Origin of the sequence: Streptococcus sp. FSL L8-0526 (assembly GCF_038007145.1) — a bacterium.
GTDB classification, from domain to species: Bacteria; Bacillota; Bacilli; order Lactobacillales; family Streptococcaceae; genus Streptococcus; species Streptococcus thermophilus.
In genome coordinates this window covers 1,151,644-1,207,184 of the sequence record NZ_JBBOWP010000001.1, presented here as the reverse complement: position 1 = coordinate 1,207,184, position 55,541 = coordinate 1,151,644, and the positions used below count along the sequence as shown (strand labels likewise).

Annotated in this window: 68 protein-coding genes and 3 pseudogenes (2 of these 71 only partly in view); 8 read left to right on the top strand and 63 right to left on the bottom strand. The window is 39.5% G+C overall.

Features of this window, described 5'->3' with window-relative positions; genetic code table 11:
- From NSQ85_RS06430 to yycF, 4 genes and pseudogenes are all read right to left on the bottom strand, one after another.
- Positions 1-271: pseudogene (locus tag NSQ85_RS06430) on the bottom strand (YbaN family protein) (it extends 91 nt beyond the left edge of the window).
- Between the two features lie 59 nt (positions 272-330).
- Positions 331-1,143: an MBL fold metallo-hydrolase gene (locus NSQ85_RS06425; protein WP_179971933.1), complete on the bottom strand. Its 813-nt coding sequence runs from the start codon at positions 1,141-1,143 to the stop codon at positions 331-333.
- A 5-nt stretch (positions 1,144-1,148) separates the two neighbouring features.
- Positions 1,149-2,489, bottom strand: coding sequence for a cell wall metabolism sensor histidine kinase VicK (vicK, locus tag NSQ85_RS06420; protein WP_179971934.1), 1,341 nt, complete (start codon positions 2,487-2,489; stop codon positions 1,149-1,151).
- Positions 2,482-3,189, bottom strand: coding sequence for a response regulator YycF (yycF, locus tag NSQ85_RS06415; RefSeq protein ID WP_179971935.1), 708 nt, complete (start codon positions 3,187-3,189; stop codon positions 2,482-2,484). The genes vicK and yycF overlap by 8 nt, the downstream gene beginning before the upstream one ends.
- A 523-nt stretch (positions 3,190-3,712) precedes the next feature.
- Between yycF and NSQ85_RS06410 the strand changes: the two genes are divergently transcribed.
- Genes NSQ85_RS06410 through NSQ85_RS06395 form a run of 4 tightly spaced genes read left to right on the top strand, consistent with a single transcriptional unit; the run spans position 3,713 to position 6,703 of the window.
- Entirely contained in the window at positions 3,713-4,480 is a 768-nt protein-coding gene (locus NSQ85_RS06410) for an amino acid ABC transporter ATP-binding protein (protein WP_179973337.1), read from the top strand.
- 11 nt (positions 4,481-4,491) lie between these two features.
- Entirely contained in the window at positions 4,492-5,325 is an 834-nt protein-coding gene (locus NSQ85_RS06405) for a transporter substrate-binding domain-containing protein (protein ID WP_179971937.1), read from the top strand.
- A 17-nt stretch (positions 5,326-5,342) separates the two neighbouring features.
- Complete coding sequence (locus NSQ85_RS06400; RefSeq protein ID WP_179971938.1) at positions 5,343-6,041, top strand: amino acid ABC transporter permease; 699 nt, start codon at positions 5,343-5,345, stop codon at positions 6,039-6,041.
- Between the two features lie 11 nt (positions 6,042-6,052).
- On the top strand, positions 6,053-6,703 hold the full coding sequence (locus tag NSQ85_RS06395; RefSeq protein WP_179971939.1) for an amino acid ABC transporter permease: 651 nt from the start codon (positions 6,053-6,055) through the stop codon (positions 6,701-6,703).
- A gap of 63 nt (positions 6,704-6,766) precedes the next feature.
- Here the strand turns inward: NSQ85_RS06395 and NSQ85_RS06390 are convergent.
- A pseudogene (locus tag NSQ85_RS06390) lies at positions 6,767-8,023 on the bottom strand (ISL3 family transposase).
- A 131-nt stretch (positions 8,024-8,154) separates the two neighbouring features.
- Positions 8,155-8,631 (bottom strand): transposase, encoded by a 477-nt coding sequence (locus NSQ85_RS06385; RefSeq protein WP_179971941.1) that lies wholly within the window; start codon positions 8,629-8,631, stop codon positions 8,155-8,157.
- Between NSQ85_RS06385 and NSQ85_RS10715 the strand changes: the two genes are divergently transcribed.
- Both NSQ85_RS10715 and NSQ85_RS06380 read left to right on the top strand, forming a co-directional pair.
- Entirely contained in the window at positions 8,555-8,833 is a 279-nt protein-coding gene (locus NSQ85_RS10715; protein ID WP_445330294.1) for an IS3 family transposase, read from the top strand. The two genes, NSQ85_RS06385 and NSQ85_RS10715, sit on opposite strands and share 77 nt — an antisense overlap.
- Before the next feature lie 52 nt (positions 8,834-8,885).
- The gene (locus NSQ85_RS06380) at positions 8,886-9,413 is read left to right on the top strand and encodes an HdeD family acid-resistance protein (RefSeq protein WP_340781431.1); all 528 of its coding nucleotides are present in this window, start codon (positions 8,886-8,888) and stop codon (positions 9,411-9,413) included.
- A gap of 128 nt (positions 9,414-9,541) precedes the next feature.
- Here the strand turns inward: NSQ85_RS06380 and NSQ85_RS06375 are convergent.
- From NSQ85_RS06375 to metK, 8 genes and pseudogenes are all read right to left on the bottom strand, one after another.
- A pseudogene (locus tag NSQ85_RS06375) lies at positions 9,542-10,799 on the bottom strand (ISL3 family transposase).
- A 174-nt stretch (positions 10,800-10,973) separates the two neighbouring features.
- Positions 10,974-11,855, bottom strand: coding sequence for a DNA/RNA non-specific endonuclease (locus NSQ85_RS06370; RefSeq protein WP_179973778.1), 882 nt, complete (start codon positions 11,853-11,855; stop codon positions 10,974-10,976).
- Positions 11,856-11,916: 61 nt separating this feature from the next.
- Positions 11,917-12,105: a DNA-directed RNA polymerase subunit beta gene (locus NSQ85_RS06365; RefSeq protein WP_011226090.1), complete on the bottom strand. Its 189-nt coding sequence runs from the start codon at positions 12,103-12,105 to the stop codon at positions 11,917-11,919.
- 1 nt (position 12,106) lies between these two features.
- On the bottom strand, positions 12,107-13,378 hold the full coding sequence (gene murA, locus NSQ85_RS06360) for a UDP-N-acetylglucosamine 1-carboxyvinyltransferase (RefSeq protein WP_340781430.1): 1,272 nt from the start codon (positions 13,376-13,378) through the stop codon (positions 12,107-12,109).
- 69 nt (positions 13,379-13,447) lie between these two features.
- Positions 13,448-13,684 carry a DUF1146 family protein gene (locus NSQ85_RS06355; protein ID WP_002946959.1) on the bottom strand — a complete coding sequence of 79 codons (237 nt, stop codon included), beginning with the start codon at positions 13,682-13,684 and terminating at the stop codon, positions 13,448-13,450.
- A 187-nt stretch (positions 13,685-13,871) separates the two neighbouring features.
- Entirely contained in the window at positions 13,872-14,885 is a 1,014-nt protein-coding gene (galE, locus tag NSQ85_RS06350) for a UDP-glucose 4-epimerase GalE (RefSeq protein ID WP_179971944.1), read from the bottom strand.
- Positions 14,886-14,899: 14 nt separating this feature from the next.
- Positions 14,900-15,355: a DUF4832 domain-containing protein gene (locus NSQ85_RS06345; RefSeq protein ID WP_340781429.1), complete on the bottom strand. Its 456-nt coding sequence runs from the start codon at positions 15,353-15,355 to the stop codon at positions 14,900-14,902.
- A gap of 1,023 nt (positions 15,356-16,378) precedes the next feature.
- Positions 16,379-17,572, bottom strand: a complete 1,194-nt coding sequence (gene metK, locus NSQ85_RS06340) for a methionine adenosyltransferase (protein WP_011681222.1) — start codon at positions 17,570-17,572, stop codon at positions 16,379-16,381.
- 280 nt (positions 17,573-17,852) lie between these two features.
- Here metK and birA point away from each other — a divergent pair, with 280 nt between their 5' ends.
- The gene (gene birA, locus NSQ85_RS06335; protein WP_179973783.1) at positions 17,853-18,791 is read left to right on the top strand and encodes a bifunctional biotin--[acetyl-CoA-carboxylase] ligase/biotin operon repressor BirA; all 939 of its coding nucleotides are present in this window, start codon (positions 17,853-17,855) and stop codon (positions 18,789-18,791) included.
- On the opposite strand, the gene NSQ85_RS06330 is transcribed toward birA, so the two are convergent.
- The 4 genes from NSQ85_RS06330 to miaA all read right to left on the bottom strand — a co-directional run bounded on the left by NSQ85_RS06330 (position 18,778) and on the right by miaA (position 22,198).
- Entirely contained in the window at positions 18,778-18,963 is a 186-nt protein-coding gene (locus NSQ85_RS06330; RefSeq protein ID WP_084830678.1) for a DUF3272 family protein, read from the bottom strand. The two genes, birA and NSQ85_RS06330, sit on opposite strands and share 14 nt — an antisense overlap.
- Before the next feature lie 138 nt (positions 18,964-19,101).
- Entirely contained in the window at positions 19,102-20,754 is a 1,653-nt protein-coding gene (gene dnaX / locus NSQ85_RS06325) for a DNA polymerase III subunit gamma/tau (protein ID WP_084830679.1), read from the bottom strand.
- Complete coding sequence (locus NSQ85_RS06320) at positions 20,754-21,254, bottom strand: GAF domain-containing protein (RefSeq protein WP_171815269.1); 501 nt, start codon at positions 21,252-21,254, stop codon at positions 20,754-20,756. Before NSQ85_RS06320 ends, dnaX begins: the two co-directional genes overlap by 1 nt.
- Before the next feature lie 44 nt (positions 21,255-21,298).
- Positions 21,299-22,198, bottom strand: coding sequence for a tRNA (adenosine(37)-N6)-dimethylallyltransferase MiaA (miaA, locus tag NSQ85_RS06315; RefSeq protein WP_179973784.1), 900 nt, complete (start codon positions 22,196-22,198; stop codon positions 21,299-21,301).
- Between the two features lie 76 nt (positions 22,199-22,274).
- Between miaA and NSQ85_RS06310 the strand changes: the two genes are divergently transcribed.
- Positions 22,275-22,451 (top strand): DUF3042 family protein, encoded by a 177-nt coding sequence (locus NSQ85_RS06310; protein ID WP_014727550.1) that lies wholly within the window; start codon positions 22,275-22,277, stop codon positions 22,449-22,451.
- Positions 22,452-23,438: 987 nt separating this feature from the next.
- Here the strand turns inward: NSQ85_RS06310 and NSQ85_RS06305 are convergent.
- From NSQ85_RS06305 to NSQ85_RS06085, 45 genes are all read right to left on the bottom strand, one after another.
- A complete protein-coding gene (locus tag NSQ85_RS06305; protein ID WP_340781428.1) occupies positions 23,439-23,861 on the bottom strand; it encodes a hypothetical protein in 423 nt (140 codons plus the stop codon).
- Between the two features lies 1 nt (position 23,862).
- Positions 23,863-24,285, bottom strand: a complete 423-nt coding sequence (gene acrIIA5 / locus NSQ85_RS06300; RefSeq protein ID WP_340781427.1) for an anti-CRISPR protein AcrIIA5 — start codon at positions 24,283-24,285, stop codon at positions 23,863-23,865.
- 88 nt (positions 24,286-24,373) lie between these two features.
- Positions 24,374-24,646, bottom strand: coding sequence for a hypothetical protein (locus NSQ85_RS06295; protein WP_340781426.1), 273 nt, complete (start codon positions 24,644-24,646; stop codon positions 24,374-24,376).
- Between the two features lie 192 nt (positions 24,647-24,838).
- Positions 24,839-25,045, bottom strand: a complete 207-nt coding sequence (locus tag NSQ85_RS06290; protein ID WP_340781425.1) for a hypothetical protein — start codon at positions 25,043-25,045, stop codon at positions 24,839-24,841.
- 542 nt (positions 25,046-25,587) lie between these two features.
- Positions 25,588-26,433, bottom strand: coding sequence for a lytic exoenzyme target recognition domain-containing protein (locus NSQ85_RS06285; RefSeq protein WP_340781424.1), 846 nt, complete (start codon positions 26,431-26,433; stop codon positions 25,588-25,590).
- 1 nt (position 26,434) lies between these two features.
- Entirely contained in the window at positions 26,435-26,677 is a 243-nt protein-coding gene (locus NSQ85_RS06280; protein WP_340781423.1) for a phage holin, read from the bottom strand.
- A 77-nt stretch (positions 26,678-26,754) separates the two neighbouring features.
- On the bottom strand, positions 26,755-26,979 hold the full coding sequence (locus tag NSQ85_RS06275) for a hypothetical protein (RefSeq protein WP_340781422.1): 225 nt from the start codon (positions 26,977-26,979) through the stop codon (positions 26,755-26,757).
- A gap of 25 nt (positions 26,980-27,004) precedes the next feature.
- Complete coding sequence (locus tag NSQ85_RS06270) at positions 27,005-27,145, bottom strand: hypothetical protein (protein WP_340781557.1); 141 nt, start codon at positions 27,143-27,145, stop codon at positions 27,005-27,007.
- Positions 27,146-27,173: 28 nt separating this feature from the next.
- Positions 27,174-27,560, bottom strand: coding sequence for a DUF1366 domain-containing protein (locus tag NSQ85_RS06265; protein ID WP_340781420.1), 387 nt, complete (start codon positions 27,558-27,560; stop codon positions 27,174-27,176).
- A gap of 14 nt (positions 27,561-27,574) precedes the next feature.
- Positions 27,575-29,584, bottom strand: coding sequence for a DUF859 domain-containing protein (locus tag NSQ85_RS06260; RefSeq protein WP_340781419.1), 2,010 nt, complete (start codon positions 29,582-29,584; stop codon positions 27,575-27,577).
- A 2-nt stretch (positions 29,585-29,586) separates the two neighbouring features.
- Positions 29,587-32,319, bottom strand: a complete 2,733-nt coding sequence (locus NSQ85_RS06255) for a phage tail spike protein (protein WP_340781418.1) — start codon at positions 32,317-32,319, stop codon at positions 29,587-29,589.
- Positions 32,319-33,854: a distal tail protein Dit gene (locus NSQ85_RS06250; RefSeq protein ID WP_340781417.1), complete on the bottom strand. Its 1,536-nt coding sequence runs from the start codon at positions 33,852-33,854 to the stop codon at positions 32,319-32,321. Before NSQ85_RS06250 ends, NSQ85_RS06255 begins: the two co-directional genes overlap by 1 nt.
- Positions 33,854-38,491, bottom strand: coding sequence for a tape measure protein (locus NSQ85_RS06245; protein ID WP_340781416.1), 4,638 nt, complete (start codon positions 38,489-38,491; stop codon positions 33,854-33,856). The genes NSQ85_RS06250 and NSQ85_RS06245 overlap by 1 nt, the downstream gene beginning before the upstream one ends.
- Complete coding sequence (locus NSQ85_RS06240; protein ID WP_015968561.1) at positions 38,481-38,798, bottom strand: hypothetical protein; 318 nt, start codon at positions 38,796-38,798, stop codon at positions 38,481-38,483. Before NSQ85_RS06240 ends, NSQ85_RS06245 begins: the two co-directional genes overlap by 11 nt.
- Before the next feature lie 62 nt (positions 38,799-38,860).
- On the bottom strand, positions 38,861-39,214 hold the full coding sequence (locus NSQ85_RS06235) for a tail assembly chaperone (RefSeq protein WP_340781413.1): 354 nt from the start codon (positions 39,212-39,214) through the stop codon (positions 38,861-38,863).
- Between the two features lie 76 nt (positions 39,215-39,290).
- A complete protein-coding gene (locus tag NSQ85_RS06230; protein ID WP_340781411.1) occupies positions 39,291-39,800 on the bottom strand; it encodes a phage major tail protein, TP901-1 family in 510 nt (169 codons plus the stop codon).
- A 12-nt stretch (positions 39,801-39,812) separates the two neighbouring features.
- A complete protein-coding gene (locus NSQ85_RS06225) occupies positions 39,813-40,199 on the bottom strand; it encodes a DUF3168 domain-containing protein (RefSeq protein WP_084828642.1) in 387 nt (128 codons plus the stop codon).
- Complete coding sequence (locus NSQ85_RS06220) at positions 40,196-40,540, bottom strand: HK97-gp10 family putative phage morphogenesis protein (protein WP_340781410.1); 345 nt, start codon at positions 40,538-40,540, stop codon at positions 40,196-40,198. Before NSQ85_RS06220 ends, NSQ85_RS06225 begins: the two co-directional genes overlap by 4 nt.
- A 1-nt stretch (position 40,541) precedes the next feature.
- Positions 40,542-40,856, bottom strand: a complete 315-nt coding sequence (locus NSQ85_RS06215; protein ID WP_340781408.1) for a hypothetical protein — start codon at positions 40,854-40,856, stop codon at positions 40,542-40,544.
- Positions 40,853-41,191: a phage head-tail connector protein gene (locus NSQ85_RS06210; RefSeq protein ID WP_340781406.1), complete on the bottom strand. Its 339-nt coding sequence runs from the start codon at positions 41,189-41,191 to the stop codon at positions 40,853-40,855. The genes NSQ85_RS06215 and NSQ85_RS06210 overlap by 4 nt, the downstream gene beginning before the upstream one ends.
- A 14-nt stretch (positions 41,192-41,205) precedes the next feature.
- Positions 41,206-41,367 (bottom strand): hypothetical protein, encoded by a 162-nt coding sequence (locus NSQ85_RS06205; protein ID WP_340781403.1) that lies wholly within the window; start codon positions 41,365-41,367, stop codon positions 41,206-41,208.
- A gap of 11 nt (positions 41,368-41,378) precedes the next feature.
- Positions 41,379-42,425, bottom strand: a complete 1,047-nt coding sequence (locus NSQ85_RS06200; protein WP_340781400.1) for a major capsid protein — start codon at positions 42,423-42,425, stop codon at positions 41,379-41,381.
- Positions 42,426-42,443: 18 nt separating this feature from the next.
- The gene (locus NSQ85_RS06195) at positions 42,444-42,803 is read right to left on the bottom strand and encodes a hypothetical protein (protein ID WP_340781399.1); all 360 of its coding nucleotides are present in this window, start codon (positions 42,801-42,803) and stop codon (positions 42,444-42,446) included.
- 20 nt (positions 42,804-42,823) lie between these two features.
- Complete coding sequence (locus NSQ85_RS06190) at positions 42,824-43,405, bottom strand: DUF4355 domain-containing protein (RefSeq protein ID WP_340781398.1); 582 nt, start codon at positions 43,403-43,405, stop codon at positions 42,824-42,826.
- 190 nt (positions 43,406-43,595) lie between these two features.
- Positions 43,596-44,489, bottom strand: a complete 894-nt coding sequence (locus NSQ85_RS06185; RefSeq protein WP_340781397.1) for a phage minor head protein — start codon at positions 44,487-44,489, stop codon at positions 43,596-43,598.
- Positions 44,486-45,994: a phage portal protein gene (locus tag NSQ85_RS06180; protein ID WP_340781396.1), complete on the bottom strand. Its 1,509-nt coding sequence runs from the start codon at positions 45,992-45,994 to the stop codon at positions 44,486-44,488. Before NSQ85_RS06180 ends, NSQ85_RS06185 begins: the two co-directional genes overlap by 4 nt.
- A gap of 5 nt (positions 45,995-45,999) precedes the next feature.
- The gene (locus NSQ85_RS06175) at positions 46,000-47,235 is read right to left on the bottom strand and encodes a PBSX family phage terminase large subunit (RefSeq protein ID WP_340781395.1); all 1,236 of its coding nucleotides are present in this window, start codon (positions 47,233-47,235) and stop codon (positions 46,000-46,002) included.
- Positions 47,222-47,716, bottom strand: a complete 495-nt coding sequence (locus NSQ85_RS06170; protein ID WP_340781553.1) for a terminase small subunit — start codon at positions 47,714-47,716, stop codon at positions 47,222-47,224. Before NSQ85_RS06170 ends, NSQ85_RS06175 begins: the two co-directional genes overlap by 14 nt.
- A gap of 140 nt (positions 47,717-47,856) precedes the next feature.
- Positions 47,857-48,273 carry an ArpU family phage packaging/lysis transcriptional regulator gene (locus tag NSQ85_RS06165; RefSeq protein WP_340781394.1) on the bottom strand — a complete coding sequence of 139 codons (417 nt, stop codon included), beginning with the start codon at positions 48,271-48,273 and terminating at the stop codon, positions 47,857-47,859.
- A gap of 368 nt (positions 48,274-48,641) precedes the next feature.
- Positions 48,642-49,349 carry a DUF1340 domain-containing protein gene (locus tag NSQ85_RS06160; protein ID WP_340781393.1) on the bottom strand — a complete coding sequence of 236 codons (708 nt, stop codon included), beginning with the start codon at positions 49,347-49,349 and terminating at the stop codon, positions 48,642-48,644.
- 48 nt (positions 49,350-49,397) lie between these two features.
- The gene (locus NSQ85_RS06155; protein WP_340781391.1) at positions 49,398-49,607 is read right to left on the bottom strand and encodes a hypothetical protein; all 210 of its coding nucleotides are present in this window, start codon (positions 49,605-49,607) and stop codon (positions 49,398-49,400) included.
- Complete coding sequence (locus NSQ85_RS06150; protein ID WP_340781389.1) at positions 49,604-49,825, bottom strand: hypothetical protein; 222 nt, start codon at positions 49,823-49,825, stop codon at positions 49,604-49,606. The genes NSQ85_RS06155 and NSQ85_RS06150 overlap by 4 nt, the downstream gene beginning before the upstream one ends.
- Positions 49,822-50,022, bottom strand: coding sequence for a hypothetical protein (locus tag NSQ85_RS06145; RefSeq protein ID WP_340781388.1), 201 nt, complete (start codon positions 50,020-50,022; stop codon positions 49,822-49,824). The genes NSQ85_RS06150 and NSQ85_RS06145 overlap by 4 nt, the downstream gene beginning before the upstream one ends.
- Positions 50,019-50,414: a YopX family protein gene (locus tag NSQ85_RS06140; RefSeq protein WP_340781387.1), complete on the bottom strand. Its 396-nt coding sequence runs from the start codon at positions 50,412-50,414 to the stop codon at positions 50,019-50,021. Before NSQ85_RS06140 ends, NSQ85_RS06145 begins: the two co-directional genes overlap by 4 nt.
- A 270-nt stretch (positions 50,415-50,684) precedes the next feature.
- Positions 50,685-51,125 carry a DUF7448 domain-containing protein gene (locus NSQ85_RS06135; protein WP_340781386.1) on the bottom strand — a complete coding sequence of 147 codons (441 nt, stop codon included), beginning with the start codon at positions 51,123-51,125 and terminating at the stop codon, positions 50,685-50,687.
- A gap of 1 nt (position 51,126) precedes the next feature.
- Complete coding sequence (locus NSQ85_RS06130; RefSeq protein ID WP_340781385.1) at positions 51,127-51,420, bottom strand: DUF1372 family protein; 294 nt, start codon at positions 51,418-51,420, stop codon at positions 51,127-51,129.
- Entirely contained in the window at positions 51,398-51,919 is a 522-nt protein-coding gene (locus NSQ85_RS06125) for a helix-turn-helix domain-containing protein (protein ID WP_340781384.1), read from the bottom strand. Before NSQ85_RS06125 ends, NSQ85_RS06130 begins: the two co-directional genes overlap by 23 nt.
- Entirely contained in the window at positions 51,920-52,435 is a 516-nt protein-coding gene (locus tag NSQ85_RS06120) for a DUF1642 domain-containing protein (RefSeq protein ID WP_340781383.1), read from the bottom strand. It abuts the gene before it with no gap.
- 52 nt (positions 52,436-52,487) lie between these two features.
- Entirely contained in the window at positions 52,488-53,240 is a 753-nt protein-coding gene (locus NSQ85_RS06115) for a DNA-methyltransferase (RefSeq protein WP_340781381.1), read from the bottom strand.
- Positions 53,233-53,391 carry a DUF7204 family protein gene (locus NSQ85_RS06110; RefSeq protein WP_340781380.1) on the bottom strand — a complete coding sequence of 53 codons (159 nt, stop codon included), beginning with the start codon at positions 53,389-53,391 and terminating at the stop codon, positions 53,233-53,235. Before NSQ85_RS06110 ends, NSQ85_RS06115 begins: the two co-directional genes overlap by 8 nt.
- Entirely contained in the window at positions 53,381-53,602 is a 222-nt protein-coding gene (locus NSQ85_RS06105; RefSeq protein ID WP_260224460.1) for a hypothetical protein, read from the bottom strand. Before NSQ85_RS06105 ends, NSQ85_RS06110 begins: the two co-directional genes overlap by 11 nt.
- 160 nt (positions 53,603-53,762) lie before the next feature.
- Positions 53,763-54,005, bottom strand: coding sequence for a hypothetical protein (locus NSQ85_RS06100; RefSeq protein ID WP_340781379.1), 243 nt, complete (start codon positions 54,003-54,005; stop codon positions 53,763-53,765).
- Positions 54,002-54,463, bottom strand: a complete 462-nt coding sequence (locus NSQ85_RS06095; RefSeq protein WP_340781378.1) for a RusA family crossover junction endodeoxyribonuclease — start codon at positions 54,461-54,463, stop codon at positions 54,002-54,004. Before NSQ85_RS06095 ends, NSQ85_RS06100 begins: the two co-directional genes overlap by 4 nt.
- A 9-nt stretch (positions 54,464-54,472) precedes the next feature.
- Positions 54,473-54,919: a single-stranded DNA-binding protein gene (gene ssb / locus NSQ85_RS06090; RefSeq protein WP_340781377.1), complete on the bottom strand. Its 447-nt coding sequence runs from the start codon at positions 54,917-54,919 to the stop codon at positions 54,473-54,475.
- Positions 54,920-54,939: 20 nt separating this feature from the next.
- A protein-coding gene (locus NSQ85_RS06085; protein ID WP_340781376.1) for a DUF1351 domain-containing protein crosses the window boundary here: on the bottom strand, positions 54,940-55,541 show its 3' portion. 358 nt of this gene lie beyond the right edge of the window; the window shows 602 of its 960 coding nt (coding positions 359-960); its start codon lies off the right edge, out of view — the gene reads right to left on this strand; its stop codon occupies positions 54,940-54,942.

The window sequence follows — 55,541 nt, the reverse complement described above, 5'->3', positions numbered from 1 at the left end:
GCGAAAACTATCGATATTCCCATCAAAACATAGATTTGGATAATGATTTTTTCTTTCGTTCTTTGGCAATCGATTTTGTTTCCCGAAAATCGGCGACATAAGTTTGGTAAAGTTTGGTATTATATAACCATTTCTCAAAACGTTTGGAACTTCTAGCAAAACAAGCGATGGCTAAAACTAGAAAAGGTGTTGTGGGTAAGATAGGTAGAGGAATTCCAAGAATTCCCAAACCAAGCGACACCATCCCTAACGAGAGATACATTATTTTCATATATACTGTCCTTTTAAAAAGCCACACTAAACTATTAGTGCAGCTCTTCTGCTATTATTCTAAATATCTGTTAGTGGGGTCACCGTATCTGGTGAGGTACCAAAAATCTTAAAGTCAGTTCCAACACCAAAGTCAGCGCGAGCCAGCTGATTTTCCATCGTCATGTGGGCCAATTCCTTGATATTATTTTCTTTGGAAAGGTGACCCAGATAAATCTTTTTAGTTTTATTACCGATGGTACGAATCATAGCATCGGCTCCATCCTCATTACACAAGTGACCCTGATCAGAGAGGATACGTTGCTTGGTTGACCAAGGATAAGAACCTGCTCTCAAGATTTCAACATCATGATTAGATTCAATCAGATAGCCATCAGCATTTTCAATAAGACCCGCCATACGGTCTGAAACATAGCCTGTATCCGTCAACATGACAAAGCTCTTTCCGTCTTTCATAAAGCGGTAAAATTGTGGATCAATGGCATCATGACTAACTCCGAAAGATTCAATGTCGATATCACCAAAGGTTAGAAGCTTATCGCGAGAAAAAACATGTTTCTGACTATTATTAACCTTACCTAGCATATTCTTACTATCCATAATTTGCCAGGTTTTCTCATTGGCGTAGATATCCATGCCGTATTTACGAGCTAAAACACCTACACCATGGATATGGTCCTTGTGTTCATGCGTTATTAAGATAGCATCAAGATCACTTGGATCGCGGTCAATCTCCGCTAGCAAACTCGTAATTTTTTTTCCTGATAAACCAGCATCCACTAGAATCTTCTTTTCTGGAGTTTCCAAATAAAAGGAATTCCCGGTTGACCCTGAAGCCAAAATACTATATTTAAACCCTAATTCTAAGGTCATTTCTACTACATCTCCCATTCATCGACCATCATTGCGTCCTGGTCATATGGAAGGACAATTGTAAAAGTTGACCCCTTACCATACTCACTCTTAGCCCAAATGAAGCCATTATGTTGTTTAACAATTTCTTTTGCAATGGACAAGCCAAGTCCTGTTCCACCCTGAGCACGACTTCTGGCCTTATCAACACGGTAAAAACGGTCAAAAATCAGAGGTAAATCTTTTTTAGGAATTCCTAAACCTTGGTCGGAAATAGAAACAATCAACTGAGAATCTGTCGTTTTCATAGATACTGTAATTTTCCCACCATCGGGAGAATACTTGATGGCATTATTAAGTATATTATCTATGACCTGGGTCATCTTATCAGTATCAATTTCCACCCAAATAGAGTTTACTGGGTAATCTCGAATGATTTCATAAGACTTACCTGGATCAGTTTCTTGACTCTTAATTTGACCAAACCGATTCAAGATATAGGTCATAAAGGCTGTAAAGTTTGTCATTTCAACATTAAGCTGTGTGCTCTTATTGTCAATTCGAGATAATGCCAAGAGGTCAGAAATCATACGCATCATGCGGTTGGTTTCATCTAAAGAAACTTTGATAAAGTTTGGAGCAATCTCTTCGTTGAGAGCACCATCATCAAGCGCTTCAAGATAGGATTTCACAGAAGTTAAAGGCGTCCGCAATTCGTGACTAACATTTGACACGAAAAGACGGCGTTCGCGCTCTTCTTTTTCCTGCTCAGTGGCATCATGAAGAACAGCTACCAGACCTGAAATAAAACCAGATTCCTTACGAATTAATGCAAAATTAACACGTAGCGTTACAAATTCATCGTTAGCATCTCGACGCGACAGATGGATTTCGGGTGTCTTAGACAACAATTCACTATAGGTATAGGGATTCTCACCATCTAATATATCCAAAATAGACATCTGAGTCGCAGTTTCGCGATCTAAATTCAACAAGCGTTGGGCAGTACTATTAATCATGGTAATCTGACCAAGGCGATTGGTCGCAATAACCCCGTCACTCATGTACGAAAGGACAGATGATAAGCGGTTTTTTTCCTGGGCTAGATTTTCATGTGTCAAACGAAAGACTTCCGACAAATCATTCAAGCTATTAGCTAGCTCTAAAAGCTCTGAATCTCCCTTTATGCGTAATTTTTCATTATAATTACCTGCCATAAGGGATTTGACTCTCTTAGTCAACTTTCGGATATTTTTGACTTGTTGATAATCACGATAAGCTAGAAAAATGAAATAGAAAGCAACAAAGAGGAGCGTAAAGAGTAAGGCTAGTTCAAAGCTTGTAATATTTAAGCCAATACTAGTCATAATTCTTCATGTAATAACCGACACCACGACGCGTCAAGATATATTCAGGACGGCTAGGTGTATCTTCAATCTTTTCACGCAGACGACGAATCGTTACGTCCACAGTACGAACATCCCCAAAATAGTCATAGCCCCAAACGGTTTCAAGCAAATGTTCACGCGTCATAACTTGTCCCATATGAGTTGCCAAATGGAAGAGTAACTCAAATTCACGGTGGGTCAACTCAACTTCGTTTCCACGTTTTTTAGCAACAAAGGCATCCGGAACAATAATCAACTCACCAATTGAAATTTCTTGCTTGCCAAAGTTAGAGTTATCTTCTACTGCAGTTTCAATTGTTTCTGTACGACGCAAGTGGGCTTTAATACGTGCCAACAATTCACGGTTAGAAAATGGCTTAGTTACATAGTCGTCTGCCCCAATTTCTAATCCGATAACCTTATCAAACTCACTATCTTTAGCTGAAAGCATGATAATTGGTGTGTGGCTCGTTTTACGGATTTCCTTGACAACTTCCAAACCATCCAGTTCAGGCAACATCAAGTCCAGAATAACCAAGTCTGGTTTTTCAGCTTCAAATTGTTCCAAAGCTTCACGACCATCAAAGGTCGTAACCACTTCATAACCCTCCTTAGTAAGGTTAAACTTGATGATATCGGAGATTGGTCTTTCATCATCAACAACTAGAATTTTTTTCATATAAATACCTCATCGGTTTTCTTAAGTCATTCAATTTAGTAAAGCCAAAAACTTTACACATCAAACATATTATACCAAAAAATAGGTCGAGGACCAAGTTTTGACTATGCCTTTGTAGCTGATATATAAGCTTTCTTTACATTTTCATTAATGAGCAATCACCAACCTCCCTTAGACTAAACATCTCTGACTTTTACAACACCTACAGTAGAATAAATAGTTCTGGTACATTAAGTTACAAAATATGAAATTAACCATCATTTTAACTTGTTTCGTACTTAATTTTACAACCTCTAACAACCTCTCGTTACCCCAGCAAACAATGGTAACAAGCTAGTGAAGACAGTACTCATCCTAATGCCGATTTTATTTTTCTATATCTATATCGTAAAATTGGTTAACCATATCAAAAAAACCGAACATTTCACAAAAATATTCGGATTTTTGACTTTAAACTCATATTATGCTAGAATTATGGACATGTTAGAAAATCTAACAAGCAAATCCATTATAGGAGGCTGTTATGGCACTTATCGAATTTAAAAATGTCAATAAATATTACGGAGATTATCATGCTCTTCGTGATATCAATTTAGAAATTGACAAAGGACAGGTTGTGGTTATCTTGGGACCTTCTGGTTCTGGAAAATCAACCCTTATCCGTACTATCAATGCTTTGGAACCAATCGACGAGGGTACCCTGATCGTTAACGGACATAATATTACTGAGGCATCTGCTAAGGAATTGGTAGAATTGCGTAAGGAAGTAGGTATGGTCTTCCAACACTTCAACCTCTACCCTCACAAAACCGTTCTTGAAAATGTAACCTTAGCACCAATCAAGGTTCTCGGAATTAGTAAGGCAGAGGCGGAGAAGACAGCTGAAAAATTCCTTCGCTACGTTAACATGTGGGACAAGAAAGATTCTTATCCTGGTATGCTTTCTGGTGGGCAAAAACAACGTGTCGCCATCGCTCGTGGTCTTGCCATGAAACCTAAACTTTTGCTTTTTGACGAACCGACATCAGCTCTTGACCCAGAGTCTATCGGTGATGTTCTTGCTGTTATGCAAAAACTTGCCAAAGGTGGTATGAACATGGTAGTTGTTACCCACGAAATGGGCTTTGCTCGTAGTGTGGCTGACCGTATCATTTTCATGGCTGAAGGTCAGGTCCTTGTAGACACTACGGATGTCGAAGGCTTCTTCAACAATCCAACTGAACCTCGTGCAGCTAAGTTCCTCTCTAAAATTATCAACCACAACTCTGATAAAGTCTCAGTAGATGCCTAAGGAGGTGGCCTATGATTTTCAAAAAAATCTTACGTTACCTAACAGCCGTAAGCTTGGTGATTGCTACTGTTTTTCTGATCACAAATCACAAAACTGAGGCAGAAGATACTAGCAAACTCCTAGATAGTAAGGCCGTCCAAAAGATCGTTAATCGAGGAACACTTAATGTTGGTGTTAAACAAGATGTCCCTAACTTTGGTTACTATTCTGCTAAGACCAATAGATACGAAGGTTTGGAAGTTGACCTTGCTAAAAAGATTGCTGATGAGTTGAAAGTAAAAGTGAATTACATTCCAGTAACGACACAAACCCGTGAACCTCTTATGGATAACGGTACTATTGACTTACTTATCGCTACTTATACTATCAATGATGAACGTAAGGCTTCTTATGCCATCTCAAATCCTTACTACCATGATCAAATTGGTTTCTTAGTCCTAAAGGATTCAGGTATTAACAAAATCTCTGATTTGAATGGTAAGACTATCGGGGTTGCTCAAGGGGCATCAACTAAAGCCGCCTTGCAAGAATATGCCTCAGCCCATAATCTTAAGTTCAACTACGTTCAACTTGGTTCTTACCCGGAATTGGCTGTATCTCTTTACGCCCACCGTGTGGATGCTTTCTCAGTGGATAAATCTATCCTCTCTGGATATGAAAGTAGGAAAACTAAAATATTGAACGAAGGTTTCAAAACACAAGATTATGGTATTGCTTCAAGCAAGTCTAACCAAGAGTTGATTGACTATATCAACGATTTGCTAGCTAAATGGCAAAAAGATGGAAGTCTTCAAAAACTCTACGATAAATATAATTTGAAACCTGCTAAGGCTGAAAATAAATAGAAAGGAGACCTGAATTTATGTATCTTTTGACTGAAACGGTTAGTCCTTTCGCTCTCGAACGTTGGGCTGCTTTCTTTGCTAACTTTGGCCAATTTGCCAAAGGATTCTTATACACCCTTGGCATTTCTATCGGTGCCTTGATTGTAGCACTTCTACTTGGATTGATTTTTGGTGTTATGAGTTCGACTCATAACAAGGTACTTCGTGGTATTTCACGTGTTTATGTCGAAATCTTCCAAAATACCCCTTTGCTAGTACAATTCGTAGTTGTCTTTTATGGTATTTCGATTTTGACTGATGGTCATGTCATGATTCCAACTTCCTTGACGGCTATCCTTTGTGTAGGAGTCTACACAGGAGCTTATATTTCTGAAATTATTCGTACAGGTATCGAGGCAGTTCCTAAAGGTCAAACAGAAGCAGCTTTGTCCCAAGGGTTCACCTACGCTGATACCATGCGTTTCATCATCTTACCTCAAGCTGTCCGTACTATCTTGCCACCATTGACCAACCAAGTGGTTAACTTGATTAAAAACACTTCTACGGTTGCCATTATTTCTGGAGCAGATATCATGTTCACTGCTAAGGCTTGGGCTTATGATACAACTAACTACGTGCCCGCCTTTGCTGGGGCTGCTTTCCTCTACTTTATCATGTGTTTCCCTCTAGCCACATGGGCACGTCGTAAAGAAGAACAAAATAAGAAAGCTTACTAAGGAGGTCCATTATGTCAGAAGTTTTATCAGCTACTAACCTTAAATTCTTAGCACAAGGAATGTGGACAACCCTTTACTTGTCTTTCTTCATCATCGTGCTGTCTACCTTATTTGGAACTATTCTCGCGGTCATGCGTAACGGAAAGAATCCTATTCTTCGTTGGATTGCTTCTATCTACATTGAGTTCGTTCGTAACGTTCCTAACTTGCTTTGGATTTTCATTATCTTCTTGGTCTTCCAACTCAAGTCTACAGCGGCAGGTATTACCTCGTTCACGGTCTTCACATCGGCTGCCTTGGCGGAAATCATTCGTGGAGGACTTAACTCTATCGACCCTGGACAAACGGAAGCCGGCTTGTCTCAAGGATTTAACAACAGACAAATCTTTATTTATATTATCTTCCCACAAGCTATTCGTAAAATGTTACCATCTATCATTTCTCAATTCGTAACGGTTATCAAAGATACTTCTTTCCTTTACTCTGTTATCGCCTTGCAAGAATTGTTTGGTAAGAGCCAGATTCTGATGGGTCGTTACTACGAACCAAGCCAAATCTTTACTTTATACGGTATTCTGGCTTTATCCTATTTTGTGGTTAACTTTGCTATCTCTAGCTACTCTCGCTATCTCTCTAAACAATGGGAGCAAGCTAGAGAATAAAAAACTCACCTTGGGGTGGTTTTTTATTTGGCTCTTTGTCAACTGTAGTGGGTAGATGAAAAGCTAACACCTAGAGAGGACGAACTTCGCTCTCTCTTTCTTTATGTTCAAAGCAATCAAAACCCATTTTTTAAAGTTTTCAAAGTTCCTGAAACCAAAGGCATTTCTCTTAATGACTTTGATGAGATTATTGGCGGCTTCCAGTTTGGCGTTAGAATAAGGCAATTCCATGGCGTTTAAAACCTTGTCTTTATCCTTTAAAAATGTCTTAAATACCATCTGGAAAATAGGATTAACAGTGGCTATTTCCTGTTCGATGAGACTGAAGAAATGATCTGAGTTTTTCTCTTGGAAATGGAACAAGAGAAATTGATAGAGTTCATAGTGCTGTCTGAGTTCATCTGAGTAGGATAGGAGTTTTTCTAGGATTTCCTTGTTAGTCAAATGCATTCGAAACATAGGACGATAAAATCGTTTATCGCTGAGTTTACGGCTATCTTGTTGTATCAATTTCCAGTAACGTTTCAAGGCTCGGTATTCCTGCGATTTTCTGTCGAATTGATTCATAATTTGAATACGGACACGGTTCATATCACGACTAAGGTGTTGCACGATATGAAAGCGATCGAGTACAATTTTTGCATTCGGAAAAAGCTGTTTAGCAAGTTGATAATAGGGACTAAACATATCCATGGTAATCACTTTGACCCGATTTCTAACCTTTATAGGATAGCGTAGAAAGTGGTTTCGGATGGTTGCTTGAGTTCTTCCGTCGAGAATGACGATGACATTTAGGGAGTCGAAATCTTGAGCGATGAAGCTCATTTTCCCCTTCTTGAAGGCATACTCGTCCCAACTCATCACCTCAGATAGGGTATTCCAATCCTTTTCAAACTTGAACTCATTTAGCTTTCTCATAACTGACGATGTTGAAATTGATAGCCTGTGTGCAATATGTTTCATTGCTTGATTTTCGATGAGTAATTATGCGATTTTCTGGTTAACAGCGACAGAGATTTGGTGGTTCTTCTTGACAAGAGGAGTTTCAGCGACCGCCATTTTTCCGCAATCTTTACACTTGAAACGACGCTTTCGAAGACGGATAAGTAAAGGGTAGCCAGCAGTTTCTAAGTAGGGGATTTTAGAAGTTTTCTGGTAGTCGTACTTAGCCATTTGTCCCTTGCATTTTGGGCATTTAGGGGCTGTGTAGTCCAAGTGACCGTGCAGTTCTAAGTGAGTTCCCATATCATATTCATCAGTGATAGTGATATTTTTGTCTTTAATTCTGAGAAAATTTGTGATAAGATTTAGTTGTTCCATATGAACCCTTTCTAATGTGAGTTTCGTCGCTTTTCATTATAGGTCATATGGGACTTTTTGTATATACTCAAAAAGGCTCCATAATCTCTACAGTGGATTTACCCACTACAGAAATTATATAGCCAAGGTTCCTAAGCTGCTGTTTTTGTTTCTAGTAATTTATATTCAATGAAGATGCGGTTTCGGAAATTAGAAAAGTTGCGATAGCCATAGGCTGTCCGCTTGATGATCTTGATTTTATTATTAATCCCTTCCACTAATCCGTTTGAATAGTCGTAGCTCAGTGCGTTTACAATAGCTCTTTCGGATTGGCGGAATGTCTTCAAAGCTTGGTCCATCTTGGCAGAAAGCCCCCGTTGTTTCTCATGAATGAAGGACCGAAACAAATTCGGTTTCCGGTGCGTAACCGTAAAGACGATTGTTTGGTAGGCATTATAATTCAGGCGGAGACTCTCGTCCAAAGAAAGAATATAATCGATGATCCCTCGTTCCGTCACCGTTCCCTTGAAAAGTCTATGATAACGGTATTCTGTGCCATTCAACAGTTCTTCTTTTTTCAGAATCAATTTCCAATCTCTGTTAAAGAGAGAATGGATCAACAGGTTCAAAATTAGAGACTATCAACAGGCAAACCGCCTTTTTTTTGAATATATCGAGGCTTTTTACAATACAAAGAGAATTCACGGTTACTGCGGATATATGTCACCCAATGATTTTGAATCTTTATATGAAAAAACAAAAGATAGCAGATTACAATTAGCCGGCAAATTTGAGGACTTTTTTCTCATTTTAATTTGTACTAAATCTTGACATAGGACCACTAGTATGTTAAGATGATTATAGAATTGAAAGGAGTATTATTTTGATTACGAAAAATGAAAATGGATTTGGTTGGGGGAGTCTGCTGTTGGCAGTGCTGTTCTTTATTGCAGGCTGGACCGCCCTCAACAATCCGCTGACCACTTTGATTGCTATGGGGCTTATGTATGGGATTACTGCCATCGTACAGGGGGTTTCAGTCCTGATGTACTACTTTGAGATGAAAAGGGTGCTGCCCGGTTATCCTTGGTACTTGATCCTGATTGGCGTATTGGACTTGCTGGTTGGCCTTTATTTGGTGTTCAATCCGGCTATCAGTGTGATGTTCCTGCCGATGTTGTTTGTGATTTGGTTCCTCATCGACTCCATCATGAACATTTTCCTGGCCTTCCGCTTGAAGGATAGCCAGAGGAGCTGGTTCTGGGTGCGACTCACCTTGGGTATCCTGGGGGTCGTGATCGGGTTTGCCTTGGCGGCGAACTTGTTAGCCGCCATCATTTCCGTCACCTACTTGATCGCGTTCTACTTCTTCACCGGCGCCATCATCAAGCTGATTGACGCGTTTGTCTAGTTGGCTTCTTCGGCTCTTTGTCAAATAGGACTGACGGCTCAATTATGGTCCGTATCACAAGAAATAGCTTTTTCTTGTGATACGGACTTTTTTTGGCTCTTTGTCAACTGTAGTGGATAGATTAAAAGCTAACACCTAGAGAGGACGAACTTCGTCCTCTCTTTCTTTATGTTCAATGCAATCAAAATCCGTTTTTTAAAGTTTTCAAAGTTCCTGAAACCAAAGGCATTTCTCTTAATGACTTTGATGAGATTATTGGTAGCTTCCAGTTTGGCGTAGGAATAAGGCAATTCCATGGCGTTTAAAACCTTGTCTTTATCCTTTAAAAATGTCTTAAATACCATCTGGAAAATAGGATTAACAGTGGCTATTTCCTGTTCGATGAGACTGAAGAAATGATCTGAGTTTTTCTCTTGGAAATGGAACAAGAGAAATTGATAGAGTTCATAGTGCTGTCTGAGTTCATCTGAGTAGGATAGGAGTTTTTCTAGGATTTCCTTGTTAGTCAAATGCATTCGAAACATAGGACGATAAAATCGTTTATCGCTGAGTTTACGGCTATCTTGTTGTATTAATTTCCAGTAACGTTTCAAGGCTCGGTATTCCTGCGATTTTCTGTCGAATTGATTCATAATTTGAATACGGACACGGTTCATATCACGACTAAGGTGTTGCACGATATGAAAGCGATCAAGTACAATTTTTGCATTCGGAAAAAGCTGTTTAGTAAGTTGATAATAGGGACTAAACATATCCATGGTAATCCACTTTGACACGATTTCTAACCTTTCTAGGATAGCGTAGAAAGTGGTTTCGGATGGTTGCTTGAGTTCTTCCGTCGAGAATGACGATGACATTTAGGGAGCCGAAATCTTGAGCGATGAAGCTCATTTTCCCCTTCTTGAAGGCATACTCGTCCCAACTCATCACCTCAGGTAGGGTATTCCAATCCGTTTCAAACTTGAACTCATTTAGCTTTCTCATAACTGACGAGGTTGAAATTGATAGCCTGTGTGCAATATGTTTCATTGCTTGATTTTCGATGAGTAATTATGCGATTTTCTGGTTAACAGCGACAGAGATTTGGTGGTTCTTCTTGACAAGAGGAGTTTCAGCGACCGCCATTTTTCCGCAATCTTTACACTTGAAACGACGCTTTCGAAGACGGATAAGTAAAGGGTAGCCAGCAGTTTCTAAGTAGGGGATTTTAGAAGTTTTCTGGTAATCGTACTTAGCCATTTGTCCCTTGCATTTTGGGCATTTAGGGGCTGTGTAATCCAAGTGACCGTGGAGTTCTAAGTGAGTTCCCATATCATATTCATCAGTGATAGTGATATTTTTGTCTTTAATTCTGAGAAAATTTGTGATAAGATTTAGTTGTTCCATATGAGTCTTTCTAAAATGATAGTTTGAGCACTTTTCATTATAGGTCATATGGGACTTTTTGTATATACTCAAAAAGGCTCCATAATTTCCATGGTGGATTTACCCACTACAGAAATTATATAGCCTTTTATTTGTCTAGATACTAAAAACGACTCCACTCGGAGTCGTTTTTCTTCAATTCACCGTTACTTTTCCTGAATAGTAATCTAGGGTTATTCCCTCTTGTACATTTGGAACAAAGACATTAAACTCAAGTGATCCGTCTGCTGACTTAGCTTCAAGATGTGTTCCTGATGGAATGAGGTTCTCTCCTTCATAAATCAAGGTCACACGATAACGAACACGTTTGTTTTTATCCAGAGCTTTTCGTACTAGGCTTTCATAATAGTTTTGACCTGTAGAATTATCGCTATATGCTTGATTTGCCCAAGCAGTTTGAACAGCAATATTCTCTGGATTTGAAGTCGAGGCATCAAATCCTTTCAAACCACCTATCAGTGCATAACCTAGCAAATGGCCTCTATCTACGGCATGGCTATACTCTCCTGATAAATTTTGAACCTGGTGCCATCCAGCTGGTGTCCAAGAGGTTGAACCATTCCCTGTTTCTTGACGATTTTTGTACTGTCTAGTTGCTTTACTTAATAAGGCATTAGCAACTGTAGGAACAGTTTGTCCTTGAACCGTTTTGACTTGGTTATTAGCATAAGGTTGGCTTGATACCTTAGCATTTAGATTCGTCTTATTTCCATTAATAATATAGGCTCCAGCTCCATTCCATTCCAAGGAATTACCCAGTTGGCTTTTGACTGAACTAGTCATTACTGTCTCAGCAAGCTGCTCTTGTGGTGTAGACTGACTATTTGTTAAATCATTAGATTTAATGGATTTATTAGATTTTCCTGAAACTAGGCTTGCTACTTGTCTGATAGGATTATCAGGCGAGAGCTTGTTGCTGGTTCCTAGGTAACCTAAAACAGCTATCAAAGCTGCTATTATTAATGTGACGAACTGACGTTTCTGTTTATTTGTCAAAGATGTTTTTCCTTTTGCCATTCTTCTCTTTCTTTGATAAAAATGTCATGACGAAAGGAGTGGGGCGACTGCCCACTCCCCCTTATTTTCCTGTAAATTTAGCAATAATTGCCTGCCAGGATTCTGGTTTTAAGATGCTAATAGGATCCTTGCCTTCACCCAATACGGAATAGCCAATCATTAAACCGATAGCTAGAGAAGCAAGGCTAATTAAACATACAATCAAAACAAGTAATAATTGACGAAAAACATAGCCTTTACCAGTTTCCATACTATGCCTCACTTACACGTGAAATTTGGGCTCCTAGTTTAGCCAGTTTCTCATGGAATTTATAGTAACCACGATCCAAGTGTGTCAATTTCCCAACAGTTGTTGTTCCTTCAGCAACCATCCCTGTGAGGATAAGGGCTGCAGAAGCTCGAAGGTCAGTAGACATAACTCGCGCTCCTTGAAGTGGCAAACCACCGTGAATCATTGCAGTATCACGAAGGATTTCAGAATGAAGCCCCATACGACGCATTTCCTCTAAATGTTGGAAGCGATTCTCGAAGACTGTTTCACTCATGCTTGATTCACCTTTCACAACTGCCATAAGAGCCGTAAATTGAGCCTGCATGTCAGTTGGAAAACCTGGGTGAGGTAGGGTTTTAACCGCTACAGGTTTCAATTTCGAAACATCAGATTTAACACGAATGCCTCTTTCTTCTTCCTTAACGTCGACACCCATTTCCAATAATTTAGAAATCAAAGGACGGTTATGTTTCCAGATAGCATCCTTAATAAGAACATTGCCAGAAGTCATGGCTGCTGCTACCATAAAAGTACCTGCTTCAATACGGTCCTGAACAACCGCATGTTGCGTACCATGAAGAGATTTAACACCTTTAATCACAAGTGTTTCAGTTCCAGCACCTTTGACATCTGCCCCCATCTCGTTAAGAAGAATAGCCAAGTCAACGATTTCCGGTTCACGCGCAGCATTTTCAATGGTAGTGACTCCATCAGCTAAAGTGGCTGCCATCATAAGGTTCTCAGTGGCACCAACTGATGGGAAGTCCATATAAATAGTTGCACCTTTAAGTTTTTCTGCTGTCGCGGTGATATCACCACCAACTTGGGTAATTTTAGCACCCATCGCTTCCAAGCCTTTAAAGTGGAGGTCAATAGGACGACTACCAATCGTACAACCCCCAGGCATTGAGACCTTAGCATGACCATTACGAGCAAGAATAGGGCCAAGTACTACGATAGACGCACGCATCTTGCTGACATACTCATATGGTGCCTGATCTAAAATCTCTCCACTAGCATCAACTACAACAGTATTATTTTCTTCGTCAAAGTCTACTGCAATATCCAAGCCACGAACCACATTATTCATGGTGTAAACATCTGACAAGATTGGAACATTAGTCAAGGTTGTCTGACCTTCCGAAGCCAAAATAGTTGCCGCTAACAACGGAAGAACAGCGTTTTTAGCACCTTCAATGACAACCTCACCACTTAATTGAGTGTTGCCACCCTTCACAATAATTTTATCCATAAGGATTCCTTTCAAGGATTAATTTCGTATTTTTTTGTATTATATCAAAACTCAATTAAAATCACTAATTTAAGAAATCGAGCTAGCCATATTCTGTCCAAAAGCTAAAACTGACAGAATAAAGGAGCTGACAAGATAGCCTAAGGCAATGCTGATAAAAAGCAAGAAAAGTTTCAACTTACCAGTATTTTCGATAGGATTTTTGATCAATTTTGCCCAATCAAAGAGACTAATCAGCATATGGTAGCTCAATCCAATAAATACTAGGTGACTCGTCAAAGTGACGAATTGATTAATAATAGTCATGATTTCATTATACCATAGAAAGCTAGTCTAAAACATAAAAAGAGGGTGAGACAGTTCTAAACCTATAATCATTTAGTGACTGTTTTCACACCTCTTTTCTTTATTTCTGAGGCGACTAGATTAGGGTTGTTTTAAAAAATCTAGTGCTTGTCCTACTCCCTATAGGCTATGATTTCCTAGACTAAGTTTAGTCTTCATAACCATTTGGATTTGTTGTTTGCCAACGCCAAGAATCTCTGACCATATCTTTCAAGGTCTTCTTAGCTTCCCAGCCGAGAACTTCTTTGGCCTTTTCAGGAGACGCATAGCAAGTCGCAATATCACCAGCGCGACGCCCTTGAATACGGTAAGGGATAGTAACCTTGTTTTCAGCTTCGAATGTCTTAACGAGATCCAAAACACTATAACCGTGTCCAGTACCCAAGTTGAAAATCTCAGCACCTTTGTGGCTCAAATTATATTTGACGGCAGCCAAGTGACCTGATGCCAAGTCAAGAACGTGAATGTAGTCACGGACACCTGTACCATCCGGAGTCGGATAATCATTACCAAAGACATTAAGCTCAGGAAGTTTACCGATAGCAACTTGTGTAATATATGGCATAAGATTGTTTGGAATACCGTTTGGCAATTCACCAATCAAACCACTCTCATGAGCTCCGATAGGATTGAAATAACGAAGATTTGTGACAGACCATGACGGATCTGAAGCAGCTACGTCTGTAAGAATTTGTTCCATCATCAACTTAGTGTAACCGTATGGGTTGATAGCTGATGTTGGCATATCTTCCGTCATCGGAGAAGGATTATTAGTTCCATATACTGTTGCACTTGAGCTGAAGACAATGTTTTTGACATCGTATTCCTTCATTTTTTCAAGGAGGGTGATGGTACCACTGATATTGTTTTTATAATATTTCAAAGGTTTTTGAACAGACTCACCAACTGCTTTAAAGGCCGCAAAGTGAATGACCAATTCAATATCTTCTTTTGTAAAAACCTTATCCAAAAATTCTGTATCTAAAATTGAACCTTGATAGAATGGGAACTTCTTACCTGTAATCTTTTCCAAGCGTTCAAGGACTGCTGGAGAGCTGTTTGAAAAGTCATCAACCAAGACGACATCAAAACCTGCATTAAGGAGTTCGACAGTGGTGTGACTACCGATGTAGCCAGCTCCTCCTGTAATTAAAATAGACATAAGTATTTCCTTTCTTACTTGTCAGCGCTTTTTTTATCCTTTTGAACTGTTGCTAATTTAGGCATAAATTCTCTTTCAAAACCTTTTATTGCGAAATGAACTGAAGGCTCTTGTGTCATTGGAGAAATAATTCCGAGCTTCACTTGATAATTCTGATTTTTTGAATAAGCAAAACTTGCCTTAAGCTCAGCGGTTTGATTTGGAAGTAATTCTGACAAACGGCAGTCAAGATCTTGCGATTGAACAACCTTACCACTAGCATCACACAAATATAATACCACAGGCCAATCGCCATATAAAGGGGCTACCCCTGAATTTTCTAAATTAAGGGTAATATCAAGCTTATTTTCTCCTTTGGAGATTGTCAAGCGTGATACCCAGAGGCGATACCCCATATTCTTCAAAAGCTCCTTGTAAGCTGCTTGTCCGTCACCGATATCTTCAGCCACCTTTGGCCCTAAAAATGTCAAATGCGATGCTTTAGCCTCTTCTTGAAGCTCTGATAGATTATTTACAAGTAGGTTAGACCTTGTATTTATTTTCTCTTGAAAACACTTTAGTAATCTGATTAAATCCTCAATCTCCCCTGAACTTTCATGTTCATAATTGAGGTATTCCGAAAGATAGATGATTTGATCATAATCATGAAATTCAAAAACATCTTCTAGCTGATCATTTTCATAATATTTGGTATAAACTGTTAATTTTATTTTTACGAGAGCACTTTACACCTGTATGACCAAAAATAAAAACCGCTTGATTAAGAAGCGTTTTCAAAACGAAATCGCTTCTTAATCAAGCAGTATTACCAACTATCAGTATGTTCATAAACTTCTACCCACATTTAAAAGTGTCCCCTTAACTACACTTTTTACCCATTATAATCATTAGACCTCGGTATTTTCCTATAACATTAGGACTACAATGTAATATCTTTCTTGAGCAAGCTCTGTAGAAACCAAATCTCTCTCCCCAATGAGAAAAGACACAACCTCCACCAGACTCCTAGCTCTGTAGGTATAAACATTTTAGAAAAATAAGGAAGAACATGATTAATCTAAGCAAACATTAACTAAAATTAATATTATTAAAAATAAATTGAATTGACTAACTAAATATCCTGTTTTGTTGATTAGTTTCCCCAAAAAATCACAAACTCACCAAAGTGTTTTAGATTATCTAACACCTGTAAAACTATATATAGGTGTTTCTCTTACTCTATCAATCTAAAATAACTCTAGTTTTATATTTACATCGTCACTTTTATTATAACAATTTATTCTTATTTTTCAAATGATTTCAGTGTTTTTCAGCTAAGAAAATTATTAATGGTTAGTGTCCTTAAGCCTATCATTTTAAACATCTAAAAGTTTCAGTAAAGTCTTAAATCAGAAAATTCATATTATTTATAATGGAAACAAAAAAACAGAATTCAAAAATTTAAATTCTGTTAGATTTAAAATTATTAAATTTCATATAATATTAGATATATTTTAAGCTTCTACAGCTGCTTTTAGTGCATCTACCTTGTCCAATTTTTCCCATGGAAGATCAACATCTGTACGTCCCATGTGACCGTATGCCGCTGTTTGACGGTAGATAGGACGTTTTAGATCAAGCATTTGAATGATACCAGCTGGACGCAAGTCAAAGAGATCACGGACAGCAGATTCAAGTTTTCTCTCAGCAACTGTTGCCGTTCCGAAGGTATCAACACGGACAGATACTGGGTTAGCAACACCAATAGCATAAGCCAATTGTACTTCTGCTTTCTTAGCAAGACCAGCAGCTACAATGTTTTTGGCAATATAACGAGCGGCATACGAAGCTGATCGATCGACCTTAGTTGCATCCTTACCAGAGAAGGCACCACCACCGTGTCTTGAGTAACCACCATAAGTATCAACAATAATCTTACGACCAGTCAAACCAGAATCCCCTTGGGGACCACCGATTACAAAACGACCTGTTGGATTGATGAAGAACTTGGTATCTTCATCCAAGTATTCTGCAGGAATAACTGCCTTAATGACTTTTTCAATGACATCCTGACGAATTTGGTCGTTAGTCGCTTCAGGATCATGTTGTGTTGAAATAACAACTGTATCGACACGGACAGGTTGATCATTTTCATCATACTCAACGGTAACCTGAGATTTAGCATCTGGACGAAGGTAGGAAATCTCACCAGATTTACGCAAATCTGCCAATTTTTTTACTAATTTATGTGAAAGACTAACTGGAAGCGGCATAAATTCTGGAGTTTCATCAATAGCGAAACCAAACATAAGACCCTGGTCACCTGCTCCGATAAGATCAAGTGAATCTTGGTCACCAGTTCCACGAACTTCAAGTGATTCATTAACACCTTGAGCAATATCTGGAGATTGTTCGATCAATGATGGGTGAACCCCAACAGATTCTGCTGCAAAGCCGTATTCTGCATTATTATAACCAATTTCAGCGATAGTATCACGAACCACACGGTTAATGTCCACATAAGCTGTTGTAGAAACCTCACCAAAAATATGGACAGAACCAGTGTAAACAGCTGTTTCTGCTGCTACATGGGCGTCTGGATCTTCTGCTAAAATCGCATCGAGAATGGCATCTGAAATTTGGTCTGCAATTTTATCTGGATGTCCCTCAGATACTGATTCAGACGTGAAAAGTTTACGTTCTGACATATAAAATGTCCCCCTTTTAATATGAAAAATAGTATTAGATAGCACGGAGATTTAACCGCCTCCTAATAGATAAAACGCTATACTCCACAAAGAGCTCAGCGCCGTTAAAAAGTTACAAAGAACCAGCAACCATGCTAGGATGACTGCTGCCTTATCGGGACTTAATAACTAAATTTCATTATATCACTTTTTTCTTGTCTAGTCACATAGTTATTAATTATCAAATCTTATCAATATTTTATGTCGAGCAATTTACTGGTTTTTGTATTATACTTAGATTATGAAAACTTATGAACGTGTTTATGAAATATTAGCAAAGAGTCCTGATTTTGTTACTGGAGAAAGCCTCGCCAAAGAGCTTGGTATCTCACGAACAGCCATTTGGAAAGCCATTCAGTCACTTCAGAATCAAGGTGTTGTTATTACAAGTATCCGAAAAAAAGGCTACCATTTAGAAAAGGGGGATATTCTTCTTTCTCAAGAGATTTCTAAGCAACTCAACTTTCCTGTCTACTTTAATCCCGACTCCACCTCTACACAACTTGATGCTAAACATGGTATGGAAAGACAATATCCTGCTCCTAGCCTTTATCTTGCGTCTAATCAAAGATCAGCTAAGGGACGCTTTGAACGTCACTTTCATACAAGTCCTCACGGTGGTATCTATATGAGTATTCACCTTAAGCCAAACTGTCACTTTAGTGAGTTACCACCTTATACCATGATGGTGGCTGCTTCCATTGTCAAAGCCATTCAGCGCCTTACAGGCATAGATACAGACATCAAATGGGTCAACGATATCTATCTGAACAACAAAAAAATAGCTGGTATTCTTACCGAAGCCATCAGTTCTATCGAATCTGGATATATCACAGATGTCATTATCGGTGTAGGACTTAATTTTTCAATTAGCGATTTTCCTAAAGAAATAGCTACTAAAGCAACTAGCCTTTTTCAAAATGAGCAACCCACAATCACTCGGAATCAGCTCATTTCAGAAATTTGGAAGCTCTTTTTAACCATTCCTACTACTGATTTGGTCAAAGTGTATAAAGAAAAGTCCCTTGTTTTAGACAAACAAGTGACTTTTGAGCAAGCTGGAAAGGCTTACAGTGGTATTGCTAAAGAAATTGGAGATAAGGGGCAACTCCTCGTTCTCACTGATGACGGTCAGGAAAAATGGCTGAGCGCTGGTGAAGTCAGCCTTACCTCTTGGTAGACTTATCGGCTGCACTCGCAATTCGAGAAATAATATAAGTGGTCCAAAGACGACGTAAGAGTAAGTAACCAAAAAAGGCTGTAAAAAAGTAATAGCCTTGCTGTAAACTGTAATTAAAACAAACCGTTTCAAAAATAGTTTCCACTGTAATAAACAAAATTTGTTGAATCATAAGATTATTATAGCAATAGTTAGAGCCTAGGACAAGCAGTCTAGGCTCTTTTAGAGGATAGAAAGATTATCCTTTAAGATAGATAAACACACTCACAAGAGGACCTCCTCGGTTTTGCATTTCTTCGCTCGGACCTTTTTAGTCCTCTATTTCTACTACATCAGATAGGAACTCGAGTTCTTGAGGGATGTACTCTTCACGATCCTCTTTTTCCAGCTCTTCTTTAGATTTGAGGCTTCGTGCAAATTCTGTTCGGAGTTTTTCAAACTCTGCTTTCGGAACAGCCATAATATTAGGTGAAAAACCAGCAGCTGAACTCATGATGTTGCCAAACATATCATTGAGATCACTTCGTTTCATGACCAGTTCAGCATTAAAAGCAGCGTTAAAAGCTAGAATAGCATTTTCTTGATTGGCTAACACAGGTTCTGATCCGTTCAAAAGCGCTCTATTTTGAGGGCTGATAGAATCCAAAATCTCAGGCCAGGTTGCTTTTAGAGCATCCAGACACTGGCGTGATTTTTGGGGATTCTCCATAGTTTCTCGCATAATAGTAAGGATTTTCTCACGATCCACCTTATGCTGATAAGAAGCTCTGGATTTTCGAGTAGGTGCTACTTTTCCTTGAGCTGGTCCCTCTTTAAGAGCTTTATGTAGACTATCTACCTCACGACGAAGACTGTCAAGTTCTTCTTGCAAATTAGCCGGGATGTCTTGTCTTACTTGAGAACTTGTCTCAGTTAGTTTAATCGTCAACATCTCAGCATAGATTTTAGGATGTGTCCCAGTTTTAATCTCGGGCAGAGCACTTGTTACCAAGTCAATCAATTGGAAAAGTCGGTCTTGTTCCAAAGATAAGTTTTCTTCAAAAAGGGGACTATGGTGACTATTTTCACCACCCGCTTTTACTATCAAAAGATCACGGAAATACTCCAAAAGGTCAGTCGCAAACCGACTCATAGACTTCCCATTGTCAAAGAGTGTTTCAAGCTTTGATAAGGCTTTTGTGGTATCCTGATTGCGAACACTAGCTACAAAACTATCCAAGGCAGTAAGACCAATAGAGCCTGTGATTTCTTCGACAATGGATTGACTGACATTGTTGTCAGCAGAAAGACTCAGTGCTTGGTCTAAAATTGACAAGGCATCACGCATACCACCTTCTGCACGACGTGAAATAATGGTTAAGGCTTCATCATCAAAAGTCAATCCTTCTTTTTCGAGAATTGAAGCTAAATGCTCTTTAATAGCCCCCTGCTTAATCGATTTAAATTCAAAACGTTGAACACGAGATAAGATAGTTGCTGGGATTTTATGTAACTCTGTAGTCGCGAGGATAAAAACAACATTTTCAGTTGGTTCTTCCAAAGTCTTCAAGAGAGCATTGAAGGCACCTGTAGACAGCATGTGCACCTCGTCAATAATATAGACCTTGTATGTGGCACGACTTGGTGCATAGGTTGATTTATCACGGATTTCACGAATCTCATCAACACCGTTATTGGAAGCCGCATCGATCTCAATTACATCTTCAAGACTGCCGTTAGTAATATCACGACAGATATCACAGTGGTTACATGGCTCACCATCGACCTGATTAGGACAATTCATTGCTTTGGCAAAAATTTTTGCTGCACTGGTCTTACCAGTACCACGTGGGCCAGAAAAGAGATAGGCATGGCTGATTTTGCCTGACTCTACCGCCTGTCTTAGCGTGGTTGAAATCACTTTTTGACCAACCATTTCGCCAAAGGTTTGACTACGGTATTTTCGGTATAGGGCTTGGTACATTAGTTTACCTCAAACATTCCAAATGTAAAATCAGTTTTCTCAAGTAATATTTTGACAAATGTTTCCAGATAATCTTGATCCACCTGGTTATAGTCTCCTACTTGGTGAGAATCCAAATCAAGAACACCAACTAATTTACCACCCTTTTCCATAGGGACAACAATTTCACTCCGAGCAGCAGAATCACAGGCAATATAGTTGGCATGTTTAGTAACATCTTGGACAATCAAGGTTCTATTTTCTGCAGCAGATTGGCCACAAACACCTTTACCTAAGGCAATTCGAACACAAGAGACATTACCTTGAAAAGGACCAAGGATTAGCTCATTTTTGATATTATCCATCAGATAGAAACCTGTAAACACAGAGTTTGGCAAAGTTGTATTTAAAAGAGCTGAGGCATTCGCAAAATTAGCCAATGCGTTGTTTTCATTAGCAAATAGCACCTTAGCCTGAGCAAGCATTAATTCATAAGCTAATTTTTTTTCTTCGTTAGTCATAACTACCATTATAGCAAAGATAGGTCCTGGATACTAAGATCGACCTACTTTTCTCCTTCCTCTTCATTAAAAAATATAGCAAGATCTTGTATAACATTTTCAGGATATTCTGGACTAGAAATTTGATAGAACCTTACCGTCATCCGATTTCTAAACCAGGTTAATTGACGTTTAGCAAATCGACGGGTATTTTGCTTGAGTTTTTCTAAGGCATCATCTAAAGTTTGTTCCCCAGAAAAATAAGGAAATAATTCCTTGTAGCCAATTCCACGAGCCGACTGGGCCTCCGGAAAATTATCGTAAAGCCACTTAGCTTCTTCTAAGAGCCCAAGTTCAACCATCTTGTCAACTCGTGTATTAATACGGTCATAAATCAGGGAACGCTCGTCATCCAAGCCAATTATAAAGGGTTCATAACAGGTCTCAGTATTTTCAAGATTGTCCGAAAAACGATAAAGCTCAAGTGCTCTAATGGCGCGACGACGATTTATCTCTTTGATCTCTATACCTAAGCTATCAATCTTTTCGAAAAGCTGCTGATCAGACAATTGCTCTAGTTCTGAACGGCAGGCTAAAACCTGATTTTGGTCAACTTGCCCCCCTAGATGATAACCTTCTAAAAGGCTCTGTAAATAAAGACCTGTTCCCCCTACAATGATAGGCAACTTGCCACGACTAACAATATCAGTGATGGCAGCCTGCGCCTCTGTCACAAAATCATAGGCTGAATAGGACTCATCTACATCACGGACATCGATTAAATGATGTACAGCTGCTGCTTGTTCTTCAGGAGTGGCCTTTGCAGTTCCTATATTCAGTTGTCGATAAACCTGCTGGCTATCTCCCGAGATTATCTCTCCATTAAAACGCTCAGCCAATTCAATTCCAAGCGCCGTTTTTCCCACAGCAGTAGGTCCAGCTACTACAATAAGTTTGTTTTTCATAATGTTTTTTACTTGCAATTCTAGATATTTTTTTAGATAATGTAAGCATATTATAACATATACGGAGGATAGTCTCATGGCTAAAAAACATTCATTTGCTAAAGGTGTCGCTACTGGCATTCTCGGAACTGCTGCTACTGTAGCAGGAGCTGTTTTCGCAGTTAAGAAAACAATCATCGAACCAGAAAAAAAGAAATTGGCTTTCATCGAAGAAAACCGTAAAAAAGCAGCTCGCCGTCGTGTAAGCCGCTAAAAGTTATGGCCAGGGAAACCTGGTTTTTTTCTGCATTTTTTTCCTTTCAGCTATGACTAAGAAAGGAGCCAAACATGAAAAGAAAATGAAAAGAAAAAAATATAATAAAAAAGTTATTATTATGACCTTTGTTTTGATGACTATATTCTCTTTCTTAACTATTTTATCAAAACATTCCAAAGAACCTGTAAAACCAGAAACAAAAACACATCACTCATCATCTTTCCAATCATCTAAGAATGCTCATCTCATAAGAAAACTACCACCAACTCTTCGACAGCTACCTCGACGGATGATAAAACAAGGAATTCTAAAGAGAAGGATAAGGATCAAGCATCTTCTCCTTCTCAACAATCAAGTCAGAAGCAAAATGGCAATACGCCTCCTCATCAAGAAGGCTCTCAAGAAGAACCAAATCCCTTTGAAGGGGGACGAGGTTGGGGCGATCCAGAAGATGGTTCATATGTCACTAACAGCGATGGAGAACGTGTTCAATATAGCTCATTCAATGAAATCAATGAGTGGAGCACTAATGCTGATAACAGTACTTATGAGTATCCACAATCTTCATCAAGCGCTAACTCAAGTTTAATTGTAAATTAAATCAAAAAATTACTCAGGATCATCAAGTATTCAGGAGATAACCCCGATTAGAAACTAAATCTAACTGGGGTTTTTTAGTCTTGAATATACAATATAAGTGCACAATTCAAGGTATTAGAAAACACCTATCTCGTAATAGGTGTCAAACAACTTTAAATAAAAATTGAGGCAGATTTGGGGCAAAGTAGCTTAAAACCGCATAGTTAAGGGATTAAAAATGTCCTCTGCCAACGAAAATATATAAAATTTGATAATAAATGAAGCTGTAAAGACTTAATTTTACTAAGTTTATACAGTTTTTATTTTTATTTGTTTTCGTAGATTTTTGAAAAAGGTGGACAGAATTGTTGACACTGCCATACTAATAGATGTACAAATGAACGGTTAAAAGATTTCGTTGTCCTTTTTCATTTCAGCCAAGACAGAAGCTGTTAGGGTCTTCTCTGCGAGATCTCCTTCTTCAATCTCTTCAGAAGTGTAGTAGTAGTCGATAATAGGACACTTTTCCAAGGCTTCGTTATAATCACCACGGACAACATAGATATACTCATCTACCAAGCCTTCTGCAATATCTTCTTCCAACTCTTCTATCAAGTCGGAATAATCATAAGAGAAGGTATATTTGCCCGAATCTATCCATTTCTGGACTTTAATAATTGTTTCGAGCGTTAGATTCTCTATTTTTCGCTCGCTGTTTCTGATCCTAGTAATTGCTGAACGACTAATTCCTATCTCTCTTTCTAAATAATTTGCTGGTATAGCTTTGTTCATTAAAACTAATTCAACTCGTGCAGTGTTTATTATCATTTTAGATTACATCCTTCTTTGTCTTAAATCCTTTGTAATAGCATTTGATGTCATGTTCCAATTTAGTAGCATTAATGAATCTGTACTTATCTAAATCAAGAGTATCAATCTTCTCAATGATTTTATCAAGTTTGTTCTCAATGATATCAATGAAGTTCAATTTACTAGCTTTAACATTAACGATTAAGCGACCATTCTCTAGGTCATGATATTTATTGTCTGCCGAATGATTTGATAAGCGAATTTCGTATTTCCCAAAATCCTTGTATGCACTATCCTTCATGCTAGATAGATACCAACCATCAAGGTTTTCAAATTCTTGTTCTAATTTCTCCATTTCTTGTGCATATTCCCTACGCTTTGTGTCACTTATGTTGAAACTTCTTTTTCTGTATCGATTGTATCTGCTTTTTCCGTATGCCATTTTTACTTCCTTCTTTCTTTTTTTAATTAAGCTACTTCCCAAACTTTTTCAGCAATAAAGTAAGTACCGATATTAGAACCATCAGCCACTACTTCGATTCCATAGTAAGCACCGCTTTGTGCATAACTTCGTTAAATTTCACTTCCTTAGCGAAATTTAAAACTTGAATCATTGAGTATTTACCAGCTTTACGCATTTTAGATTCTACTGCTTGAAATTTAGCTAAGCTAGCGTTTCCGCCTTTTGCAGCAGCCCAAGCCATTTTCATAGCTTCTGCGATGTATTCGATAGCTTTGCCGCCGAACTTCTTAACTGCTTCTTTAGCGATTTTCCATGCTTTTTTCATAATTTCTTTTTTCATTTTGTTTACCTCTCTCTTTATCTTATGTATACATTATATCGCACACGTTGACATACGTCAACACTTTTGATAAAGAAATTTAGATTTTTTTGCAAAATAAAAAAAGAGAGCGATTGCCCTCTTTTTCCTAAAATATAAGCGCTCAAATCAATATCAACAATAATATAGATAAAATCCAAATAACAAATCCAATCATTTCTCTAATTCTCCACTATAATTATCGTATGGTTTGCGATGTTTTATATACCAATCAATCAGTTCCATATAATCTATCATATCTGGATGCTTCTCACTTCTCAACTCAAGGATAATTCTTTGAAGTTTATTCATATACTCATCCTGTTCACGTTTCGCAATGACCTTCTTATCAATCAAACCGCTATGCCAAAACTTCTTCATTTAAGTCCACCAATTCTATATCATTTTGTCAGAGGGTTATCATATCCCCTTTTTTTATTAAAAAATTGGCAGCATATGCCACCAAGCTGCATGAAATAAAAACAAAAACATCGACTAAAATCCGAGGTGTACAGTTCGAGAATTTAATCGAAACGATGCCAAGTATTATACTTACTATAATAGCACTTATCTATTAGAATGGCAAATAAAAAAGCCCTGCGTCAGAGCGTATCTGTCCATGTGGATGCAGGGGGTTTGTCGTTTCATATATTATAACACAAAAAAACAAAAGGGGGTCTTAACCCCCAACAAAATGTTCCCTTTTTCAAGGGATCTGAACTTAATCAGTCTATTACCTTTTGCGCTAGATAAAACTTTATCTAGGTTATCCAATTACATTTTATAAAATTATCATTTATAAGTCAAACAAAAAAAGCCCCAGCAAAATGCTGAGGCTTTGACCACTACTGCCATGGTATCCCTATTGCAGTGTGAGGGGAGGTGATATACTCCTTTTCAATTTTTTTTTTAGTTTTCGTGGTCTATTTATAATAGTTTACCAAATCGTCCTTGTTCCAACAAGAGAGCCATACTGGACCAAACTGACCAAACTCGAACAAACGCCAGTAGTAGCCACCGTAGTAGCCACCATTTCCGGTATCTGTGATGTTGACTTCATCGCCAGAGAAACTAAAGTACATTCCAGCTTTAAAATCTTGGTCAGCACCGTCTGTGAGGTCGTTGCCGTCAGCATCTACCCAGTTCACCATTGCTACAGGGATCCCATTCTGGAGCCAATCAAATCCGATTGGGGTTAAGTAATCACATCTAATCTGCCAAATGCCATTAACATATTTGACTTCATTGGCTTCGTAGTAAGCTTTCTCTTGCGGTGCTACTGCTGTATTGGCTTGGTTATTCGTTTGTGGTGCTGAGTCAGAATAACGCCAAACTTCGATATATGAAGGCTTGTTAGCTGCATAGTAGTCATTCCATGGATACGTATTGATAGCTTGGCCTACTGCTCCTTGAGTTGAATAGTCACAACTAATGAAGTTTACACTATCCATCATGACACCAACGTGTCCCCCAGCACCACCAGATGTGGACATATCAGCACCCCATGACATCAAGATGATATCTCCTGTCAAGGCATCCCAATCCTGATTAATACTTACACGATAGAAACCGTTATTTGCTAGTTGTTGACCTAGTGTTACTGTTGATGGTAGACCTTGAATACCAATACCAGCTTCTTTTAAGGCTTGAGAAATCGAACCAGAGCAGTCAGCTGTACCGTCCGAGCCATTCCGTGACCCATACATTGAGTAAGTCAATAGTTTGCGATGGCTAACAAACCAATTTACAATAGATTGTGGGACACTCATACTATTTTCCTTCCTTATCGTCTAGTGGTTCGTCATAGTTCAATGCTCGTTCGCTGTCTGCGATCCCCTTAGTGGTAGGGTCGGTAACGATTCCGAGAATAACCAAAATTCCCACAAAGGTATTTACTCCCTCTTGAATGTTGGTCGGAATGTGAAGCCCGAATTGTTGCAGCATCAAGAACACTGCTGAAATGAGAGCTACTAATGTAGCTTTGTTTTGTAATCGTAATTTTAAATTAATCATTTATTGTTCATCCTCTCAAGTTTCGATCTACTAATTTTTTAACTTCTTCGATATTTCCTTTTAGCTCTCCAATGTTTTCATTTCTCAACCTCGCTTTCCAAGCGTGCGATGCGTTCATCAACATACTTGTTGTGTTCTTCCAACTTAAAAGTTCGTTCGATGACGCTGTTGTGTTTGTCAACCTGTTTTTTAAGTTCATTGATTTGATAATTGGTTAGTTTAGTGCTTGTGACAATCCCGCCAAACGTGCCGACCAAACTTGCAATTAACGAGAATACTCCTGTTAAAAATTCAACATGCATAATCTCCTCTACTTTCCTAAGCTGATTATTCAGCGGGTTCTTTATCTTTTTGCAAGCCTGCATGAGACAAGTCTACAAGCTCTTGCACTTGTTTACGGAAACGTTTTGGCACGGTCTCAATAGTAATCCAGCCTAATTCAATTTGCATTGCGAAATAATTAATCATCATTGTTCTTCCTCCTAAAATTGTGTTTTTAATTTTGTGTGTTAGTTTCATTTGCTGTTTTTTCCTCATCAGCATACGTTTGATTGATTAAGCCATTTAGCGTAGCTGTTGCTAGCTTTGTCATCTTTTCCGAGTCATCGATGGCTTTCTGCATTTTCTCAATCATTTCATCATATTTAGCGATTTTATCGTCAAGTTCTTTAAACTTCTCTGTTTCAGCACGTTGTGGGAAATTCTCTTGATAGATTACTTCTAGTGCTGCATTTAATAGCTCGGTGTTTGATAAGTCGATTTTCTCGACTGGCAAAAAGACGGGTATGTAAGCGCCATCTCGGTTTCTCAAAACTACTTTTGTGGCGGAAGCTGCACCGCTTGCATCGTATTCTTTCGACTTAGATTCGTATTCAAATTTCATGAATTTCCTTCTTTCTATAGCATAATTGTTAGTTGACCTCGATAATCCCAATTTTTTAATGTTGCTACAGCGACAATATTACTGCTCCCTTCATTGATTTGTGCGTGAGAGTCGTGGTCAGCAAGTTTATACCAAGCTTTAATTGTGAACATATAATCTTGGGGTGCTTTAAAAATATCTGTTGGTAAGGAAGCTATTTCAATATCTTCACCATTACCAGTAAACTCGTATCTAAGCGTCAAGACATCTCCAACACGCTTATAGAAACTACCTTTAAATCCTGCATATTGCCAACCAGTGTTAATGAGGTTAGTATTATCATTCCTAGCAAATTCTTTCCACGGTTCCCAATCATCAACTATTTTTGACCATCGGTGATGCCTGAAAAATAACCTGCCATCGTTCGACCAAAAAATCTGAATAGCATCTTTATACATGCTACCTTTTCCATAGCTGCTGTGATGGAATAAATGCCCCCACTGACCACTTGGGTTTCCCTGGGCGGCAGAAAAGAGGTGATATTGACCAGGGTCTTCGATAGTGTTTGCGTTGATCGCCATTTTAGGAGACCCATCGTTATTTGTCAGCTGATATTGTTGGATAGGGCTGTTATTCGCATAAATATCACCATTAACGTCAAGCGCCCCCCATTCCCTAAATTTACCAACTCCAATCCCTAATTGGTCATAAGTTAGGACCACCTTGTCGTTCGGGACTGTTCCCTGAAACTCTGTGCTTGTAAAGCTGTCTTCTAGTTTTCCTTTAACAATATAAGAAGTGTCAGCAGGGTATGAATTTCCTAAATTCGCATCGGATGCATTAAGTTCAGAAATGCTTGACCACTCACCGCCTGCCTGCCCGTTGTCAACAACAAAGTTATCCCAGCCAACTTTCGCAGTTGAAAAAGTAAGTTTCATGACATTTCTCTGAATACCATTAACGCTTAGAGGTGCTATTTTAGCGTATCTCTTAATCGTTAGCGTGTCCGCCCTAGACCCACTTCTAGTCACCTCAAAGCTTAAAATTGGGCTGAAGTAGAATAGAAAAGTTATCTTTGTCTCTACCCAATCAGACCAAACCCCACGACTGTCTTTGACCCTTCCTCTTAAGGTCATTTCAGTGTCTTTGTTAACAGACACCTCACGAAACACCCCGCCATTCTCAGTAACAGAGTTGTTAGCACCAACGATTTCAGCATAGTACCCAGTAATCGAAGCCCCATGTTGAGCTTGCGCTCCGTTAAATGTCACCTTTACGAGCGACATGATGGAAACAAAATGCGTTTTTTCTGGAATTACCCTTTGAGTAGCTGTGTTGGCATCTTCTAAAGTAAACCCTTTGAAATATGGTTTTAGGAGGTTCGTGTCAATACTTGCCGTTAGGACGGTCGACTGTGTTTGAATGAACTTACCGTTAATATAGGTATCAACGTATATAGTACCCCAACCACTAGTTGAGTTTGGGATGTCGTCCGCAAAATCTTCTGGGATTGTCCATTTATACGACGTTCCAACATTGTCGGCAATTTTACCTTGTTTGTTGTACCAAGAATAGCGTAGTGTATGTGTAGCGCCATCTATTTTTCTATCAATAGAAATGTCTACTTGTTTTCCGATAACCCCATCTGAGACACTTACCGTGCTCCCTCTTGGAATTGTCGTCAGTGTTATGGTTTGGCTTCCTATGTCTAGGTTTCCGGGACTGTATCCCCCCGAGCCGTTGAAATGAGCACGTACCACGAAAACACCAGTACCGTCATCGGCATGTTGAACGGTAATTGTGCGGTCAATTAGTTGTATCTCTGAATTGTTGGAAAGCATTGAGGGGCTTCCTGAATATTCAAGCCGTTGACCAAACCCATCGACATAGCCATAACATTGATAACCTGCGAACGTCCACCACTGATTAAGCAATGCCAAACGAATACGAACATCGCTCGTATTATTTTGAACATTCTGCCCAACTTGGTCAATCCATAGCCTGATGCGATACCCACGGTCATTGTTTGACCAAAATTCAACCATTATTAAATACCTCCTGCATAGCGGATGACGTTGCGATCCGGATTAATAAAATCTTGTTCTTCTCGGAATCGTCCAATTTGAATAGTCTTAGAAAAAATACCGTTCTCAATGTGAATCACACCCTGAGAGATATACATTACCTCATTACCAGCTGAAAACATTGATATACGCCCATTTGGATTGAACATAATAGAGCTGGAGTTATCTTTCTTCCCGATAACCAAACCATCATTTGATGCTGCCATGTAGTTATCGATAAAATTCCAACGCTCTGACATATCGTTCAGATTATTCTCTAGTTTTGCGACACGAGCACTAGCGTCTGCAAGACTCTTTTCAGCCTGTGCGCGATCTGCGCTATTTGCGTTAACAAAATCTTGATAAGCCTTAATCCATTGATTAACAGTGGCAAGGGATGCTTTTGCTTCGAGCTCTGCTTTCATCACCGAATTAATTTCACTTAATTTATTAAGCTGAGCCTGCGTTAATGCATCATCGGCTTTAGTGTCTATCTCGTCCTTCAAATCTTCAGGAGACGCTTGCCAAGCCCTGTCTGTAGTACTCTCATAGCAGTCCAACTCAGCAAAGAATAGCATAGATGTTTTACCGTCAGTAGTGCCACTGTTATCAATACGAATGAACCCTTCATCGCACTCTCCAGAGTTGAAAGTCAAGTGCCATTTAACCGTTTGTGTTACCGATGGTGAACCTGTATATGTTTTTAAATGGATCACTTTAGTAAATGTCTTGTCAGTTTCATTCGCCTTCCGCCCCAAAAAATAGATAGTTAACCCCTTGATATTACCAGTAGCGAAAGTCTGAATATTAAATGAGTAATCAGTATTTTGTTTGACTGAGAAACGTCTTGATGCGGCAGGAACTTCCTTCTTGCCGTCATTATCTAATCTAAATAGTTTTCTTGCACCATTGTAATAAAATTCATGTGTTGCTATATGAAGATTGTTATTCGCCTCGTTTTCGTCCCAATAACCCCATCCGTCAAGGTCTTTTGGAAAAGCTGAGTTAACGATTAAATTATCACCACCAACCGAAACGCTGCCAGCCGTGTCACTCCAAGTATAATCAGCTGGGTTAGTGCTGTCCGCTTGATTGAAATCTGTGTACACACCTAAATACCTCTTGGTACCAGTCTGGGTTAAACTGAAACCCTTTTGACCATCGGCACTATCGGCATAAGCAAAGTGAACATAAGGTGTTTTCCCGTCAGCACCTTTAGGTCCTTGTTTACCATCTGATACATTTACAAAAGTAACTTCTTCTGAAGCTACTTCTTTATTATCTACCCACGCTGAAATTGTAATTACAGTTGGTTTTGTGATATCGCTTGCTTTGACGGTATAGGTCAGACCAGAGCTAACAATAGAGCCATCGATCACAAATCGATAGGTTGCATTAACAACCTGATTACCCCTTTTTAATGTTGGGCGTAGTGTTGACTGCCCTGTATTGTTTTTAAACAAGACACCGTTATCAGTTGAGACTAGGATATTGTATGGTCGAATGTTCTCAACCATTTGCTCAAAGACACTTCTAAGGTCTCCAGATGTCCTATTTTCAAGCTCTTTGAAGTTTCCGAAAGTGGTCTTATTGTTGGTGGGGTTGCTGAAGCTGATTTTTTGCTCAACGGCACGCGCTCTTATGTCAAGCGCTGGTGTGAATCCTTTGTCGTGGATTGTTATGGTATCCCCGATTTCTACATCTACAAAACCGTCAACCTCGTAAGTGATAGCTGGATATGCGTGTTTACGCAAATTTGCAATTCCTGCGGCACGGATAACGTTCGGATTGTCACTATCGACCTCAAGATCTTTCCGAATCCATTTATTAGATTGAGTTGATACGCCAAAAGTAGACGGGTATAAGTCGGCTGCATGAGGTGCATAGAGGTTGACACCTTCTTGTTTGAAGATAACAATACCTTCGTCATTCTTTTCCTCCCAAGGCGGAAGGCTGTCAATGTAGACACGTACTTCTTGCTCGCCTTCATGGGTCTCTTTCGATTTGCCATAAGGCACTACCAGCGTATAGATCTCAGTCTTGTCGACTTTCCTCGTCATTGACTTGATATTTTTTTCAAACGCAAGACGAATATCGCCACGAATCCGACCCACACCAGTGTGCGAGTCGTCCGCTTTATGGTAAACGTTCAAAACGAGTTGCTTAATTGAACTGTCATCGTTAAGTTGAGTCACAAATTCAACTTCAGCGTCGAATTTATTGGCCAAGCTTAAGAGCCTTGCCAGTTTTGTGTCCTGCCCTTCCCACTCGAGCGTTCTCTTCTGATCAGAGATCTCATTAACACCTATTTTAACCATCGCAAACTGAGGAATTTCGAATACATCAAGATATTCCGCGAAAGATCTAGGCCTGTCAGCCTTGTAGGCGTTCGTGTACTCATTTATCAGCTCGAGATTTAAGTTTTCACAATAGCATCGTAACCATCGCTCATTCTCTTCCGTTTTCATGATGTTGAAAAGGTATGTCTTGCCTTTATATTTGAAGGAGACAAAAGAGCGCTCGTTTAGTTGGTTATAAAGCGGCTTATTTGCTGTATCGCTCAGCAGCTCTTTTTTTGAAACAGTAAACTCGAATGTACTTGAAGCAGTCTCAAGGTTACGATTCCAAGTGTCATCGTAAAAATTTAGTGTTTCTTGCTTTTCGTTATCGATGAAGCCAACTTTTTGTAAATTGGCGTCATGAATTGTTAACAACATTATAGATACCTCTCCTCAAATTTAACAGATACAGATGGTTTAGTTGTTATCCAACTCGAGCAATAGACTTCTAGCTGTGACTTACCAGGGGGAATTGTGAGGAAGTCAGACCCTTGCACAACATCGACAATCTTTGGAATATTATCTACAGTGACGGTATCAGTTTCACTATCTATTACCACTTTTCCACCAGCGCGGTATCTATTAGGGATATCCCTGACACCAAAAACGTAGTCTTTTCGGTATATAAAATCATCTAAATACATGTGTGTAATAAGTGGTGCGTTGCCGACCTTACCGAAAATGACATGAATTTTATCTGATTTTTTCCCCTTAATTTCAGGAATTGTATATCTAGGATAAGAACCCCACCAGTAGTATTGAACTACATCATCAAACCTTTGGATATCTGACCATCCCCTAGGTTCATTAAATGGGTTGTGCTGCTCGATGTGTGTTCCTAAAAAATTCTTCCTGTCGACAATACGGAAACCTCCCTTGCCGTCACCAGCTAGAAAATTATATTCACAGTCTAAACCATTGTAACGTTTAAAAGTTTCGACACCATACAAAAAAGTGCCGCTTGCATCTGTGACACAGATTTTTAAGTATCCCATTTGGTTTGCAGAACCAAGCCAGAAAATTTGCCTCCACCAAAAGTATTCATATAGCGCACCTTTTTCACCGCTTGAATCCCTTGGTATGTCAAAAGTAACCGATGCTACTTGACCGCTCTGCAAAGCAATGTGAGGTCGTCCCCAAGCATTGTCGATGTAAAGACTTCCGTTTGGCTTGGTGTCGTTGACATCGTTTGAGATGCCAATGTTTTTCAATCCTTGAGATAAACCGTTAGGGATTCTGTGCTCTCCGTTTGACGAAGCGTAATCAAAAAGTACCTCTGAATGTCTATAATCTTCTGTATTTGCTTCTAACCTATCCCCAAGCTCGCAGATACCTGTGCTATTAACTAATCCAATATAGCCATTCTCACTATTGTGCTTCACTGTAATTATTGGGTTAGCATTAACTGATCCATCGTTAACAAGGTCAAATACCATCTTGTTGTTCTCTATTTTAGGGTTTTCAAAACTTCTGTAAGTGGTTGAATGTGCGACACCATCAGGAACTAGAAATTCTATTTCAGCTTGGTCATACCAATCAGAGATGCCCTTTAAAGTGACATCACCCTTTACTATCGCTAGATAGTACCTATCTGGCTCGTCTGGTAGTTTCAACTCTACAGGTCTTTCAGTGTGTAGCACTCTAGCCGCTTGCTCTCTTACATGGTGAAACATACCGCTATCAATTTGAGCGGGCTCGTTTGGGTCTACGAAAGCATTATCGTTAAGGTCTCTAGTTGCTAAACTAACAGTTAGCTTGATTTTCTTAGCACCAAACGAAACTTGTTGAACATTAACCCCAATTTTAGGGGCTGAGTCTGTAGTGATATCACGTTCGTTCCCAACATCGTGCGACACTTTGATTAGTTTGAAGTAATCATTCAAATCATATCCGTTGAATTGAAACACAGCCATTATTTAATTCCTCTCATACGTTTGTAACTGAAATCCTTATCGTTTTGGTATGATCCCAAATCGTCCCCTGTAGCGTATGCAAACTCCCTACCGTCTATGTTAAGTGATAGAGGTCGCTCAATTAATCTAGTAATAACGTTCATCGCTTGCTCAAGGCGGTCCATTCGACTGTCATCTCTAACAGCTAAGTCAACGCTGCCACGGATTAAACCACCGCCAAAGTCATCAAACAGGTCATTATATTCAAAGAGCTCTCTGGCGTCTATCGCGTAACCGCTAGCCACGTCAACCATGTTCTCAATGGAATCTCTGACGTATTTAACGCTGTTATCGATACCAACAGCCATACCTTGACCAATGTAGATACCAACTTCATCACGGAATAATCTTGAAGGTGAGTGAATTTTAGCCTTAGCTTGAGCCGCGCGCTCTGCTTGGGCGACTAGGGCATTGGCGGCAGCTGTTACTGCCCCAAGAGCAGACATCATACCAGCGGCCAAACCTTGTCCAATCATTGCCCCTACGGAACGCATAGCGCCTGCGCCTGCCATAGCGCGTGATTGTGCTGCGCTAACCAGTGCGCCCGCTGCGGCAGATACAGCCCCAGTTGCTGATTGAATTCCCCGAGCAATTCCTTGCCCTGTTTGTAGACCGGCTTGTCTGCCCATTTGAATCATTCGTTGGCCATTAGACTGAACAGCTTGTGCCATATTCTGCATTGCTGATTGCACCTGTGAGGCCGCGCTGTTCATTGCTGAAGCAATCAATGGCGCCGATGTTCCAATTCGCATGATCGCTGTTGTGGCCGTTGTAGCACTTGTTGCAACCATGCTGAATTGTGGCGGAATTGTTGAAATTGAAGCAGTCAACTGCATAATGCTCGCAATCAACACAGTAAACTGGCTGGCAATCATCGCAACTGTAGAACCAACAGCGGTGAGGCTTGCACTCATCATGGTGAATTGTGCGGCCATCATTTGAATAGATGCTCCAACCATTGTTAATTGACTGCTGAACATGGACATGATTGAGCCCAACATTGCAAATTGTGATCCAAACATTGTCACGCCCACAGCAGAAGCCAATAACTGACTGTTAACCATAGTCAACGCAGCTGTGAATGCAATGAATTGACTATTTAGCATTGTTAATGATGCACCAATCGTGATGAATTGAGCCGCCATCATGGTCAAACTTGCACCCAGTGAGGTCGAGCTTGCAACCATAGTAGTAAAACCAGTCGCTACCATAGTAAGCTGAGAGGCTAACATAGTCATGCCAGTGGTCAACATTGTCATGGACGTACTGATAAAGGTCAAGCTAGAAGACAACGCCATCGCTACTGCGCTGAACATGGTCAACCCTGCACTTGCTTGCATTAATGCAGGCACTATTATCATAATCTGAGTTTGGAAGATTGTGATAGGCCCTGCAATAGCAGACAATCCAGTTAGTGATTGCATAGCTTGGATTGAGAACGTGCTGAACGCTGTTCCTGCGGTAGTTAGCAATGATTGTAAGTTAGTGAATGCTGATTGAATGCTTGTAATTGTACTTGAGAACAAAGTTAAACCAGATACAGCGCTAGTTGCTGATGCTGACACCTTGCTCATGCCACTTCCAAGTTGAGCCATACCTGCACCAGCTTGAGCAAGACCTGCTGAGCTATCACTAATCGAACCAATACCATGAGCGACTGCCGCAAGAGATGCAGCCATGTCTCCTAAGTTTGTATTGGTAATTTTGACTACACCACTAGCTAGCTGATTGAAACCAGCACCAGCCTTCTGAGCAGCTGTACCAATTGAGTTGAATACATTAGCTAGGCTATTCAACACACTACTGATTGCATTCCCTGCAGAAGTAATCACGCTTGAAATACCTTCAAATGCTGACTTAATACCGTTTCCGATACCTTCAGCAGCTGTACTGATTGATGTTCCGACTGATTGGACCACGCTAGCAATACCTTGCAAGGCTGCCCCAATTGCGGTACCAGTAGCACTAATGATACTTGCCACACCACTCAGAGCCGTACTAATAGCCGTACCGATACCCATAGCTGCGGTAGCAATTGCCATTCCTGCAGCTGACACAATAGATGCAATACCACTCAATGCAGCACTAATAACACCACCAATTGATGTAATAATAGGTACAATTTGCGTTATCGCTGTAACAATAGCTGAAATGGTTTGGCTTATGATAGGCGCAAGAGTTTGAACAACCGTAACGATGGCGGCAACCACTTGACTCATTACAGGAGCCATTGTCTGAACGACGGTAACAATACTTTGAATCAAGGTTATGATGATAGGTGCTGCTGCTTGGATAGCTTGTGCAATAGCGCTGATTACCATTGCAATCTGTGGTCCAAATTGTCCGATAACTTGAGCGACTTGAGCAATACCGTTCGCAATAACTGGTGCGATTGCCACAATAGCGTTAGCGATGATTTGAGTTACTGTAGTGATTGTGTCACTAATGATTTGAACAATTGGAGTAATTGCATTAACGATTCCACTAATTGCGTTTCCTAGAGCAGTAACAAATTTTGTGAAGCCATCAATTACATTTGGCAACACTCCTAGTATAGAAGTCAGCGCATCTCCAAATGCTGAAATGAATGGTGCTGCATTTCCTAGAGCAGTGCCGATAGCTTCAACCAATGGTGATAATCGTGCAAGCCCAGGTGCAGCTTCACCGACTGCCTTGACAACAATTCCAAAAGCAGTACCGAATGCTTCAATGATAGTTCCTGCAGCTTTGCCAATACCTTGGACGACTGTGCTAAATGCTGAACCCAAAGCTTTTAATATCTGTGAAACGCCTTGGGATTGAGTGGCTAGCAAAGTGAATGAAGCTACGATAATAGCAATACCTGTACCGATTCCGACTGCGGCAATAGCCACGGCAGCGCCAAATGAAAGCAAGGTTGCGGGGTTCAACCCTTTAAGACCTTGCAAAGCTGCTTTAAGTCCTTGGCCAAAGCCTTTAAAAGCAGTTGATAGCCCTGTTCCGATGCCTTTTGCAGCTGTTGAAATGCTAGTCCCTGTTGATTTAATGACATTGGCCATCCCACTGAATAATTGAGTAATAGTTGACTTAGAACGTCTCACGCTGTTAGCGGCTTGTTCTGTTCCTTCTGCAGCGTCCTTACCAAACTTCTTGAATGGGTTTAGACTCTTGATGAAGTCCAATCCTTTCAATGCGGCACCTAATACTGAAATCCCAGCCTTAGCAGTTATAAAACCTGCTGCTATTGCCAATATCCCGCTAGTTATCCCGTTGAGAACACTTTTAGGAATTGAACTTACAAATTTAGCTATTGCTGATGCAGCCTGTGATGCCCACTTGGCTAGTGTTCCAAACGCTGTACCCAGTACAGATATAATCGTTTGCATTTCAGAGCTGTTAAAAACGTCAGCGAGTGACGAACCAAGTTTTTTAACAACAACCCAAACATCTTCTAAGGCTGTTTTAAACGCCTTGAATGCTCCTGTATCAGCGAATGAGCTGATAAAGTTGCTAACTGATTTAGTGGCAATTGTTAAGGCTCTTGAAATGCCATAACCTATATCTCCTAGAACACTACCTAGACCTTTGAATAGGTTGTTAAAGTCGATACTTTTAAACGCTAACCTTATCTGACTAGCAACATATCTGAAAGCATTGCTAAGACCTTTTATAGCCCCGGTATTGCTGAAACCTTTCCAAAAAGCCTTCACAGCCTGACTTGCTTCTTTAACCGCTTTATCAATGCCTTTGCTCAGATTGTTAGCAAAGTTCTGAATCTTACTGTCATCGATTTTGCTAAAAGCATCAATGATACCTTCAATTCCTTTAATTACTTTTGCACTAAGCTTTTCAAAAACGGGTTGCAATTTATTTGAAACCGTTTCATAAAGTCCACCAACAGCTTCATCTACAGATTTATATCTCGTAGCTAAGTCTTGCATGGAATTACCAGCACGTTTGAAAGCTTCGGTGAAGTCGTCGGTCTTGATTTCTCCATTTTGGATTTTGGTTACAAGCTCATCAAGAGACATACCCATCTCTTTAGCGACAGCAGCCATACCCGCTGGTGATTGTTCCATCATAAGCTTAAAATCTGCCCATGAAACCTTGGGTTTGGTCATCGTTTGAACCATTTGTTGACTCAAGGTTTTCATTGCTTGCTTAGGGTTTTCAGCAGAAGCGGCAAGACCACCCATAGCTTTCACCAAATCCCCAGCGTCGCTGCGACCGATTGCTGCCATTTGCGAGAATGTTGTTCCCATGTCAGACGCTGAATAGATGGTTTTAGTAGCATAATCTTGCATCGCTTTCTTAGCTGATGCAATTTCTTTTTTACCCCAACCCAATTGACTAAGGTTTCCATCGAATGTTTTCCATGCCTTTGTTGAGCTATTCAGCTCAGACATCAATCCACCGATACCACTAGTTAAAGTTCCGATCCCCTTAGTGATACCAGCACTGACTAAGTTAGCACCCAAAACACTTTTGAAAACAGATCCTAGTTTAGTACCGGTTTTCCCTAAATTCTCAGCGTTTTGTTGTGCTTTTTTGAGAGCGCTAGACATGCCATTGTCTTGAGCACTCAATATTGCTCGGACGTTAAATGTTTTATCTGCCATCTAGCAACCCTCTTTCTTTCTTATAATTAAGATTATTTCGAGCTCGTTCTAACAGTTTGCTGTTAGTGATTTTTTCGCCCAAAACTTCACGAGCACGTTCTTTAGCATTATAGAAGTCGTCAAATTTTTCGAAATAATACTTTTTGCCATCTTTAGTTGTGGCATTAGCCAACCTATTCAGATAAGCAAGTTGATATATTTCTCTTTCTTTGTTCAAAAAACGTTTCTTATATGCTTTCTGATAGAGTTTCATCTCTTTAAGTGTCATTCTTCGTGCTTCAAGCAATGACACACCAAAGTCAGCCATAGCATTCGTGATTAATTCCTCGTATACTTCGGCTGAATTTTGGTTATCACTCGTTGTTTTGGCTACTCTGTTGCTTCTTCTACTCGTTTCACTGTCGCTTTTGTCAAAGGTTGCGTACGTAATTCCGATAAAAAATCATCAAATAATGAATCAAGGCGGTCATTTTCGGCCTCTTCAATAACATAAGCTTCAATGCCCTTAACAGATGGCTTCTGACGCTCTGTGATTGTTGCTGCTTGAATGATATCAAGCAAAATTACAGGGTTTTTTTGTTGCAAGTCAACGACTGCATGCTGTACCCCGAAGCCGAACGAAACACTACCATCAGAAACTGCGTAGCGCTTGTCTAGTTCGCGGATAAATTCAAAACCGTATGTCAAAGTGTAGTCTTTACCTTCAATTGTGATCGTGTGCATTGTTTGTTTACTCCTATTTTTTTTAAAATAAAAAGCCAAACCGAAAAAAAGTTTGGCTCAAGATAATTACATACTATTAAACGCCGAGGCCTGAAGGTTGCGTAGTGTCTTGGAATGTGTATTGAATTTCTTTAATTTGGTCGCCCGTCAATGTAGCTTCACCTTCTTGTGGTTTACCTTCGATAGTCAATTCTGATTCAATTTCTACAAGGTCTTCTACGTTAGCTGGCACTTTCCAATTTGACAAACGTCCAATCGCATAGAGAGCACCGTATTTACCATTTGATTTTTTGTCAGCCAAATCAATTTCCCAAACTTCGACTTTATAACCGTCAACTACTGATTTTTTTAGCATTTCATTGAGGTCATCTTTAGTACCAATAGCGTTAATTGATAGTTTAGTTTCAAGGCCACCGTCAGAAACAACTGCACCGTCTTTGGTTTTGGTACTATCTGCATCACGTGAGTATTCCCATTCGTGCTCTGTTTGTAGGGCAAGTTTAGCTGCCGCTTTTTTGTCTCCGAATTTTCGGAACATCAAGATTTTATCTTTCCCCAAAAGTGCTTCTTTATTAGTATCAGCCATTTTTTCCTCCTGTTAAATAAATTTAAAATAAGTATAGATGATGAAGTGATATAGTACTTCATCTGTGCTATTGTCTCGATTGCTATCAATTGACGACTTGTTGACTTCTGCTGAAAACTGCATTCCGCCAATGTTTTTGATAGCAAAAAAGCTAGACATTAACTGTCCAGCCATATCTGATAATGTTTTTCGGTCATCCACACGTCCCCAAACATGCACCGTAGATGATAAACGACCTATCAAGTGCGATTTTGTGGATTGTGGCAAGACCATTGTTTCCCCCATTACAACGAATGGGTAAGCCACGTCGTCTGGTGGCAAATATGTGTAAGTGTCGTATCCTAACTCATGACTAATCCGATACATTTCATCATGAAGTAATTGATCAGGTTGTTTCATGTTTCATCCCATTTAGCCATTTCTTCGACCATTTCTGGCACCACTTCTTCGAGTGCTGGTTTCATGAATGGTTGTGCCTCCATCTTCCGTGTGCCTACTTCGAGATATCCTGAATAACTAGTCAAGGCTTCGACAATTGCTTTATCGCTTTCAACTTGCAGAGTAATACTTCTACGAGTAGCACCCGTTGAATAGCCTTTATTGAATTGTGCTCTTTTAATAGCAGCTTCTTTCAGTTTTGAACCATACTTCCTCAAAACCTTTGAACGTCTTTCTGAAGAGGCGTTTTTAAGAAGATTTCGAGCCATTTCATCCAATCCTTCAAATTCGATTGTAGCCATATTATTTCATCACCTTGTTGGCATAGATGGCGTTTAGACCAGTTAGATAGCTTCTGACAGTAACAGGTTTGTATTTGCTACCGTTATATTCAATCGTGTCAACTCCATCTTTGATAGGGCTTCTAAACCTAACGACGATGCTATTGGCGTTTAACAGGTCTCCTAGTTTGGCTTGCAATTCAAGGCTAGCACCAGTCACATTACATGCTGTTGTCTTAGCTACTTCCTTACCGCCAACCATACGTCCTAAGTCTGGGTCGTAGTGCTTTTGTGTCTTATCGATATATTTTAGCACTACGGTATCAGCGTATCTCATAGAAATAGCACCTCACCCTCTTTAGACTCTCCAGAAGTTCCATATAAACGCTGAAGCATATTGTCGTAAGGCTTAAATTCAGTTTCGTTATCGTAGTAAGACATTGAATGACCATCTACTGATTCAGATTTAGCACCTTCAGCACCTCGACGATTGAAACGTTTGATGACACAATCCTCGAAAATGAAAGCTAACTTGTCATCAATCTCTTCGACATCATACTCTGATTTAAAGTGGTTAACGACACGCTCTAGCAAAATTTTAAGCAAGGCATCATCATTAGTGTTAAGGTCAACCGAGACATTCTTAATAACTCTATCTTTATCTAACGCCATCACGCCATACCTCACTATTCAGTGGTTTTCTTAGCTCTAGTTTTTTTCTTTGGTTTGTCGTCTTGTACGTACCCTAGCCCGATGAGTTCTTCAGTACGTTCACCATCGTACACATCACCAGCAAAGTATACTTTGCCATTTGTTTTATCTTTGAACGCTTTTAGTACAACATTCATATCAGTACCTCTTAAACCCCAGGAATTACAGTAAGCATGTAAACATCGTCCAAACGTTCGAATGATGGTAATGCTACCATAGATACTTTAGTTTGAACATTAACAGGGTCAGTGGTTTTAGTAGTTGTTACTGCAATACCGCTGTCAACGATTTCAACGTCAGCATTAACAGTGTTATCAGCGAATAAGTCTGATTCTTCTGGAGTTGTACCAAAAACAGTGTTTCCAAGCGGTCCGTCAGGGATAAGAGTCAGGTGGCCGTCAGGGAAGAATTTAGAAACTTCACCTTTTTCGTTTCGGTAAGTACCATTTTCAAGAACAATTTCCACACCAAAATTATCAGCTACATAATTCTGAAGTTCAGCTTTAGTAACTGATGACCCATCGCCTGCCAATGGTTTAATAGCTTTAACTGTAGATGCAGCCTTGCGAATAAGACCGAATGTTTTAGCATTCATAATTGCACGTTCTGGGTTAAGACCAAGTTCACGCGCTGTTTCGATAGCATCTTCCAAATCTGCAAGAGGTGTAGCACCAGGTTCTGCCCAGCTCTTAGATACTTGTTTCTTATGGTCTGGTTTAATACCATAATCGATATCTTTGTTAACTCCATCGCTCGTAAATGCAATTTTACCTGTGGCAAGCACTTGCATACGCATAGCTTCAAGACGAGCACGCGCACCATTGACAAGTGTCAAGTTGTCATTGAAAATACCCGCTACGATTGTGTTAACTAAAGCTTCGTTGCCAGTGTCTTTTACAAGGTTGAGTTGTTGACGGTCATTCTCCTTGACAAGCATAGCCTCTTTAAAGAACGGCATCTGTTCATCGTGTATTTCAGCACTAACACGGTCACGAATGGTCACATTCGTATCAAATGCAGCAGCTTTTAAAGCAACAGATTGACCAGAAGCACCTTTAATGTAAGACAATTTAGTCCCAAGTTGTTTGCGTGCAGGGAAGATAGACTCACCCAAAGTAGAGTCAACATTTTCTTGCAATGTGTTGAAATAACCAGCAATATTAGATGCTGTTACTTTATCGTAAATAAGTCCCATGTTTTAATATTCCTCCTTTTATTTCTGTGAGATAAATTTAACGAGTGGCAAAGCTTTTGTGATGGCGCTATCTACAGAACCACCATTAACTTTGTCTTTGTAAACTTCACCAGCATAGAGCACTGATACAGTGTTCTCGATTGTTAAATCTACGTCATAGAGTACAATTCCCTCTGGTTCTGTTTTGTTTTCAACTACAGTTTTTGTTCGGTCATCAAAAATTGAGCCACCGTTACCTGCTACGAGTGTTCCTGCTTTGATGTATTTCTTACCATCTACGGTTACGCCTGGGTAAGATTTGTCTACTGTCGCTGACACTGCTTTGTAGGGCAATGAGCGGACAATATTCGATGTGTCGAAAATAGTTGTTGTTGGCATTTTAAAATTCCTTTCCTTTCTTAGATAAGACGAGCAGTCGTCACGTTTGTAGACTTAGCAAGTTTTGCTCCAAAATTATCTGTCTGAGTGCCGCCAACGCTTGCCGCTTTAGGAGCATTCTGGCGGATGGTACTCTTTACTTTCTCAGCTACGGCATCGTTAAAGACTTTCTCAAAAGTACCAACCAATTTGAGAGCTTCTGAGGCGTTTTCGGCATGGCTAAACATCCCAGCTAGTTCAACTGGTAACCCTTTTGAAACGAGGTCTTCTTTGACTGCCATATTGAGTTTTTCAAACTCAAATTGTGCTACTTGTTTTTCAAATTCTGCTTTTCGGTCTTCGAATTCCTTGCTAGCCCGCTCAGCAGCCGATAATTTAGAATAGTCTTGTTCTTTCTTTAACGCTTTAGCGATTGCCTCATTGATTCGAGTTTCTTCGCTCTTCTTCTGATTCTTCAAAGCAGTTTGGACTGCTTTGTTTACAATACTATCAAGTTCTGACTGTGATTGCGGTGCTTGGAAGTCGCTCGGTTGATTGTTATCAACGTCATGGCTTACTTCCTCAGTTTCGACCGTTTCAACTGTTGTGTTATCTGTTTCCATTATGTTCTCCTATCTAGTCCCACAAGCTATACACTTTCTAAGCCACGATATGGTTAGCTACTCCTTATCTAGTCTTGTCTAGTGTATTCACTTACGAGCCACGCTAGTATTATTTATTTAGGGCTTAAAATAGCCCTATGCACCATTAGAGGCTCGCCCTCTACGGTTTCTTTAAAACATGGTGCACTCACTATTCAACCTCAACGACTGCACAGCGGCAGTATGGGTGAATAGGTGGAGCATTCGTTCCGATTTCCATGTCAGCAATTCTGACAGGATTCTTTTCTGTCTCCTTACCAATCTCTTTACAAATGTCACACGCTCTCGATTCTGGCATGAGTTTGAAATGCTTAAAGCCATTCTCTTTCATGATGCTCTCTTGAGCTAACGTCTGCACTCTAGCATGCTCTGTGATTGCCAATCGTTCAGCGTCAGTGCGTGATGCGTCCATGTATTTGCGTATTCTTCGAGCAATGGTTATCCCATTCTCGCCTCGTATAAGAGCTCTTGTGACTTCGGTCTTGACTAATTTGCGAAGCTTTTCCTGTCTCTTCCAGATACGCTCTGACCATTCAGCACCCTCGAAGTTAGCATTGACAGCAGCTTCCATATACTTTTCAAGCGTTTTTCCACGAGGTACTGTCTGAGCTAGTAAGCTCTCTCTTGCAATCTCGCTCTTATAACCGTTCTTAAGATAATCATCGGTCAGTTTGCGTTCGCCCTCTGATAATGCTAAAAGTTCAAGTTCTAATTCTTGAATGAGCAGTTCTTGACGACCAACCGACATAGAGAAGTTATAGTCTCGAAGCTCTCTGTTTGCCTTTGGACTAAAATCTTTGTCAGCTACATACTTTTTAGCTTTTGTTTCAAAAGCCTTAATATCAAAGCTGTCTGCTTTTCGTTTAGCATCACTAACGCTTAATCCGTTTTTGTTAGCGAATTTTTGAATATACGCGTCTAGTTCTTTTCGAAGCTGTGAAAGTTGCAAATTATATAGTGCTTCAAGTTCTTTCTTAAACTCAGCTTCACCCTTTTTGATATTTGCTTCTCTCTCGCGAAGGGTCCGCTTTGACCAATATGTCATTCATAAACCCTCTCAAAATCGTCTGTATGCGTTTCTTTTACCTCGTCGGTATATTTGCCTACATGTTCATTAAAATCGCTAGGATACCCCTTAAAATCAATTTCAGACGCCTCTTTGTTTATTTTTTCTAACTCTTCGTTAGGACTCTCTACTAATCCTGAAAGACTAAGAGCAGTTTCTTGCGAAACTTGACCACCCAAGCCTGTCAAAATAGATACTTGCTCATTTAACGATTTTGGAAGGTTTGGTGTGAATGTGATTTTCAATAGACTTTCATCAAAATCTTTAAATTCGTTAACCAAAGAACCAATACGAGCAGCAAGACGATAGCGACGTTTCAACCCTTGAGTGAATTGTGATTGCGTGTCAACTCTGTCTTGGTCTAGACCGAATAACTTATATTTCAACGCCTCACCAGACGTGTTACCGCTGAAATTCGTATCTGACATGTCTGGGGTGTTAGTAAATATATGAATATCCCTGTTTAACCGTGTCTTATATGCTTCTGCACCAGACACATCATAAGACTTCGTGAGGTATTCAGCTTTGACCGTGCCCTCTTTGCCATCTGCCGATTTAGGCGGTTTAAGTTGCATGAGGCGCGTGCGTTTCATATCGCTGGCATCCATGCCTTTAGGTAATGCCAAATCTCCATAAATGGCGAGGATAGCATCAGCCATGTCACTCATGTGGTTAGCTGTGTCAGATTCTGCGCTATCATATAAGTCGATTAGGTAGAGTTCAGTCTCATAATCACCAATGCCATCAACGTTATTCAGAAACTCAGTAATTGGCACAGTACCAAATGCATGAGGTGTGATTGATATCTCTGCAAAATCATCCGAAGCGTCAAGAGTATAGATATATTCAGATGTGTAAACTTCGATAACTTCCTTAGCACCATCTAAGAGACCACGCTTATAATAACGGACAGCCGCAACTGAATTGTCTTCTAGAGAGTTGTCATAGATTACAAACGTCTCTAGTGGGTTGAGCCTCTTGATACGTGTCTCATCGTACTCGCTACGATAGATGAGCTCATAAGCTCGACCAACTTGCGACAAGTCTCTAATAAGCGTTCTGTTGTGTGTATCGATGTCATTAATACGCCCTAGGCGTTTAATTGCCTCATTATTTTGAGTGCCATCGTCTTCATCCTCATATTCAACTCGTATGGGGTTACCAGCAAGATACCCAGTTTTGAATTTGCTAATCATACGGCCGTAGTTGTGCACGGCTCGTTTATCAGCCATTTCGTTATCTTTACGTCTGCCAGACTTGAGAACGTCATGATTCTCTCCCCGTGCGTAGTCCATAAGCTCTTGAATTCGTGGAACTTGTCTCATTTTGTGGTGATTGATGAAATTTTTCAGCAACTCCCAATTATTTTCAACCAGTTCCTCTAAGCTATCAGCTCGATAGCGAATGCGGGACTCTCGATGGAATCGCAAGTTTAAAACCCGTTCCTGACCAGTGCTGTCCGTAAATAGTGTCTGTTCCATCATTCCTCCTACCTAAACATACTAAGCAAGTCATCATAGCTTGCTCGCTCTGTAGTACCGATGAGATAATCAGAATATATAGCGTATCTCACACTATCCAGCACGTCATCAAATTCTTTTAACGGCTCATCCTTCGTGCTGTTCTCTTTCCATCGGTACTGATAGATCTCGTCGAAAAAGCGAGGTACAAATCCTCGCTTAACATATAATTTTTCTTCTTTAAATAATTTAGCGATAAGTTCTATGCCAGCAATTACTGACTTGTTAGCGTTACTAATATCAAAGCCTTCATTTTCAAATCTTGCTACGTGCTCAGGGCGGGCACTATCAGCATATAACGGAATGTTCCCATAGATGCCAGTCAGTTTCCTTGCTTGTTCTACCCACCAATCTATCTCTTTGAATTGCGCTGCTACGCCATCGACAAGATAGAAGTTGCCATCTACACCTTCACCAACTACCACGATAGAGCCGTAGTGAGTATAACCCCAGTCAATGCCACCAAAATATCGTTTCATATCTGGCAATTCATCAACTACGTGTATCTTGCTGTCATAATCAGCGTAGATAGCGCCTTCAGCCACTGTCCAAAGCCCATTGATATCTCTATCGTAGAATTTGCCCTTGGGCGTAGCTGCTTTGATAGAGTCTATATAGCGTTTTGATAAGAAAGTATTGTCATCAAGCTTGAAGCTGAAATCTATAATCTTTCCGTCATTTTTGCCAATATAATCTCGATTAAGCCAGTGATTGGGATTATCTGGGTTACTATCCCAAACCACACGAGCGCCTTCACCGGAACAGCGTGAGATAATCTCTTTGAAGACAACCTCATTAGCTAACGATGCCTCGTTAACGTAAGCCCCGAAAGCTGTGAAACCACGGGCTCGCTTAAGACCAGAAATAGAACCAGTGTAGACCTGCACGACTTTTACACCGCAAAACACGAAAGACCCATGCTTATCGTATTTTGGTTCAAAGCCATACTTGTTATAAAGTTCTTGTAAGACGTTATTCTGTATCGACGTTGACGATGTACCCGCTAAGATATAGATAGGTTCATCTACACCTAAACAGTCAGCAATCTTTCTGACACGGCTTAACTCGGTTACGAATGTATCATTGTTAACTACTGTCTTTCCTGCTCGCTTAGCGCCGTGAAGACCACAGATAAACCAATCGTGATTCCAGATGTAATTAAGTACTTCCAACTGTCTCTTGGTATAGAGCTTACTCAAGTCCATCGCTTACAGCTCCTTTAATGATGTCAAGGAAGCCAGCTATTTTATCATCTTGGCCCTCATCGCCACCGACTTGAGCCTTGAGTTTGTCAATCTCAAGTTGCATCTTCTCAGCTTGTTTTTCAGTCGGGTAGCGTTTCATAAGTTCGCTTCCTGCCTTGATGACCTCAGAGATGGACGGTGGTTTTTTAGTCTTGACAAACTGACCTGTAGCGGCATTTAGCTCTACAACTTCTTCCACGAGTTCCTGCCTCAGAATCGAAGTGAAGACTTGCATAACTTCGTCTTGTTTTGCTATTTTCTTCTTCTCAAGCTCTTTCAGTCGTTCTTCGATATAAGCCTTGATTCTGTCATTTTCTAACAATTTATGAGCTCTAGTTTTAGAGTAATTTTCAGAATATCCAGCTTTAAGAGCCGCATTGTAAGCTATGCCAGAAATCAAGTATTCATCCGCAAATATTTTCTGTCGTTGATTTAGCCCAATATGTCCACCTCCTTCATTATTTAATCAAAGAAAAGACAACCCACAAATGAGCCGTCTTTTCTTTCTTCTTCGATAATATAATAATACCACTTAAAACAGTTAATAGAGACCGTTAAAATTCCGCTAAAATACCATTTTTTTCAACGCTCCACAATTAACCGACCATCACGATACAATTCTGCGAAAGCTAGGATAGAGTTGTTTAAAAGCTCTTGGAATGCAGTGCGTTCAAAGCCGATTGATTGAGCTATCTGCCAGTTGGGTTTGGGTGGAAACTCTAGATATTTTTCTATCAGTATCCTACGATAATCTGGACGATATAGACCACTGACGGCCTGCTCTATAGCTTCCAACTCATTAAGTGCATCAACTCGCCTAATTGCAATGTTTTCAACTGGCTTATTTACTCCACCTGTGCCACGGGGCATAAACGTAAACTCTTTCGTTATTTTTTGCTCAGAGCTATCGTGTGCAATCTCTCGCCACCGTGGATATTCTCGAAGTTTTCGCTTGCAACCTCTAATAGTTGCTTTTTCATCAATTTCCGGCAACAGCATTATTCGACCCCTTTTTGTGTTATAATAGTATTGTTATTTTCCAAAAAGATAGGGCTGGCGTTTATGCCGGTCTTTTTTTGTCCTCCTTTGCTGTTTAATTGGTGTCAAGGTCTGTCAGCTTGACGTTGTGTCGAAAAAGTTACCTAGTCACGACAGACTAACAGCGAGCGAGGGAGTCGAACCCTCGAACGCTACAAGAATTAAGATGGGAATATACCGAAATAGATGGTTTTACGCTGTTATCGCCTCCCTTGCTTAAGATTTCAAAGTTACCAGTCTCACTTTGATTATGTTTTGATTGAAAGAAAATAGGCTTCCTCCTAAATTTAAATTGACTGGAATTAACAACTCATAGTGGATTCGAACCACTATAAGCCCATTGAAATCGCTTTGAATAGCGTCCGTTTAACACTTTCTTTATCACGACCTAGATTATCTTTGGTGCGATACTCTAAATAAATCCGATCAACCTCTTTATCTAGGCTTTCCGGCCATTCATACTTATTAAATACATATTTAGCTATTTTGCCAAATAGCTCTCTAGATAGAAGACCTTCAAGTTGGATTACCTTGCGAGGTGTCACTATCCCAATCTCTGTATAGAGTGTATTTATCGCTGTCCGTATGTTATTGGCTTTTTGATATTTGCACCCTTTAACATCCATGATGTAGGCGGTGAAACTGTTTGGGTATTTAGCTTTTAATGATTTGATTTCCTCGCAATACTGTTTAAAGAGTTCCTCAGGCAGTCCAGCATTTCTCTTGTCGGTACCTGGCCGACACTTTGCGGAGCTACTAAAACAGTGTTTTGACAGATAGTTCTCTAAGTCGTTTGCGAGTCCGTCAGTGATATACTCACGCATATCGTCTAATGTCACGGGCGATAACTTAGAACGCTCTTTGGTTACATTGTCAAATCTTTGAAAATATTTTCTAGCCTGTAATCGGTCACACTGCTTCGTTTGCATAACGTACTTTGTGAATGTCCTATGATGTTGTTCTTTTAACGTGTCAAACTCTAGAGTTAGCCTTTGATGTAGCTCTTTAGTCAGCCCTGCGTACTCATATCGCTTCATGGCTTAACAACTCCTCAAATAATTCTGGATTTTTATATAAGAACTCTTTCATAATTCCTCCAACGATACCCATCTGAATTGTGGGTATTTTTTTGCTTCTTCTTCGGTGCATTTGTACCCGAATTGAGATACCACGCCTACTACTTCGGTTTGTTCAACGCTAACCCTACCTCTGTCTTCATCTAATTCGACATAGGTATATTCCCACATTCTCGGTTCTGGTACATCGACCAGTAACACACCTAATTTTTCAGTCATTTGTTTTCCTCACAAAAGTCAATTTCATTAAGTTTTAACTGATACAATTTACCACCAAAACGAACAACTGCAATTGGATATGAAATCTGTCCAGCTTTATAACCACCAACCATTGGGCTATCTCCGTGAGTATAAGAATATTGGAATACTCCAACAAAATCGGCTCTTTCCCAACATTTACCTATTTTTGCCAAGCAAGGCTCTAGTTTTTCAATCATTTCTTCCGCCCTTCTAATTCAAGCGTTAGGTTTCCTAAGTAATCTATATAGATGCTAGTAACCATTGTGTTATTTAAGTCTAGTCCATCTAAACTTTGTATCTCTTTACCGTTTAGATAAAATAAAGGTGCGCTAAAAAAACAATGCAGAATACTTCCAAGCGTTACACCTTGTTTAAAGCTTTCTGTTTCAGTCATTTCAATTCCTCCAACAATTCTTTATTTTCGTATATATTGCCCAACACGGTTACTTTTTGGTTTGCTAAATGCCCAAATGGTGTTAAGTCGTCAAAACGGCAAACTTGCACCCCCCAATAATCAAAATCAACGTCACGCTTGACGATACCTCTGATAAGCCGTCCTGTACCATTATGTTTCCATTCCACAATGTCGTTTCCAAAAATCTCCTTGCCGTTCTTATCAAACAGACCTGTGGATTGCATTAGTATAATATCGTCATATGAACATGTTCTGCTTGGTACAATGTCGTCACGACTTGCAATTGTTGCATTACAGATAGCGAATACAAATGATTTAACATCAAACATCTTTTTTAACTCTTTGTGCCACGCTCTAAATTTAAGTTTCATTGTCCTCTTCCTTTAACTTTTTGTATTCATATCTGTAAACTCAATTTTATTTGGTAATATTTTATTGCAAACATAAATGCTTTGGAAGTTAGGATTATTCCTAACTGTCATACTTTCATCAAAGAATTTCATTCTTCCTTTTGGAATTAGCAACTCAAAATTATTGTTTCTAAACAATTCGAATCTTGATTTGCTGTCAAACAACCCGTTGCTATTCATGATTAGTGCAAAAGGTAAATCTAGCTCATACATTTATTCATTGATTATCTCCTACGCCTCAACAACTGGAAAATGAATATCACCAATCACCAGAGAGCCTACACTGTAATAAAAACCGCCATTGCCATCATCAGCCTCACACTCTGCCAAAGCTATTGGATTTTGATTGTGGTAAATAGTAACCGTATTATAACTTTCTGATGACCCATCTTCCCATCCCACTGTTTCTTGTTCACCAATTTTAATATCAGTAATAATAGCGTCTAGCTTGACATCTTTGAATTCACCGCCAGCATAGGCACAGCAATCATTTTCTGACATCTCAATAGTTACCTTTGTCCCATCTTCAAGTTCTAGGTGGTCTTTATTCCACTTAACGATACGCTTATAGAGTAGTAACTCTTTGAGTTCTTCCAATGAGCCATATCGTGCGTTTTTAAAATCATGCGAATCTGGCCAGAATCCGTCTGGTAGTTTAATAGTTTCTGTCATCTTAATTTCCTTTCAAATAGCTAGGTATATCATCGCCAACGTTAACACTGTCATATTGCTCCTTGCTCACTAGAAACTTACCATACGCCCCACAATCGAGCGTGTATAATTTCCCTATCATCTGCTTACCTGTGATTTTTCCATGCATTACAGTAGCGTTATCAGCCTTATACACGATAATAGGTTTAACTGGTCTATTGACTACACTGATTAACGTTCCAACATTGATAATTAGGGATGCCAGTAGTAAGGCAATGGCTACGTTTAGCTCTCTATAGGTCGTCCTCTTTAACAAACGTTCCATTTATCATCTTCCCTTTTCGATTTTTAATCTCTTCATATGCAATACTTAGACACTCCGTTACATCTAGATCTAATTGATGTGCCAATACGATAATCGTTACTAGTGTGTCTCCGATAGCATCTTTAAGTGCTATTTGTGGGTCTGTGAATTTAGTCGGTTTCAATAGTACATCCCGAATTTCTCCGACTTCTTCCGTGATACGCATCCACTGAATCTTAGGGTCAGCTTGTTTTAAGTTACGTTCGTCCGCCCAGTGATTGATTTTAGCGATTAGATCAGTGAAAGTGTCCTTTACTGATACATCATCAAACCCTAACAGATATCCAATACTAACATCAAAGTATTCAGCTAGCTTTTTGGCTTCCCTTATACTTATTTGACTTGTTCCGTGTTCCCATTTTAAAATATTCAGTTTTTGCACTCCCGTGTGTTCAGCTACATCGACTATTGATAGCTTTCTTTCTTTTCGTAACTGTTTAATTCTGATCACTTATTCCACCTCTATCACTTCAAAACCTTCGCAATCAAATACCCATCCAAAACAACCATCTTCTAGCTGTTTTGTGGTGTGTGTTGTTCTAAAACGGTCTGTATCTTCTCGGCTGTAAAATACCCACGTTTCTCTGAATCTATCATAATTCAAATAAGTTTCTTCATCATCTAAGTTTCGGATTCTCACTGTATATCGTTTTTCTTCCTCAACCTCATAGCCAAACTGGTGCATGTTGACGAGAATCTGGATAGCATTTTTGGTGTTGTAATACCAACATGCAAAATCATAATCTATTGGATTTTCATTAAAATAATAATCATTCAAATGTTCGAAGAAATCCCGAACCACACGATGTAAATTTAAGTAAAATTCATCCTTATGTTCCTCATACCAATCCGCCACAAACTGCGGTACTACTGGTTTAGGAATAATTGAATCATAGAAATCTTCAACGTGTGCTACTGATAGTCTTCCTGCCGTTACTAATTTCTTAACCGCTTCTTCTCTTGTCATTTAATTTACCTTCTAATTTAAAAACTCATATATCGTCATTTGTTCTACTTCCTCAAAACAAACTGGTTTGAAATGTGCTTAACATTTCTGATTGTGCCTTTTTATAAAATTCTTTCTTGATTTCAAAACCATAAGCATTCCGATTCATTTCAACAGCAGCTCGAATAGTAGAACCACTTCCAGCTACTGGATCAATAACAACATCTTCTGGGTCTGTGAAGAGTTCAATTAATCTTTTCAATACTGGAATTGGTTTCTGTGTGGGATGAATTGTAGGATAAGAACTATCCTTCTCCCAAGGCATATGATTTAAAACCATTGCGCCATTATTATTAAACTTAGGTAGTTTATCACGATATAGTACAGTGGCTTCTTCGGTAGCTCCTACGATTTTCATATTTGCTTTTAATACTTGCGGGCTAGATTTCTTGGTAAAATATAGTGGATAGGCATTTTTAAATCCATGCTTCTTTCCGCACTCAATAACCATATCCCTCTGTTGCCATGCGTGGAATACAATCATTGCTGGTGCCTTGCCTTTTTCTTTAGGTTCTTTCTTTAAGAGCCGTGCGCAAAAATCAAAGAAGTTATTAATTTTAAAATCGTTATCTGTATCAAAGAATGACTTACCAGCTAGTTTCGACTCTCCATTTTCATTACTACCATCTTTATACCAACGTGGATCACTTGCGTAAGCGTTGTTTCCTAAGTTATATGGAATGTCTGCAATTATTAATTGCGCTCTTGGAATTTGATAGCGTTTTGCGTTTTCAAAATGGTCGTTAAATAGTTCATATCTAACCATCTACTTCCACCATTTCTACTTTATACAATCGTAAATTGCGATATTTAACACCTCTTAGATGATGCAATCTTTTGATAGCTTCATCTTTATTCTCATAGATTTCTACATCATCTTCCATGTGATCAAAATATGTTATTACTTTATACTTCATCTTCTACTTCCTCCGCCTCATAGTAATCAATCTTTGCGAAATTCTTAGGGCTGATAGTTATTATTCTTTTTTCTGGTTCAATCTGCTGTAACTGAAGATAATCCATATTCCCTTCCTCAATCCATTTCAGTATGTCCAAGATACGTTTATAGTCTTCTTCCACCTTGATAGTTTCATCCATGTATGGATTTTGCAGTCTAATAATTGTCATAGTTCACCCTCGCTTTTATTTATGTAGATTACTGTTGCTGTGTACAATGCGTCTCGATCTACGGTTAGTTTCACGTCTATCAATTCCTTGTCGTAGTTTTCTATCCATGCGTTTATTTCTTCGTCAAGCGTGTCAGTGTCGCAAAGCTTATCGAAAAATTTCACTTTCTGTTGCATAATTCCATCATCCTTCCTAATAATTCATCATCTGGTAACTGCTCCAGCGTTAGGATGCGATTGAGTTTATTGTTACTAATTCCTAACTTATCGCTGATTAAATCTATGTCTTTGTGGTTTTCCCAGAACCACTTCGAAAACTCTTGTGTTTGACCCAACACACTAGTATGTCCGTAGCTTCCTGGAGCATATATACCGACTAACTTATCTTTGTACTTGCTTTTCATCCAAGCTCCTTGATTTCTAATTCAATGCGTGGGTTAGTACTGTACTTCTTGCGAGCTATTAAACCACAAACGATGCTGTCATCCGTCCAAACGATACCCTTCTTATCAACCTTGTTGTATCCAGCGTTTGAAATGCTATCAAAGAGCGCTTTGATTAGGTTGTCAATATCGGGTCTTTTCGCATGCCAAAGTCTTTCATCCATGAATTTCTTGAATATGTCCCACGTTTTAGCTCTAGCTTTTGGCGTGGGCTTTTTTGAAACCTTTAAAGGAGCTTTCATGTAAAAAGTGACATCAACCATAATCGGTCCGTCAAATAATTGTCCGTCATATTCTTGCTCGATAAGTTGTGAGCACTGACGACGCCAAGCTTTCATTTTATGGTCTTCATAAGTTCCGAATTTGCTAAAACGGGGACGTGTCTGTGGCTTTGGCTCAATGTTTAGAATCATCTTCATAGCAGTATATTAGAACGGTAGCATATCATCACTGATGTCCATAGGGCTTGAGTTCCCGTAAGGTCCGCTTTCTCTTGCAAAGTTTGACCCTTGCTGTTGGCTATAACTGTTGTTAGCATTACCCCCATCACGCGCTGCACGACTTTCTAGCATTTGGAAATTCTCAGCGACTACCTCTGTCACATACACTCGTTGCCCCTGTTGATTTTCATAGCTACGAGTCTGAATACGTCCAGTAATCCCAATCAATGCGCCTTTTTTAGCCCAATTAGCCAAATTTTCAGCTTGCTGGCGCCAGATAACGCAATTGATAAAGTCTGCTTCACGCTCACCATTAGCATCCTTAAAGTTACGGTTAACCGCAAGGCTGAAAGATGCGACTGCGATGTTGCTACCTGTGTATTTAAACTCTGGGTCTTTAGTTAATCTTCCAACTAAAACTGTATTGTTAATCATGTTTTTTCTCCTCTTAAAAATTATAAAATTTCATAGTTTATAAAGTTATCTTCCAGCAATTTAGCAAATTGATGCCATTGTTTCTCTCCACCGTGGAAGGTTAGAGAAATATCGATTTTATATGGCTCAACTGGTTTGATTGGAGTTTCATCTGCTGGTTTTGATTTTTCGATAACTTCACCAGTTTCGGCATTGACTGCTTTAATTTCCTCGTTAGCTGATTGTTTAGCCATTGCTTCAATTTCTGCTAGGCGTGCCGCTTCTGCTTTTTGCTTGGCTTCTACTTGCTGCTTGCGTTCAACGGCTGCATCACGGTCCATCTTCATTTGCTTGAGGATTTCAACTAGAGGTGCGTCATTGTTCAACGCTCTAGTGTAAGGTTCCGCTGGCAACTCATAATCAAGGGCTTGTTCCTCAATCATCTCAATGTTTGCTTTGTGTTCTTCGATGCGGTCATATTCAGCCAAAACGAGTGCATCAATTTCTTCGATGGTTTCTGTTTTGAGTTCAATCTTCCTGTCTTTGAAATATTTCTTTAAAGAATATCCATCGTACTTATCCTTGAATGTATCCTTATCTATCCCTGCAAACTCACACTTTTTTTCAAACACTGATCTAACGT

What these genes read in the sequence shown, in the direction of transcription:
- NSQ85_RS06425 (WP_179971933.1), bottom strand. Translation starts at nt 1,143, where the DNA reads ATGACCTTAGAATTAGGGTTTAAATATAGTATTTTGGCTTCAGGGTCA.
- vicK (WP_179971934.1), bottom strand. Translation starts at nt 2,489, where the DNA reads ATGACTAGTATTGGCTTAAATATTACAAGCTTTGAACTAGCCTTACTC.
- yycF (WP_179971935.1), bottom strand. Translation starts at nt 3,189, where the DNA reads ATGAAAAAAATTCTAGTTGTTGATGATGAAAGACCAATCTCCGATATC.
- NSQ85_RS06410 (WP_179973337.1), top strand. Translation starts at nt 3,713, where the DNA reads ATGGCACTTATCGAATTTAAAAATGTCAATAAATATTACGGAGATTAT.
- NSQ85_RS06405 (WP_179971937.1), top strand. Translation starts at nt 4,492, where the DNA reads ATGATTTTCAAAAAAATCTTACGTTACCTAACAGCCGTAAGCTTGGTG.
- NSQ85_RS06400 (WP_179971938.1), top strand. Translation starts at nt 5,343, where the DNA reads ATGTATCTTTTGACTGAAACGGTTAGTCCTTTCGCTCTCGAACGTTGG.
- NSQ85_RS06395 (WP_179971939.1), top strand. Translation starts at nt 6,053, where the DNA reads ATGTCAGAAGTTTTATCAGCTACTAACCTTAAATTCTTAGCACAAGGA.
- NSQ85_RS06370 (WP_179973778.1), bottom strand. Translation starts at nt 11,855, where the DNA reads ATGGCAAAAGGAAAAACATCTTTGACAAATAAACAGAAACGTCAGTTC.
- NSQ85_RS06365 (WP_011226090.1), bottom strand. Translation starts at nt 12,105, where the DNA reads ATGGAAACTGGTAAAGGCTATGTTTTTCGTCAATTATTACTTGTTTTG.
- murA (WP_340781430.1), bottom strand. Translation starts at nt 13,378, where the DNA reads ATGGATAAAATTATTGTGAAGGGTGGCAACACTCAATTAAGTGGTGAG.
- NSQ85_RS06355 (WP_002946959.1), bottom strand. Translation starts at nt 13,684, where the DNA reads ATGACTATTATTAATCAATTCGTCACTTTGACGAGTCACCTAGTATTT.
- galE (WP_179971944.1), bottom strand. Translation starts at nt 14,885, where the DNA reads ATGTCTATTTTAATTACAGGAGGAGCTGGCTACATCGGTAGTCACACC.
- metK (WP_011681222.1), bottom strand. Translation starts at nt 17,572, where the DNA reads ATGTCAGAACGTAAACTTTTCACGTCTGAATCAGTATCTGAGGGACAT.
- birA (WP_179973783.1), top strand. Translation starts at nt 17,853, where the DNA reads ATGAAAACTTATGAACGTGTTTATGAAATATTAGCAAAGAGTCCTGAT.
- NSQ85_RS06330 (WP_084830678.1), bottom strand. Translation starts at nt 18,963, where the DNA reads ATGATTCAACAAATTTTGTTTATTACAGTGGAAACTATTTTTGAAACG.
- dnaX (WP_084830679.1), bottom strand. Translation starts at nt 20,754, where the DNA reads ATGTACCAAGCCCTATACCGAAAATACCGTAGTCAAACCTTTGGCGAA.
- NSQ85_RS06320 (WP_171815269.1), bottom strand. Translation starts at nt 21,254, where the DNA reads ATGACTAACGAAGAAAAAAAATTAGCTTATGAATTAATGCTTGCTCAG.
- miaA (WP_179973784.1), bottom strand. Translation starts at nt 22,198, where the DNA reads ATGAAAAACAAACTTATTGTAGTAGCTGGACCTACTGCTGTGGGAAAA.
- NSQ85_RS06310 (WP_014727550.1), top strand. Translation starts at nt 22,275, where the DNA reads ATGGCTAAAAAACATTCATTTGCTAAAGGTGTCGCTACTGGCATTCTC.
- NSQ85_RS06305 (WP_340781428.1), bottom strand. Translation starts at nt 23,861, where the DNA reads ATGATAATAAACACTGCACGAGTTGAATTAGTTTTAATGAACAAAGCT.
- acrIIA5 (WP_340781427.1), bottom strand. Translation starts at nt 24,285, where the DNA reads ATGGCATACGGAAAAAGCAGATACAATCGATACAGAAAAAGAAGTTTC.
- NSQ85_RS06295 (WP_340781426.1), bottom strand. Translation starts at nt 24,646, where the DNA reads ATGAAAAAAGAAATTATGAAAAAAGCATGGAAAATCGCTAAAGAAGCA.
- NSQ85_RS06290 (WP_340781425.1), bottom strand. Translation starts at nt 25,045, where the DNA reads ATGAAGAAGTTTTGGCATAGCGGTTTGATTGATAAGAAGGTCATTGCG.
- NSQ85_RS06285 (WP_340781424.1), bottom strand. Translation starts at nt 26,433, where the DNA reads ATGAGTGTCCCACAATCTATTGTAAATTGGTTTGTTAGCCATCGCAAA.
- NSQ85_RS06280 (WP_340781423.1), bottom strand. Translation starts at nt 26,677, where the DNA reads ATGATTAATTTAAAATTACGATTACAAAACAAAGCTACATTAGTAGCT.
- NSQ85_RS06275 (WP_340781422.1), bottom strand. Translation starts at nt 26,979, where the DNA reads ATGCATGTTGAATTTTTAACAGGAGTATTCTCGTTAATTGCAAGTTTG.
- NSQ85_RS06270 (WP_340781557.1), bottom strand. Translation starts at nt 27,145, where the DNA reads ATGATTAATTATTTCGCAATGCAAATTGAATTAGGCTGGATTACTATT.
- NSQ85_RS06265 (WP_340781420.1), bottom strand. Translation starts at nt 27,560, where the DNA reads ATGAAATTTGAATACGAATCTAAGTCGAAAGAATACGATGCAAGCGGT.
- NSQ85_RS06260 (WP_340781419.1), bottom strand. Translation starts at nt 29,584, where the DNA reads ATGGTTGAATTTTGGTCAAACAATGACCGTGGGTATCGCATCAGGCTA.
- NSQ85_RS06255 (WP_340781418.1), bottom strand. Translation starts at nt 32,319, where the DNA reads ATGTTGTTAACAATTCATGACGCCAATTTACAAAAAGTTGGCTTCATC.
- NSQ85_RS06250 (WP_340781417.1), bottom strand. Translation starts at nt 33,854, where the DNA reads ATGGCTGTGTTTCAATTCAACGGATATGATTTGAATGATTACTTCAAA.
- NSQ85_RS06245 (WP_340781416.1), bottom strand. Translation starts at nt 38,491, where the DNA reads ATGGCAGATAAAACATTTAACGTCCGAGCAATATTGAGTGCTCAAGAC.
- NSQ85_RS06240 (WP_015968561.1), bottom strand. Translation starts at nt 38,798, where the DNA reads ATGGCTGACTTTGGTGTGTCATTGCTTGAAGCACGAAGAATGACACTT.
- NSQ85_RS06235 (WP_340781413.1), bottom strand. Translation starts at nt 39,214, where the DNA reads ATGCACACGATCACAATTGAAGGTAAAGACTACACTTTGACATACGGT.
- NSQ85_RS06230 (WP_340781411.1), bottom strand. Translation starts at nt 39,800, where the DNA reads ATGGCTGATACTAATAAAGAAGCACTTTTGGGGAAAGATAAAATCTTG.
- NSQ85_RS06225 (WP_084828642.1), bottom strand. Translation starts at nt 40,199, where the DNA reads ATGAAACAACCTGATCAATTACTTCATGATGAAATGTATCGGATTAGT.
- NSQ85_RS06220 (WP_340781410.1), bottom strand. Translation starts at nt 40,540, where the DNA reads ATGGCTACAATCGAATTTGAAGGATTGGATGAAATGGCTCGAAATCTT.
- NSQ85_RS06215 (WP_340781408.1), bottom strand. Translation starts at nt 40,856, where the DNA reads ATGAGATACGCTGATACCGTAGTGCTAAAATATATCGATAAGACACAA.
- NSQ85_RS06210 (WP_340781406.1), bottom strand. Translation starts at nt 41,191, where the DNA reads ATGGCGTTAGATAAAGATAGAGTTATTAAGAATGTCTCGGTTGACCTT.
- NSQ85_RS06205 (WP_340781403.1), bottom strand. Translation starts at nt 41,367, where the DNA reads ATGAATGTTGTACTAAAAGCGTTCAAAGATAAAACAAATGGCAAAGTA.
- NSQ85_RS06200 (WP_340781400.1), bottom strand. Translation starts at nt 42,425, where the DNA reads ATGGGACTTATTTACGATAAAGTAACAGCATCTAATATTGCTGGTTAT.
- NSQ85_RS06195 (WP_340781399.1), bottom strand. Translation starts at nt 42,803, where the DNA reads ATGCCAACAACAACTATTTTCGACACATCGAATATTGTCCGCTCATTG.
- NSQ85_RS06190 (WP_340781398.1), bottom strand. Translation starts at nt 43,405, where the DNA reads ATGGAAACAGATAACACAACAGTTGAAACGGTCGAAACTGAGGAAGTA.
- NSQ85_RS06185 (WP_340781397.1), bottom strand. Translation starts at nt 44,489, where the DNA reads ATGACATATTGGTCAAAGCGGACCCTTCGCGAGAGAGAAGCAAATATC.
- NSQ85_RS06180 (WP_340781396.1), bottom strand. Translation starts at nt 45,994, where the DNA reads ATGATGGAACAGACACTATTTACGGACAGCACTGGTCAGGAACGGGTT.
- NSQ85_RS06175 (WP_340781395.1), bottom strand. Translation starts at nt 47,235, where the DNA reads ATGGACTTGAGTAAGCTCTATACCAAGAGACAGTTGGAAGTACTTAAT.
- NSQ85_RS06165 (WP_340781394.1), bottom strand. Translation starts at nt 48,273, where the DNA reads ATGCTGTTGCCGGAAATTGATGAAAAAGCAACTATTAGAGGTTGCAAG.
- NSQ85_RS06160 (WP_340781393.1), bottom strand. Translation starts at nt 49,349, where the DNA reads ATGAAGCGATATGAGTACGCAGGGCTGACTAAAGAGCTACATCAAAGG.
- NSQ85_RS06155 (WP_340781391.1), bottom strand. Translation starts at nt 49,607, where the DNA reads ATGACTGAAAAATTAGGTGTGTTACTGGTCGATGTACCAGAACCGAGA.
- NSQ85_RS06150 (WP_340781389.1), bottom strand. Translation starts at nt 49,825, where the DNA reads ATGATTGAAAAACTAGAGCCTTGCTTGGCAAAAATAGGTAAATGTTGG.
- NSQ85_RS06145 (WP_340781388.1), bottom strand. Translation starts at nt 50,022, where the DNA reads ATGACTGAAACAGAAAGCTTTAAACAAGGTGTAACGCTTGGAAGTATT.
- NSQ85_RS06140 (WP_340781387.1), bottom strand. Translation starts at nt 50,414, where the DNA reads ATGAAACTTAAATTTAGAGCGTGGCACAAAGAGTTAAAAAAGATGTTT.
- NSQ85_RS06135 (WP_340781386.1), bottom strand. Translation starts at nt 51,125, where the DNA reads ATGACAGAAACTATTAAACTACCAGACGGATTCTGGCCAGATTCGCAT.
- NSQ85_RS06120 (WP_340781383.1), bottom strand. Translation starts at nt 52,435, where the DNA reads ATGACAAGAGAAGAAGCGGTTAAGAAATTAGTAACGGCAGGAAGACTA.
- NSQ85_RS06115 (WP_340781381.1), bottom strand. Translation starts at nt 53,240, where the DNA reads ATGGTTAGATATGAACTATTTAACGACCATTTTGAAAACGCAAAACGC.
- NSQ85_RS06110 (WP_340781380.1), bottom strand. Translation starts at nt 53,391, where the DNA reads ATGAAGTATAAAGTAATAACATATTTTGATCACATGGAAGATGATGTA.
- NSQ85_RS06105 (WP_260224460.1), bottom strand. Translation starts at nt 53,602, where the DNA reads ATGACAATTATTAGACTGCAAAATCCATACATGGATGAAACTATCAAG.
- NSQ85_RS06100 (WP_340781379.1), bottom strand. Translation starts at nt 54,005, where the DNA reads ATGAAAAGCAAGTACAAAGATAAGTTAGTCGGTATATATGCTCCAGGA.
- NSQ85_RS06095 (WP_340781378.1), bottom strand. Translation starts at nt 54,463, where the DNA reads ATGAAGATGATTCTAAACATTGAGCCAAAGCCACAGACACGTCCCCGT.
- ssb (WP_340781377.1), bottom strand. Translation starts at nt 54,919, where the DNA reads ATGATTAACAATACAGTTTTAGTTGGAAGATTAACTAAAGACCCAGAG.